The 55,891-nt window shown below is 49.5% G+C and carries 51 protein-coding genes; 34 read left to right on the forward strand and 17 right to left on the reverse strand.

The genetic code is table 11. The features are described 5' to 3' along the window. Window positions 1-269: 269 nt before the first annotated feature. The 4 genes from J2736_RS18425 to J2736_RS18440 form a co-directional block, all read right to left on the reverse strand. Window positions 270-689 (reverse strand): DUF2500 domain-containing protein, encoded by a 420-nt coding sequence (locus J2736_RS18425; protein WP_310500048.1) that lies wholly within the window; start codon window positions 687-689, stop codon window positions 270-272. Window positions 690-734: 45 nt separating this feature from the next. Then, window positions 735-1,178, reverse strand: coding sequence for a GNAT family N-acetyltransferase (locus tag J2736_RS18430; RefSeq protein ID WP_310500049.1), 444 nt, complete (start codon window positions 1,176-1,178; stop codon window positions 735-737). A 224-nt stretch (window positions 1,179-1,402) separates the two neighbouring features. Then, the gene (locus J2736_RS18435; RefSeq protein WP_310500050.1) at window positions 1,403-2,074 is read right to left on the reverse strand and encodes a DUF1961 family protein; all 672 of its coding nucleotides are present in this window, start codon (window positions 2,072-2,074) and stop codon (window positions 1,403-1,405) included. 43 nt (window positions 2,075-2,117) lie between these two features. Next, entirely contained in the window at window positions 2,118-3,194 is a 1,077-nt protein-coding gene (locus J2736_RS18440; RefSeq protein WP_310500051.1) for a M42 family metallopeptidase, read from the reverse strand. Between the two features lie 159 nt (window positions 3,195-3,353). Between J2736_RS18440 and J2736_RS18445 the strand changes: the two genes are divergently transcribed. Both J2736_RS18445 and J2736_RS18450 read left to right on the forward strand, forming a co-directional pair. Next, entirely contained in the window at window positions 3,354-4,079 is a 726-nt protein-coding gene (locus J2736_RS18445; protein ID WP_310500052.1) for an MBL fold metallo-hydrolase, read from the forward strand. Window positions 4,080-4,100: 21 nt separating this feature from the next. After that, window positions 4,101-4,679: a TetR/AcrR family transcriptional regulator gene (locus J2736_RS18450; protein ID WP_310500053.1), complete on the forward strand. Its 579-nt coding sequence runs from the start codon at window positions 4,101-4,103 to the stop codon at window positions 4,677-4,679. A 520-nt stretch (window positions 4,680-5,199) separates the two neighbouring features. Here the strand turns inward: J2736_RS18450 and J2736_RS18455 are convergent. Continuing rightward, a complete protein-coding gene (locus J2736_RS18455) occupies window positions 5,200-5,871 on the reverse strand; it encodes a DNA-3-methyladenine glycosylase family protein (RefSeq protein WP_310500054.1) in 672 nt (223 codons plus the stop codon). Between the two features lie 166 nt (window positions 5,872-6,037). Here J2736_RS18455 and J2736_RS18460 point away from each other — a divergent pair, with 166 nt between their 5' ends. From J2736_RS18460 to J2736_RS18480, 5 genes are all read left to right on the forward strand, one after another. Further along, window positions 6,038-8,041 carry a TetM/TetW/TetO/TetS family tetracycline resistance ribosomal protection protein gene (locus tag J2736_RS18460; RefSeq protein ID WP_310500055.1) on the forward strand — a complete coding sequence of 668 codons (2,004 nt, stop codon included), beginning with the start codon at window positions 6,038-6,040 and terminating at the stop codon, window positions 8,039-8,041. A gap of 203 nt (window positions 8,042-8,244) precedes the next feature. Beyond that, on the forward strand, window positions 8,245-8,826 hold the full coding sequence (locus J2736_RS18465) for a glycerol-3-phosphate responsive antiterminator (protein ID WP_310500056.1): 582 nt from the start codon (window positions 8,245-8,247) through the stop codon (window positions 8,824-8,826). Beyond that, window positions 8,823-10,331 carry a glycerol kinase GlpK gene (gene glpK, locus J2736_RS18470; protein ID WP_310500057.1) on the forward strand — a complete coding sequence of 503 codons (1,509 nt, stop codon included), beginning with the start codon at window positions 8,823-8,825 and terminating at the stop codon, window positions 10,329-10,331. The genes J2736_RS18465 and glpK overlap by 4 nt, the downstream gene beginning before the upstream one ends. Before the next feature lie 138 nt (window positions 10,332-10,469). Further along, on the forward strand, window positions 10,470-12,239 hold the full coding sequence (locus J2736_RS18475; RefSeq protein ID WP_397341031.1) for a glycerol-3-phosphate dehydrogenase/oxidase: 1,770 nt from the start codon (window positions 10,470-10,472) through the stop codon (window positions 12,237-12,239). A gap of 123 nt (window positions 12,240-12,362) precedes the next feature. Further along, window positions 12,363-12,533: a hypothetical protein gene (locus J2736_RS18480; protein ID WP_310500058.1), complete on the forward strand. Its 171-nt coding sequence runs from the start codon at window positions 12,363-12,365 to the stop codon at window positions 12,531-12,533. 628 nt (window positions 12,534-13,161) lie between these two features. On the opposite strand, the gene dgoD is transcribed toward J2736_RS18480, so the two are convergent. Continuing rightward, window positions 13,162-14,310, reverse strand: coding sequence for a galactonate dehydratase (gene dgoD, locus J2736_RS18485; protein ID WP_310500059.1), 1,149 nt, complete (start codon window positions 14,308-14,310; stop codon window positions 13,162-13,164). A 231-nt stretch (window positions 14,311-14,541) separates the two neighbouring features. Between dgoD and J2736_RS18490 the strand changes: the two genes are divergently transcribed. The 4 genes from J2736_RS18490 (at window position 14,542) to J2736_RS18505 (ending at window position 17,596) form a co-directional block, all read left to right on the forward strand. Further along, window positions 14,542-15,456, forward strand: coding sequence for an ornithine carbamoyltransferase (locus J2736_RS18490; protein ID WP_310500060.1), 915 nt, complete (start codon window positions 14,542-14,544; stop codon window positions 15,454-15,456). A gap of 24 nt (window positions 15,457-15,480) precedes the next feature. Beyond that, entirely contained in the window at window positions 15,481-16,110 is a 630-nt protein-coding gene (locus J2736_RS18495) for a LysE family translocator (protein WP_310500061.1), read from the forward strand. Between the two features lie 99 nt (window positions 16,111-16,209). Then, window positions 16,210-16,863, forward strand: coding sequence for a glycosyltransferase (locus J2736_RS18500; RefSeq protein ID WP_310500062.1), 654 nt, complete (start codon window positions 16,210-16,212; stop codon window positions 16,861-16,863). 145 nt (window positions 16,864-17,008) lie between these two features. Continuing rightward, window positions 17,009-17,596, forward strand: coding sequence for a TVP38/TMEM64 family protein (locus tag J2736_RS18505; protein WP_310500063.1), 588 nt, complete (start codon window positions 17,009-17,011; stop codon window positions 17,594-17,596). A gap of 160 nt (window positions 17,597-17,756) precedes the next feature. On the opposite strand, the gene J2736_RS18510 is transcribed toward J2736_RS18505, so the two are convergent. After that, complete coding sequence (locus J2736_RS18510) at window positions 17,757-18,491, reverse strand: DUF421 domain-containing protein (RefSeq protein WP_310500064.1); 735 nt, start codon at window positions 18,489-18,491, stop codon at window positions 17,757-17,759. Window positions 18,492-18,559: 68 nt separating this feature from the next. Next, window positions 18,560-19,411 (reverse strand): SDR family oxidoreductase, encoded by an 852-nt coding sequence (locus J2736_RS18515; protein WP_397341035.1) that lies wholly within the window; start codon window positions 19,409-19,411, stop codon window positions 18,560-18,562. 148 nt (window positions 19,412-19,559) lie between these two features. On the opposite strand from J2736_RS18515, the gene rpiA reads away from it, so the two are divergent. After that, a complete protein-coding gene (rpiA, locus tag J2736_RS18520) occupies window positions 19,560-20,231 on the forward strand; it encodes a ribose-5-phosphate isomerase RpiA (protein WP_310500066.1) in 672 nt (223 codons plus the stop codon). An 81-nt stretch (window positions 20,232-20,312) separates the two neighbouring features. Here rpiA and J2736_RS18525 read toward each other — a convergent pair whose 3' ends face one another. After that, window positions 20,313-20,813 (reverse strand): DinB family protein, encoded by a 501-nt coding sequence (locus J2736_RS18525; RefSeq protein WP_310500067.1) that lies wholly within the window; start codon window positions 20,811-20,813, stop codon window positions 20,313-20,315. Between the two features lie 69 nt (window positions 20,814-20,882). After that, window positions 20,883-21,824 (reverse strand): helix-turn-helix transcriptional regulator, encoded by a 942-nt coding sequence (locus J2736_RS18530; RefSeq protein ID WP_310500068.1) that lies wholly within the window; start codon window positions 21,822-21,824, stop codon window positions 20,883-20,885. A gap of 142 nt (window positions 21,825-21,966) precedes the next feature. On the opposite strand from J2736_RS18530, the gene J2736_RS18535 reads away from it, so the two are divergent. Together J2736_RS18535 and J2736_RS18540 are read left to right on the forward strand one after the other, a co-directional pair. After that, entirely contained in the window at window positions 21,967-23,412 is a 1,446-nt protein-coding gene (locus J2736_RS18535) for an amidase family protein (RefSeq protein ID WP_397341038.1), read from the forward strand. A gap of 74 nt (window positions 23,413-23,486) precedes the next feature. Further along, complete coding sequence (locus J2736_RS18540; RefSeq protein WP_310500069.1) at window positions 23,487-24,341, forward strand: hypothetical protein; 855 nt, start codon at window positions 23,487-23,489, stop codon at window positions 24,339-24,341. Window positions 24,342-24,428: 87 nt separating this feature from the next. On the opposite strand, the gene J2736_RS18545 is transcribed toward J2736_RS18540, so the two are convergent. After that, window positions 24,429-25,658 (reverse strand): aminopeptidase, encoded by a 1,230-nt coding sequence (locus J2736_RS18545; protein WP_310500070.1) that lies wholly within the window; start codon window positions 25,656-25,658, stop codon window positions 24,429-24,431. 84 nt (window positions 25,659-25,742) lie between these two features. Here J2736_RS18545 and J2736_RS18550 point away from each other — a divergent pair, with 84 nt between their 5' ends. Then, the gene (locus J2736_RS18550) at window positions 25,743-27,422 is read left to right on the forward strand and encodes a glutamine--tRNA ligase/YqeY domain fusion protein (RefSeq protein ID WP_310500071.1); all 1,680 of its coding nucleotides are present in this window, start codon (window positions 25,743-25,745) and stop codon (window positions 27,420-27,422) included. Between the two features lie 470 nt (window positions 27,423-27,892). Here the strand turns inward: J2736_RS18550 and J2736_RS18555 are convergent, their stop codons facing one another. Continuing rightward, window positions 27,893-28,243 (reverse strand): hypothetical protein, encoded by a 351-nt coding sequence (locus J2736_RS18555; protein WP_310500072.1) that lies wholly within the window; start codon window positions 28,241-28,243, stop codon window positions 27,893-27,895. A 181-nt stretch (window positions 28,244-28,424) separates the two neighbouring features. Here J2736_RS18555 and J2736_RS18560 point away from each other — a divergent pair, with 181 nt between their 5' ends. The 5 genes from J2736_RS18560 to J2736_RS18580 all read left to right on the forward strand — a co-directional run bounded on the left by J2736_RS18560 (window position 28,425) and on the right by J2736_RS18580 (window position 33,055). After that, window positions 28,425-29,123, forward strand: coding sequence for a response regulator transcription factor (locus tag J2736_RS18560; protein WP_310500109.1), 699 nt, complete (start codon window positions 28,425-28,427; stop codon window positions 29,121-29,123). Then, window positions 29,117-30,535, forward strand: coding sequence for a sensor histidine kinase (locus tag J2736_RS18565; protein WP_310500073.1), 1,419 nt, complete (start codon window positions 29,117-29,119; stop codon window positions 30,533-30,535). Before J2736_RS18560 ends, J2736_RS18565 begins: the two co-directional genes overlap by 7 nt. 64 nt (window positions 30,536-30,599) lie before the next feature. Continuing rightward, window positions 30,600-31,268, forward strand: a complete 669-nt coding sequence (locus J2736_RS18570; RefSeq protein WP_310500074.1) for a hypothetical protein — start codon at window positions 30,600-30,602, stop codon at window positions 31,266-31,268. Between the two features lie 150 nt (window positions 31,269-31,418). Next, window positions 31,419-31,907, forward strand: a complete 489-nt coding sequence (locus J2736_RS18575; protein WP_310500075.1) for a hypothetical protein — start codon at window positions 31,419-31,421, stop codon at window positions 31,905-31,907. Between the two features lie 113 nt (window positions 31,908-32,020). Next, entirely contained in the window at window positions 32,021-33,055 is a 1,035-nt protein-coding gene (locus tag J2736_RS18580) for a potassium channel family protein (RefSeq protein ID WP_310500076.1), read from the forward strand. Between the two features lie 62 nt (window positions 33,056-33,117). Here J2736_RS18580 and J2736_RS18585 read toward each other — a convergent pair whose 3' ends face one another. Next, window positions 33,118-34,398, reverse strand: coding sequence for an ArsB/NhaD family transporter (locus J2736_RS18585; RefSeq protein WP_310500077.1), 1,281 nt, complete (start codon window positions 34,396-34,398; stop codon window positions 33,118-33,120). A gap of 183 nt (window positions 34,399-34,581) precedes the next feature. Here J2736_RS18585 and J2736_RS18590 point away from each other — a divergent pair, with 183 nt between their 5' ends. The 5 genes from J2736_RS18590 (at window position 34,582) to J2736_RS18610 (ending at window position 42,402) form a co-directional block, all read left to right on the forward strand. Further along, the gene (locus J2736_RS18590; protein ID WP_310500078.1) at window positions 34,582-35,415 is read left to right on the forward strand and encodes a DUF72 domain-containing protein; all 834 of its coding nucleotides are present in this window, start codon (window positions 34,582-34,584) and stop codon (window positions 35,413-35,415) included. A gap of 290 nt (window positions 35,416-35,705) precedes the next feature. Beyond that, window positions 35,706-36,074: a Na-translocating system protein MpsC family protein gene (locus J2736_RS18595; protein WP_310500079.1), complete on the forward strand. Its 369-nt coding sequence runs from the start codon at window positions 35,706-35,708 to the stop codon at window positions 36,072-36,074. 532 nt (window positions 36,075-36,606) lie between these two features. Continuing rightward, window positions 36,607-38,964 (forward strand): FdhF/YdeP family oxidoreductase, encoded by a 2,358-nt coding sequence (locus tag J2736_RS18600; protein WP_310500080.1) that lies wholly within the window; start codon window positions 36,607-36,609, stop codon window positions 38,962-38,964. 4 nt (window positions 38,965-38,968) lie between these two features. Further along, the gene (gene fdhD, locus J2736_RS18605) at window positions 38,969-39,778 is read left to right on the forward strand and encodes a formate dehydrogenase accessory sulfurtransferase FdhD (protein WP_310500081.1); all 810 of its coding nucleotides are present in this window, start codon (window positions 38,969-38,971) and stop codon (window positions 39,776-39,778) included. A gap of 95 nt (window positions 39,779-39,873) precedes the next feature. Continuing rightward, on the forward strand, window positions 39,874-42,402 hold the full coding sequence (locus J2736_RS18610; protein WP_310500082.1) for a S1C family serine protease: 2,529 nt from the start codon (window positions 39,874-39,876) through the stop codon (window positions 42,400-42,402). Between the two features lie 59 nt (window positions 42,403-42,461). On the opposite strand, the gene J2736_RS18615 is transcribed toward J2736_RS18610, so the two are convergent. Together J2736_RS18615 and J2736_RS18620 are read right to left on the reverse strand one after the other, a co-directional pair. Next, window positions 42,462-43,280 carry a (2Fe-2S)-binding protein gene (locus tag J2736_RS18615; protein WP_310500083.1) on the reverse strand — a complete coding sequence of 273 codons (819 nt, stop codon included), beginning with the start codon at window positions 43,278-43,280 and terminating at the stop codon, window positions 42,462-42,464. 641 nt (window positions 43,281-43,921) lie between these two features. Then, window positions 43,922-44,737, reverse strand: coding sequence for a pirin family protein (locus J2736_RS18620; protein WP_310500084.1), 816 nt, complete (start codon window positions 44,735-44,737; stop codon window positions 43,922-43,924). Window positions 44,738-44,901: 164 nt separating this feature from the next. Between J2736_RS18620 and J2736_RS18625 the strand changes: the two genes are divergently transcribed. The 6 genes from J2736_RS18625 (at window position 44,902) to J2736_RS18650 (ending at window position 50,321) form a co-directional block, all read left to right on the forward strand. Next, entirely contained in the window at window positions 44,902-45,318 is a 417-nt protein-coding gene (locus J2736_RS18625; protein WP_310500085.1) for a BlaI/MecI/CopY family transcriptional regulator, read from the forward strand. Beyond that, complete coding sequence (locus J2736_RS18630; RefSeq protein ID WP_310500086.1) at window positions 45,319-46,161, forward strand: M56 family metallopeptidase; 843 nt, start codon at window positions 45,319-45,321, stop codon at window positions 46,159-46,161. 114 nt (window positions 46,162-46,275) lie between these two features. After that, on the forward strand, window positions 46,276-46,824 hold the full coding sequence (locus tag J2736_RS18635) for a DUF2231 domain-containing protein (RefSeq protein ID WP_310500087.1): 549 nt from the start codon (window positions 46,276-46,278) through the stop codon (window positions 46,822-46,824). 94 nt (window positions 46,825-46,918) lie between these two features. Further along, window positions 46,919-47,173, forward strand: a complete 255-nt coding sequence (locus tag J2736_RS18640) for a DUF3813 family protein (RefSeq protein ID WP_310500088.1) — start codon at window positions 46,919-46,921, stop codon at window positions 47,171-47,173. 270 nt (window positions 47,174-47,443) lie between these two features. Next, window positions 47,444-48,148: a response regulator transcription factor gene (locus tag J2736_RS18645; RefSeq protein WP_310500089.1), complete on the forward strand. Its 705-nt coding sequence runs from the start codon at window positions 47,444-47,446 to the stop codon at window positions 48,146-48,148. Continuing rightward, window positions 48,126-50,321 carry a HAMP domain-containing sensor histidine kinase gene (locus tag J2736_RS18650; RefSeq protein WP_310500090.1) on the forward strand — a complete coding sequence of 732 codons (2,196 nt, stop codon included), beginning with the start codon at window positions 48,126-48,128 and terminating at the stop codon, window positions 50,319-50,321. The genes J2736_RS18645 and J2736_RS18650 overlap by 23 nt, the downstream gene beginning before the upstream one ends. Window positions 50,322-50,393: 72 nt before the next feature. On the opposite strand, the gene J2736_RS18655 is transcribed toward J2736_RS18650, so the two are convergent. Both J2736_RS18655 and J2736_RS18660 read right to left on the reverse strand, forming a co-directional pair. After that, a complete protein-coding gene (locus J2736_RS18655; RefSeq protein WP_310500091.1) occupies window positions 50,394-50,567 on the reverse strand; it encodes a hypothetical protein in 174 nt (57 codons plus the stop codon). Window positions 50,568-50,812: 245 nt separating this feature from the next. Continuing rightward, window positions 50,813-51,037 (reverse strand): hypothetical protein, encoded by a 225-nt coding sequence (locus tag J2736_RS18660; RefSeq protein WP_310500092.1) that lies wholly within the window; start codon window positions 51,035-51,037, stop codon window positions 50,813-50,815. 80 nt (window positions 51,038-51,117) lie between these two features. Between J2736_RS18660 and J2736_RS18665 the strand changes: the two genes are divergently transcribed. The 3 genes from J2736_RS18665 to J2736_RS18675 all read left to right on the forward strand — a co-directional run bounded on the left by J2736_RS18665 (window position 51,118) and on the right by J2736_RS18675 (window position 55,440). Further along, a complete protein-coding gene (locus J2736_RS18665) occupies window positions 51,118-52,863 on the forward strand; it encodes an ABC transporter ATP-binding protein (protein ID WP_310500093.1) in 1,746 nt (581 codons plus the stop codon). Between the two features lie 49 nt (window positions 52,864-52,912). Beyond that, window positions 52,913-55,000: an ABC transporter ATP-binding protein gene (locus J2736_RS18670; RefSeq protein WP_310500094.1), complete on the forward strand. Its 2,088-nt coding sequence runs from the start codon at window positions 52,913-52,915 to the stop codon at window positions 54,998-55,000. A 131-nt stretch (window positions 55,001-55,131) separates the two neighbouring features. Then, window positions 55,132-55,440: a hypothetical protein gene (locus tag J2736_RS18675; protein WP_310500095.1), complete on the forward strand. Its 309-nt coding sequence runs from the start codon at window positions 55,132-55,134 to the stop codon at window positions 55,438-55,440. Window positions 55,441-55,891 lie beyond the last annotated feature (451 nt).

The raw sequence follows: 55,891 nt of genomic DNA on the forward strand, positions 1-55,891 counted from the left end.
GACCTGCCTGATCTGATTTCCCGCATGCTGATTGAACGAGTGGGACGTTCTTCCTTCACGTGGCTCCTGTCGTTTAGAGCGGAAGTGAATAGCATGCTTCGCTAACATGGTCCAATGGACTATCCCCTCTCGTAGTTGATTTGTCAGGCTCTTCGTTGATATGGCACCTACTGGTGCGGGTTGTCCTCCCTATCTGCCTTGAATTCATAATAGCCCATTATTAAAATATTGTAAATATTCAGATTATTCAAATATTGGCGTTAATATGTCTATTTTTTATCGTTTTCTTGTAAATGCTTACGTATGCGTGGAATTGCTTTAACGGCTTGTTTGCGTTCAAATTCTTTGAATCGAGTACCTTGAAATGTTAAATTCCCCGTGTCACCTTCGACCATATAACCAAATTGCTGACGTCCTATCCATAGTTCCATTCTACTCAAGTCATCGAACTCAAAAGTAACGTAGTAGGAGGTGTTCGAGCCTATATGTCCGTTGCTTCCAGAGAATTGTATCCGTTTGGCGACAACTCTGCAGACTCGATCTTGAATGGGCGCGTTGTTATTGGATGTCCAGGTCGATAACGATTTCATAATAATAGTTAGAAAGATGCCAACAACGAAAAGAAGGATGATGATGAAGGCAATAAGAACAAGAGTGCTTAAAGCTCCTTCATTAAATCCAATCAACACATGTAAGCACTCCTTTGTAGAATGTGATATAGAAGTTCGCCTAGTTTAGAGGAAAAGTTTGACAAAACGGTAGCCGGTTTCATGGAAACCGATAGGAGGTTGGGCGGATCGAGGTTTGTCGGTAGACTCTACGTCTGTCAACCACATCATCCCCGAGCAATTATGATCCGTTGTCAGCTGTTGAGCGTATGTCTTTAATTGCTCCATCGGTGCTTGGTTACTATCGGGATCCTGCTTAAAGGAAATAACTGAGATTTCACTAAAGGTAAGATGCTCTGCATCCTGATCTCTGCGGATTCGGAAGCTTAATGTGCCGAGAATCCGGTTCTCCTCTTCATAGACATAGAGCAGTTCATCTGGATTATCTCGCAAATTATGCAGCCTATTTTCAATATGTAAAGGAGAAATTACCTTACCAGTGAGATGAGAAACGAGTGAACTGATCGCTGATGTATCCTGAGGTGTTGCTTCACGAATGATTGAGGCCATGGGTATCCTTCTTTCTAAAAACAAGTTATGCTGTTAATTGTACCATATTTTGGAACATTAGATCTTTATTTATGAAAAAAATGTCAGAACTTTACCCTATTGGGTAGAATATGTTTTCGTTGATCAAAAAGACCTCTGGAGCTATCTGCTCCAGAGGTCTAATTCGTCATATTCGCGATACCGGATAGGAAGTATCTCCTACGTCGGGCTCGTCATCAATCTAATTAAGGCGCGTAGACGGCAAGATTGGTATATTCAGCTATCAGGGGTGTCATCTGGCGGAAGCCAATGCGACCCTCTCCTAAAATTGGTCCATAGGTTGTACCTGGATCTTCCCAAACGAAAACGGGTAGGTCGTTGATCGTAAATGTCACGCGTGGACCTTGCTTAAGGACGGTGATTCGATACGGACCAACGGCATCGGCTACATCAGGGATAGGGTCGGCCCCCTGCATGACAAGATGGAAGCCGTAGCTTTTTCTTAAATTGCAGGTGTGAAACGCCCGCTCTGACGCATAACGTCTGCGGAAGTAAGAGACATGGAGCGCATTCATTTTCCCGTGATGGTATTGATCATATTCACCAGTACGGGTTGGGAGACTAGGATCAAATAGGTCGTAACCTTCCATTCCCTCAGCGGCAAAAAATAAGATGGCAAGTCCCGGCTCTCGAATCGGCCAAAACTCCCATGTGATAGCTACATCGGCAGGAAATATTTCTGGACACCAATAGACGATGTTCGCTTTATAATCGTCCTCCAGGCCGCGTGTGGCTTCCAATCGCATTCTACCCATAGGGAAGGAGACTGCTCCATCTCCTTCCATTCGAAAGCTTTCCACCTCCTGCGGTGAGGAGAGCGGATTCTGATAAATGCATTTCCACCCTGTTGGAATCATGTCAGCCTCCAAGTTTCCGGCAAGAGCAACTTGCCTAGTGCCCTTAAGCCTGGGCAAGAATGGTGTTTAACGTTGTGCGATCGCTGGCTTGCACTAACTTGATCAGCAGTTCCTTCGCCGCAGCGTAATCATCTACATGAAGAATTGAAGCGGACGTATGAATATAGCGTGCACATACCCCGATCACAGCGGATGGAATCCCGCTGCCTTGCACGTGGACTTGCCCCGCGTCTGTTCCGCCTTGCGAGATAAAGTACTGATACGGGATCTTATGCGTCTCTGCCATATCCAGAATGAACTCAACCATCCCACGGTGGGTAATCATCGTGGGATCGAAAATCCGCAGCAGCGCTCCGCGCCCCAGCTGCCCGAAAGCCTGGCGGTCGCCGGTCATATCCCCGGCGGCACTTGCATCGAGCGCGTAGAACAGATCCGGCTGAATCATATGAGCAGCCGTCCTTCCACCGCGCACGCCGACCTCTTCCTGTACGGTAGCACCCGCGTACAGGATGTTCGGGAGCTTCGGCCCGCCGTGAAGCTCCTTCAAGAGCTCAATCGCGAGGCCGACGCCGTAGCGATTGTCCCATGCTTTGGCCATAATCCGCTTCGGGTTGGCCATGGGCGTGAACGGGCAGATCGGCACGATCTGCTGCCCGAGCTTGATGCCGATGGCGATGGCATCGGCCCGATTTTCCGCGCCGATGTCAATGTACATCGTCTTGATGTCTGCGGGCTTGCTGCGCGCAGCTTCGTCCAGCAAGTGCACGGGCACGGAGCCGATCACACCGATGATCGGTCCGTTCGCCGTCATGATCTGCACGCGCTGCGCGGGCAGCACTTGACTAAACCAGCCGCCGAGCGGCTGGAACTTGACCGTGCCGTGCTCAGTGATGCCGGTCACGAGGAAGCCGACCTCGTCGAAGTGGCCCGCCACCATGATGCGCGGTCCTGTCTCGTCGCCGCGTACAACCCCGAAGAGGCTGCCGAGCGCGTCCTGCACGAACTCATCGGTATATTTGGCTAACTCGCCGCGTACAAATGCACGAATCTCTCGCTCAAAGCCAGGTGCGGCTTGCATTTCGGTTAACGTTTTAAAAAGTGCTAAAGTTTCAGTGTTCATTAGGTAACCTCACTCACATATATGGACTGTAGGACAAATATGAGAACTATTTTACCACATAAGGAAGATAAAGTTTTCGATACCCGAAAAATGTCACTTTACAAAACTAATGATATTAGTTATTATACTAATATAAGTAGTTAAGAGGAGGCGTTGAATATGAAAATAACGCAAAACGGACATTTGTACCAATTGGCTTTTATGCCGAGGTTTTTTCCAGTGAATTGTTACTTGGTGGAGGAAGAATCCGAATTAACCTTGATTGATGCTGCTTTACCATTCAGTGTGAAAGGTATTCTGCAGGCGGCAAAGCAAATAGGAAAGCCGATTACACGTATCGTTCTAACACATGCGCATGGGGATCATATTGGAGCCCTAGACGGTTTGAAAAAAGAATTACCGCACGCAAAGGTTTACATCTCCAGAAGGGATGCAAAGCTGTTGGCAGGCAACGTGGAGCTGGAAGCAGATGAGCCTCAAACGCCGATAAAAGGCGGCATTCCGAAAGGAATTCAGACGAAACCTGATGTGCTCTTGGCCGATGGGGATCGGATAGGTTCGTTGCAAGCCTACGCTGCACCTGGGCATACGCCGGGGTCGATGGCATTCCTTGATGTGCGGAGCCGGGCGTTGATCGCGGGAGATGCTTTCCAAGTACGAGGCGGTGTAGCTGTATCGGGTGTGGTGAAGTGGAAGTTCCCATTCCCAGCGATAGCGACTTGGAGCAAGGAAGCTTCCTTAGCGAGTACGCGCAGATTGAGACAATTAGCACCAACCTTGCTGGCAGTCGGTCATGGACGAATGATTGAACAACCGGCAGCAGTGATAGATGCAGCACTAGAAGAAGCATCAGCGAAATTCCCAGGCGCATCAGCGACTATTTAGCATAGAGGGGCACACGATAAGATGGCGATTCGACAAGGATTAGATGCAGAAACGGTTTTGCAAGCGGCAATAGAACTGGCAGATCAGCAAGGAATTGAGCAGCTTTCGCTTGCTGCACTGGCGACTAAACTAACGATCAAAACACCTTCCCTTTACAACCATATCAAGGGATTGCCTGATCTGCGAAAGCAGCTCTCTAAGCGAGGACTTCTCCTGGTGAAGGAAGCGATGATCGAAGCTGTGATTGGTAAAGCAGAGGATGAAGCCTTGTTGGCTGCGGGTGTAGCGTATGTGGATTTCGCTCGGAAGCAGCCAGGTCTGTACGAGGCGATCTCATTGCTGCCTGATTATGAAGATCCCGAGCTGAAAGAGGTCGGAGCTGGGGTTGTGAGCTTCCTGTTGCGCATCCTTGCGCCGTACGGACTCAGTGAGGAAGATGCGCTGCATGTGGTGCGCGGGTTTCGGAGTATGGTGCACGGATTCGCCTCCCTCGAGCATCGGAATGGCTTCCGCATGGGGCTGGATCGGGATGAGAGCTTGCGTCGGTTGTTGCAGACGTATCTACGAGGGCTGCGGGCTGACGTGGCGCGTGGGAAGTAGCGAGATGCGTTTGGGAATAAAGGTGAGTTGAACTAGAAGAACAGCAAGCAGGCCTAGGAGGCCAACGAAATGGAAAAAATACAGCTAATTTAGGTGTATCTCATCAAATTGGACGATTAGATGGAAAAAGCACAGCTATTATAGCCTGGTTTGGTGATATGGAGACTTTTGAGGGAAAATACCTACAGGAAATCCAGTTATTCTCGTTTTCTGGACAAAATCAGCAAAATTAGCCACCTAAAATCCAGTTAAATTTGTTGAGGAGCGTCGCAGGCTGTTGTGGGGGGAGAAGTAGCTAGTTTTGACGATAAAAGCTCTTTGTGAAGAGTAGTTAGAGTAGCTAATATTAGCTTTTACAGTAAGCAATTGCTTACGAGCAAGGGTCAGTGAAAGTCTAAGCGTGAGTGGGTCCTGATGGATGACTGCTTGCGTTTTTTTTGCGTGTAAGGGCTTGGGTGCAAGAGGGGGAGGCAAACTATGGCCGCGTTACTCCCCCACAATTAGCAGACGCCGGGCTTTTCTACGCCTGCAGCGGCTTCTCACACGCCTCCACCGGCAGACCGGAATCAACAAGTCCCGTGTCAATTGCGCGCCATAAATAGAGGGATGCGAAGCTGCGATAAGGCGCCCATCCTTCGGCGGCGACACCTAAGTAATTTTTATCCTGGCGCTCAGGGAGTACATGCAGCCAGCGGGCAGCACGCTGAAGACCAGCATCGCCGAGGGATAAAATGTCGGGCCGGCCTAAAGTGAAGAGAAGGAACATTTCAGCGGTCCAGACGCCGATTCCTTTGACACTTGTTAGCTGTTTCAGAAGTTCTGCGTTATCTACATCTTGTAGCTGATCCAGCATGACTTCACCGCTCAGAACCTTGGTGCTTAGGTCGCGAATGTAGCGGATCTTGGGATAAGAGACCCCGCATTGGCGGATGGCTTCCTCATCTGTAGCTAGAACATCCTCTGGCGTAATGGCGGGAATGATCGCTTTAACTCTGGTTTTGATTGTTAAGGCAGCTTTGGCTGAGAGTTGCTGGGAAATAATCGACATGACGAGAGATTCATAGGGACGAAAGCTAGGTGTAAGTGTGAGTTCACCGATGAGTTCGATCAATCTAGCCAATTTTGGGTCAGCTTGAGATAAAGCGAGGATGGCAGGGTGCTGGTTATGAAGTTGAATGGTTGTCGTAGGCACAGTGGGCTGGTGAATAACAATTCCTCCTCAGAAAAATCATTTCCTAACGGCGACACCTTTTCTTTAAAACTTCAAGCGGGAAGAGCTGAGTTGGTTGGCTTATCCAAATTCACTCTCTTTGAGTATAATAGAAGAAAGAATGAAAGCCAAAGGGGCCGGAGCGGGAATGACAGATGAGAAACGCATAGTGTCGAGAAGGAACGTGGGAATTTTTGCGCACGTTGATGCGGGAAAGACCACTACTACAGAGCATTTGCTATATCTAAGCGGGCGCATTCGCGCGCTAGGCAGTGTAGATAGCGGGACGGCACAGACGGATTCTATGGAGGTGGAGCGTGAACGGGGGATTTCGGTTCGCAGCGCAACGACAAGTCTAGTGTGGCAAAATACGTGGATTAATCTGGTCGATACGCCAGGTCATGTCGATTTCTTGTCGGAGGTGGAACGCTCCTTACGTGTAATGGACGGAGCGATTCTGATTATCTCCGCCGTGGAGGGCGTGCAGTCGCAGACGGAAATGATATGGCATGCGCTGCAATCGCTTAAAATCCCAACGCTGCTATATATGAATAAATTGGACCGCGTCGGGGCTAACCCCGAACGGGTCCTACAAGAGATTCATAAGCAGCTTACGGGGATGGCGGTGCCGATCTATGCACCGCTCGGCCTTGAAGACACGTTCCGCGGCGCGCGGAACGTATTAGAAGATGCGCCGCCCGCAGCCGGCGCTGGAACAACTGGATTCGACCTCGCAGCCGCGGTCGAAAAGCTCTCCGAGCTCGATGAGCCCCTGCTCACGAGCTACATCGAAGGTGCGCCTATCACGGCGCACGAGGTCAAGAGCACCCTGCAGCGATACGCGCGGCAGGGCGAAGCTTTTCCTTTGCTGGTCGGGGCCTCCAGCAAAGCCATCGGCATCGAGGAGCTGCTAGCAGCGATCCTCGATTACTTGCCTGAGCCGCGCGGCGATGCAGAGCAGCCGCTGTCGGCAGTGGTCTTCAAGGTCGAGCGCGACAAGACGATGGGGCGCATGGCGTACGTCCGCCTCTACGAGGGGACGATCCGTAACCGGGACACCATCGTCAATGCCACGCAAGGCGTGGAGGAGAAGGTGACCCAGATTCGCCGCATCGACGGGCGCAAAGCCGAGGATCTCGGTGTTGTCGCGGCTGGGGACATCGCGGCCGTCTGCGGCTTGGCGCAAGTGCGGATCGGCGATGTGCTCGGCCGGCCGGACAGCGTGCCGCCTGCGCCGCGCATGGCGGTGCCGCTGCTGACCGTGCAGGTGCACGCCGAGAGCGACGCGCAGTACCCGGCACTCGTCGCCGCTCTGCAAGAGCTCACGGACGAAGATCCACTGCTTGATCTGCAATGGCTGCAGGACGAGCGGGAGCTGCACGTCAAGGTCATGGGCGCGATCCAACTCGAGATTCTGACGAGTCTCTTAAGCTCGCGCTTCGGTCTCCAAGTAAGGTTCGACCACCCTTCCGTCATCTATAAAGAAACGCCTTCGCAAGCAGGTGAAGGCTTCATTGCTTATACGATGCCTAAGCCATGCTGGGCAATCTTACGGTTTCATATCGAGCCAGGTGCGCCGGGCAGCGGGCTCGCGTACGGGTCTCAGGTACGCGGCGAGCAGCTGCTCGTGCAGTACCAGAATGAGGTGGCGCGCCGCGTACCGGAGGCGCTGCAGCAGGGGCTGCTCGGTTGGGAAGTCACAGATGTAAAGGTGACTCTTCTTGAGGGTGAGCACCACGTGTGGCACACCCATCCGCTCGATTTTGCCGTCGCAACGCCTATGGGCATCATGCAAGGACTCGCCCAGACGGGAACCACTCTGCTGGAGCCAATGCTGCAAGTGCGGATCACCGTACCCGAAGAGTTCGGCGGCAAGGTGCTCAGCGATCTGGTGCAGATGCGGGCGACCTTCGATGCACCTAGCATAGCGGGGGGACGATTCGTCCTAGAAGGGCGGCTCCCAGTGGCAACGTCGCTCGAATATCCCGTGAAGCTAAGCGCCATGTCAGGCGGGCGTGGCGTAATTACGTCCTCTTTTGCTGGCTATCAGCCAAGCCCTCCCGATGTTCATGCCGAACGTAAGCGACGCGGCGTCAATCCGCTGGATCAGTCGAAGTATATTTTAGCCGTGCGGAAAGCGTTATCGATGTAAGCGCGTTGGATTGCCGAGAGCTGCCATTGACATGGCATCCCCTGTTTCAGTAAAATACAGGTAAGTTAATAACACGTGACGGAGAACAGGAGACTCACTTGGATTGCCCTTTGAATAGAGAAGGCAAATCTTGGCGAGTCTTTTTGCCGTGTTCGTCCTGTTTAGATACGTTCAGATAGGTTCAGGAAATTGAGGTGAAGCGCATGTCATTACAGGATCAATGTATTTTGCCAGCCATTCGTAAAATGAAGGATTTAGAGAAGCTCATGAAGTCGTCATACACGTATATCGTGCTGCTGGACAGTCATATTGGGCAGCTCAAAAGCATTGTCGACCTGGGCCGAGCGCACGGAAAAAAGCTGCTGCTTCATGCGGATCTCATCGAGGGATTGAAAAACGACGAGTTCGCCGCTGAGTTTTTGTGCCAAAGCATTCGCCCTGCGGGAATTATTTCCACGCGTGGCAATGTGATCACCAAGACAAGGCAGAATGGCTTGCTCGCGATTCAACGCCTTTTTTTACTAGATAGCTCGGCACTGGATAAAAGCTACACGCTGCTTGAACGCTCACAGCCGGATTACATCGAGGTCATGCCTGGTGTCATTCCTCACATTATCAAAGAGGTGAAGGACCGTTCTGGTATTCCAATTTTTGCAGGCGGCTTGATTCGTTCTGTCGATGATGTGGAGCAGGCGCTTGCGGCGGGTGCCACGGCTGTGACAACCTCAAACCATGAGCTATGGCAGCATTATGAACATACGAAAGGTGGCTCTTCCAAACGATGACAACAACGGGATCTAAGCCTTCTTATATGCTTTCCCTCGATCAGGGGACGACGAGTTCTAGAGCCATTTTATTTGATAAAAAAGGGAGCATCATCCACACCGCGCAGCAGGAGTTTAAGCAGTATTTTCCGAAGCCAGGCTGGGTGGAGCATGATGCGAACGAAATTTGGCTGTCGATTCAAAGTGTGATCGCGACCCTGCTGTCAGAGTCCGGGGTGCAGTCCACGGAAATTGCGGGAATTGGCATCACGAACCAACGGGAGACGGCGGTTGTGTGGGATCGGCATACGGGCATGCCGGTGTATCATGCGATTGTCTGGCAGTCGCGGCAGACGGCGGATATTTGCGAGGAGTTGAAGGATGCTGGCCTTAGCGACCTGTTCCGAGAGCGGACGGGGCTGCTGATTGATGCGTATTTTTCGGCGACCAAAATCAAATGGATCTTAGATCATGTCGAGGGTACCAGAGCTAGGGCGGAGCGCGGTGACTTGCTTTTCGGTACGATGGATACGTGGATTATTTGGAAACTGACGGGTGGCAAGGCGCATGTCACGGATTACTCGAACGCCTCGCGGACGCTCATTTATAACATTCACGAGCTGAAGTGGGACGAGGAACTAATGGGGCATTTGGACATTCCAGCAGCAATGCTGCCAGAGGTTCGTTCGTCATCTGAGGTATATGGGCATACGCAGGAGAGCCTCTTCTTTGGAGCGGCGATTCCCATTGCGGGTGCGGCAGGCGATCAGCAGGCAGCTTTGTTCGGTCAGGCGTGTTTTGAAAAAGGCATGGCCAAAAACACCTACGGCACCGGCTGCTTCATGCTGATGAACACAGGGAATCATGCGATTCCGTCGCGCAGCGGCCTTTTGACAACTATTGCATGGGGCTTGAACGGGAAGGTTGAGTATGCGCTGGAGGGCAGTATTTTCGTCGCAGGATCGGCGATTCAGTGGTTGCGGGATGGGTTGCGGATGATCAAATCGGCGAAGGATTCCGAGGATTATGCGAAAAGAGTCGTCTCCACGGAAGGCGTGTACGTGGTTCCAGCTTTTGTTGGGCTTGGGACGCCTTATTGGGACAGCGATGTTAGGGGAGCGGTCTTTGGGCTGACGCGGGGGACGTCGAAGGAACATTTTATCCGGGCAACCTTGGAGTCCCTTGCTTATCAGACGAAAGACATGCTGCAGGCGATGGAGGACGATTCAGGCATCGAGCTAACGAAGCTGCGGGTGGATGGCGGTGTCGTAAAAAACGACTTCCTCATGCAATTCCAAAGCGATATGCTGGGTGTCACGGTGGAGCGTCCAGTTATTAATGAGACGACGGCGCTTGGGGCGGCTTACTTAGCCGGTCTTGCGGTTGGTTTCTGGCAGGATCAGGCGGAAATTGCGGCGCAGTGGCAGGTAGATCGAGCCTTTGAGCAGGAAATGGCAGCGGATTTACAAGAGAAGTTGTATAGCGGATGGAAAAAGGCGGTAAATGCCGCGATCGCTTTTAAATAATGGCATACAGTGTTATACTATAACTAACAAGTTCATATTCGGTTGGAGACCAGGAGAAACCACAGCGGACCTTTACGTGCAAACGTGACAGGCTTGTTGTGGTTTTTTCTTTTTTTCATAAATGGAGGAGAGATTAGGATGACGGATCAAATGAGAACAGGACAACATACACAATTTAGCGGGTTAAAAAGAAAAGAGACGCTCGAGGCGATGGCACAGCAGCAATTCGATGTAATTGTGATTGGCGGCGGGATAACGGGTGCAGGAATTGCGCTGGATGCGCAGAGTCGCGGGCTTCGCACGGCATTGATTGAGATGCAGGACTTTGCTTCAGGGACGTCGAGTCGTTCTACGAAATTGGTGCATGGTGGACTGCGGTATTTGAAGCAGCTGGACGTGAAGGTTGTCGCGGAGGTCGGCAAAGAGCGGGCGATTGTCTATGAGAATGGGCCGCATGTGACGACCCCAGAGTGGATGCTGCTGCCTTTTTATAAGGGCGGGACGTTCGGCAAACTGTCTACCTCGCTTGGATTGCGGGTCTATGACTTCTTAGCAGGGGTTAAGCGTTCGGAACGACGCAAAATGTTTAATCCAGCGGTCACCTTGGAGCACGAGCCTTTGCTCAAGAAGAAGGATCTTAGAGGCGGCGGCTACTATGTGGAATATCGTACGGATGATGCGCGTTTAACGATTGAGGTTATGAAAAAAGCGGTGGAGCTCGGCGCGATGGCGGTAAATTACGCCAAGGTTGAGGAATTGATCGTGAAGGATGGCACGTTGGTTGGCGTGCGCGTAGTGGATCAACTGGCGGCGGCTGGCGGGCTAGATGGAATAGATGGGAAAGATACGAAAGATGTAAAAGATGTAAAAGATGTAAAAGATCAAACTGCGTCTTATGTACTGTCTGCGAGTAAAATCGTGAATGCGGCGGGGCCGTGGGTGGATACCCTTCGGGAGATGGATCGTTCGAAGCAGGGCAAAACGTTACATTTGACCAAAGGGGTGCATCTGGTTTTTGATCAGAGTCGGTTCCCGTTGGGGCAGGCGATCTATTTCGATACGCCGGACGGGCGCATGGTGTTTGCGATCCCGCGTGATGGCAAAACCTATGTCGGCACGACCGACACGAACTACAAAGGGGATATTGCGAATCCCCGTATTACTTTAGCCGATCGCGCCTACGTGCTGCGCGCCGCGAACGAGATGTTTCCATCCCTCGAGTTGACGGAGGCTGACGTCGAATCGAGCTGGACCGGACTGCGCCCGCTGATCCATCAAGAGGGCAAAGACCCTTCCGAGATTTCGCGCCGCGACGAAATCTTCGTGTCGGCATCCGGCCTCATTTCGATGGCCGGGGGCAAGCTAACCGGCTACCGCAAAATGGCGGAGTCGGTCGTGAATCAAATCGCCGCCATGCTGGTGGCGGAGGGCAATGTCTCGGCGGCGCTCCCGCCGAGCCGCACGAAGACGCTGCCGATCTCCGGCGGCGATGTGGGTGGCTCCGCGAAGCTGGCGCCGTTCTTGCGCAGCAAGGTCAGCCAAGGCCAGCGGCTGGGGCTGACTGAGTCAGAGACGATGCTGCTCGCGCAGCGATACGGGTCCAACGTGGACACCGTATTCGTGCTGCTGGAGCAGCACCGGGGTGAGGCGGCGCGGCGGGGCATGCCCGCTGCGGTGCTCGCTGCGCTCGTGTACGCGATCGAGCGCGAGATGGTCGTGAAGCCGGCGGATTTTTTTATCCGCCGTACGGGCGCCCTCTTCTTCGACATCGCGTGGGCAAGGCAGTGGAAGGCTGCGGCGACGGCCTTCCTGGCGGAGCGCTTCGGCTGGAGCGAAGCGCAGACAGCGGCTTACACCGCCGAGCTGGAGCAGCTGCTCCATGAGGCGGTTCATCCGCTGGAGGCTTAACTTAAATAAGAGTGCAAAGTCTTACGTAATAAATTACGTAAGACTTTGTGTTATATATGGAGTGTACTTGTTACTAGATGGATCATACTATAGGGTATAGAGGAGAGAAAAGAGATGGTTACGATGGCTAAACCAACGTTCACAGCGGATCAACTGGTCAGTTCCTCCGTTCCATCCAAAAAGTTTGGTGAATTACGTAAAAAGGCGAAACAACAGCCTCAATTTATTACGGAGAATGGTGCAGTGGATACTGTACTAGTTGGATATGAGTATTATGAGCAACTTTTTGAATGACTGGCCCAGCTTGAAGAACAAGAGGAAGAGCGTATTTTAAGCGAGCGTATGGACCGTTTGAACCGAAATCCGGAATCATCAAAATCATGGAAAGAAATATGCAGGGAGCCTATTGAAGGAACGATTTGATAACTTGTTCGCAAAATAACGTTATGAAAAACATCTTATTTGTTAGTTTAGAAGAGAATACGGGAGATTAACGTTATAAAATAACGTTATTTCACCCTAAATGGATAAATTTCACGCCATTTGGTCGAAATAGCGTTATTCCGTAATTCTATTTTTCCGCAGAACATGCAAATGTAGCAAATAACGTTATGGCACACTCTTATTTGAAATCACATCGACAATTTTTATAAGAATTCACTAAGTTGCATGTTTATTAAGCCTCGATTCATTAATCGACAGTCTCCGTTTTCCAGTTAATCTGCAATTTAGTGGAAATGCGTAGCATTTAACTGGCGTTTTTCTATCTAATGGTTTCCAACCGCGCGCGAATCCTGTGTGCGCGGTGTCCGACGGCGCATGGCGGCGGTCAAAGCCCCACGCAATAAAATAAGTCGTCCCACAATTCCTCTAGGAATTGTAGGACGACTTATTTGTGCATCTTAGAGGTGAGTTTCCTCTCCTACCACTCCGCCACAGTACCATCCTCTTGGCGCCAAATTGGATTTTTCCAATTGTGCCCAATGGCTGCCATCTCGCGGACTTTCTCTTCGTTAATTTCGATCCCGAGGCCGGGAGCGGTCAGATTCTTCACGAAGCCTGCTTCATACTGGAAGACAGATGGATCTTTCAGATAATCCAGCAGATCGCTGCCTTGATTATAGTGAATGCCGAGGCTTTGCTCTTGGATGAACGCATTTGGCGAGCAAATATCCAGTTGCAGACAGGACGCTAATGCGATAGGACCAAGCGGACAGTGTGGTGCAATGGCAATATCATAAGCTTCGGCCATTGCAGCAATTTTGCGAGTTTCCAAAATCCCGCCAGCATGTGAAAGATCCGGTTGAATGATATCGACGATACCTTGAGCGAGTAGTTCTTTAAAGCCCCAACGCGTGTACATACGCTCTCCTGTGGCGATGGGACATGAGGTATAGCGAGCGATTTCCTTCAGGGCCTCATTGTTTTCAGGAAGAACGGGTTCTTCTATGAACATCGGGCGATAAGGCTCGAGTTCTTTTACGATGATTTTGGCCATTGATTTATGTACACGACCATGGAAGTCGATGCCGATACCGATGTCTTTGCCAACAGCTTCACGGACAGCCGCAATGCGGGCGATAGCCTCATCTACTTTGCTAATCGAATCAATGTAATGCATTTCTTCGGTAGCGTTCATTTTGACCGCTGTGAAGCCAGCTTTAACCTGCGTCCTAGCCGCTTCACCTACGTCACTTGGGCGGTCGCCGCCAATCCAGGAGTAGACACGTGTGCGGTCACGGCAAGCTCCACCTAGTAAATCATAAACAGGGGCGTTGTAGAATTTGCCCTTAATGTCCCAGAGGGCTTGTTCGATCCCAGAAATTGCGCTGGAAAGGATTGGGCCTCCCCGATAAAACCCTCCGCGGTACAGCACTTGAAACATATCTTCGATTCGCATCGGATCCTTCCCGATGATATGGTCGCTCATTTCCATCACGGCTGCTGCGACTGTATCGGCTTTCCCCTCTACGACAGGTTCTCCCCATCCAGTGATTCCTTCATCCGTCTCGATTTTCAAAAACAACCATCTTGGCGGCACTTTAAACAATTCTAATTTCGTAATTTTCACGGAAATACGTCCTCTCCTTGTTACCTAGAATGTGCGACAGTTCATTGCAGGAACAGGCGCAATCTGAGCTGTCTGGTGTAGTTGGCAATCGCAATAAAAACATACCCTGTAGAATTTCGTGAAACGATGCCCGACTTCCTGCTATATATAACTATTGACATATCGCTCCCCTCTACATAAAATGTATTAAAATACGTAAAAATGTATAAATATACAGAGGCGGTGACGAAGTTGCAACATCTATTAACGCTGCAAGAACTCGATAAAGAGAGCTTGTACGCCATCATACTCAAAGGCATTGAGATTAAAACCAACCCTAAGGCATACTACAATCACTGCGAGCGCAAGGGGTTGCTTATGCTTTTTCAAAAATCATCAACGCGAACGGCTCTTTCCTTTCAGTCAGGAGTTCATCAGATGGGCGGTTATGCAGTGAATATGGATTGGGATTCTAGTAATTTTCGGATTTCTCCCATACAATACGAGGCCCGTTATGTGTCAAGGAACTGCGATGTCATCATGGCTAGGCTCAAGAAACATGAAGATTTACTGGAACTAGCCGCCTATTCGCAAGTGCCAGTGATTAATGGCTGTTGTGAGAAATACCACCCCTGCCAAGCGCTAGCTGACCTCATGACGATGTACGAAGTGAAAGGATCTTTTGAAGGTGTAACGTTGGCCTATGTTGGTATTCATAATAATGTGGCAAATTCCTTAGTTGCAGGTTGTATGACTTTAGGGATTAAACTGCTGCTGGTCACACCAATAGTCAATGAGGCTTCGTGGGATGTAGAACTGATGCAGCGGGCTTATCAGAGTGGGTATGTGGAGGAAATTGAAGTTCTGTCTACTGCGATGAGAAAGGCTGATTTTATCTACACAGATACGTGGGTTGATATGGAGTTTTTCGCGGATGACGATTACCAAGAAGAGAAACATAGACGGATTGATATTATGATGCCTTTTCAAATTAATAAGCGGAGCCTTGGGAAGTATGCCCCCTATATCATGCATGATATGCCGATTCATCCAGGCTTTGAAATTGCCGAAGACGTGATTGAGTCGGAGCATTCCACCATTTATCAGCAAGCGGAGAACCGGATGCATGTGCAGAAAAGTCTGCTTTTACACTTGCTAAACGTTTAACCGGAGAGGGAGGATTTCCGCGATATGACAATTACAACGCTACTAACCTTCGCCCTAGTCGCACTAGGCATGGTGTGCACGCCTGGACCTAATATGATTTATTTAATTTCACGTTCGGTCACGCAGGGGCGGCTGGCGGGGATTATTTCATTATTAGGGATTGTACTTGCCTTCCTAGTCTACATCGTGATTACGATGCTAGGGCTCTCGGCATTGTTTTTGGCGGCTCCCTTTGTGTTTGATGCCGTGAAGCTTGCCGGAGCAGCCTACTTGCTGTGGCTGGCATGGCAGGCTGTTAAGCCAGGCGCTAGGTCGGTGCTGACAGCTCGGGATCTACCTGTGGACCCACCGAAGAAGTTATTTCTGATGGGCTTCATGACGAATCTGCTCAACCCGAAAGCTGCGGTCCTGTATGTGTCGCTCCTACCTCAATTCGAGGATCCAGCTAGGGGGTCGTTACTGATGCAAAGCGTTGCGCTGGGACTCACGCAAATCTCGGTGAGCTTTTCCGTCAACCTTCTTATCGTACTGACAGCAAGTCACATCGCGAGTTGGTTCGGTACGCGGCCGCAATGGTTGAAGTTCCAGCGGTGGTTGATGGGGAGCGTGTTAACGGGGTTGGCGGTGCGCCTCGCTTTCGAGCGAAGACAGTAGGGGCTTTATGTTTATAGCGGCAGAGATTGGGTATAAAAACGATGGCATCTCCTCAAAATAAACCATGTTCGAGAATTGTTTACAGAGGAGAAGGTTTTTATGAAACGAAGGTTCCTATTAGTAACGCTGCTCGTAGCGATGGTTCTCGCTTTCACATTGACGCCAATGGGCGCACAGGCAGCTGTGAAAGAGCCTGGTTCTGCGCTTTGCATGAACCCTTCGAAGGTGAAACTCAGGGAAGATCTAAGGAGATTATGGATCGATCATGTGGGTTGGACAAGAAGCTATATCGTAAGTGCGCTTGCTGGGGTTGAGGATCAGAAGGACGTGTTGGCTAGGTTGCTAAAGAATCAGCAGGATATTGGTGATGCCATTAAGCCGTACTATGGAGACGCAGCGGGTAATAAGCTGGCTGACCTATTGCGGGAGCACATCCAATTAGCAGGCGGTGTCGTAGACGCGGCAAAAGCTGGAAATCAAGCGGATCTAGCTAAATTCAACAAGGAATGGTACCGGAATGCGGATGATCTCGCAAAGTTTCTGAGTGGGGCTAACCCAAACTGGTCACAGAAGGAACAGCAGGACATGCTCTATGGACATTTAAAACTAATTACCGAGCAAGTAACAGCAAGACTCAAAAAGGACTGGAACGCCGACATCCTGGCCTATGACAAAGGTGAAGATCATATGATCATGTATGCCGATATGTTGTCCGATGGGATTATCAAGCAGTTCCCCGACAAGTTCAAATAAGTTCGAAATCCTAAGCTGATACTGGGTGCATCCGGTGTCAGCTTGTTTTGTGCTTCATCGTGCGCGGATGGGGCCGTCGTGCTATAATCGTGCCATATGAACGAGAGGAGAGGGAAGGTCGAAGGTTGTCGGCTTTTCACGCTATATGGATATCAAAGAGCTCTTATCTTATTTAACCGAAGAGAATCTCATGCTGATTTTGGACAAGTACCGCTCATTAGGTCCACTGCCTGGACTATTACTTCCCTTTATGAAATCCTTCATTCCGCCACTTCCAACGCTGGTCATTATTAGTGTGAATGCGACAGTGTATGGACTGTGGCTTGGCTTTCTCTACTCATGGATCGGAATTGTGTGCGGTTGCTTGGTGACATTTGCGATTGTGAAAAAGGTGGCAGGCCACCCCTATCTTGTGCGCTGGTCGCAGAAGCCGAAAGTCCAAAAAAGTCTCAACTGGGCGCGGCGCCAAGCGTTCAACTATGTTTTTATCCTTAGTTTATTTCCACTGGGCCCCTTCGTGGTTATTAATATGGCGGCAGGGCTGGTACGGATGCGGTTTCGATCATTTCTCGTGGCAGTTGCTGCGGGCAAAGCGGTGATGGTCATGTCTGTAAGCTTTATTGGTTATGATTTGAAGAGGTTCGTGAACAATCCGTATGAGCTTATTTATGTGGCCTTATTCATTGCGATTTCCTTGGTCATTAGCAAAAGGGTAGAAAAGCGGTTTATGTGAGTGTGGATGATGACCCCGCTGGCAGCAAAGGACAGTCCCCTATCTGGGGATGATGCCGATGCTTAAGGCGGGGTCTTTTCTATTTATTTTAGGACAAATTAGGGAAGTATAGCCAGATGCACATATAACTCAAAAAGCACAGCAAAAAGACGAATCAACGCTAATGCAGCATCAATTCGTCCTTATCTGGTTTATCCAGTTCCGTGTACACACGGAAGTGGTCTTGATCATCAATCGTTGCGAGCATGACATGCTCAAGTTGAACATGTGCAGCCATCATCTGTGCTTCCAACCAAGCCAGATCTTTGCCGTGCTGCGCGAGCAGCTTGGTATCATAGGCACCCTGGATAATCAGTGGCTTCACGAGGGAAAAAGGATCACTCGAGATTGCCATATCTTTGGCCGTCACCGTTTGATGCTGGGGTTCAAGGAAGACAGAGACCATGCCGCCAGGCTCCCACAGAGCCAGCGCAACCTTCTCAATATCCTCAACTTGTTGTTTGCGGAGCTCTGAGAAGAGGTGGTTGACGGAGATTTTGGCTTTGCGCAGGCCATCTAAACGTAATTGTCCGTGCTCAATAAGCGTCAATGGCGATGGCTCAAAGAGATGCTTGAGGAAGTTCCATTTTAGGCTCAGCCATGAGGTTAGGAGATAGAGCACCACGATCGCAACGGTCGTGATCATGGAGCCATATAATCCTAAGTGCTCATCAGAGAGCGGATGTGCCATGATATTACCTAGGATGAGAGCGATGACGAAGTCGAGAAACCGCAGCTGGGAGATGGAGCGTTGGCCTAAGGCTTTGGCTGTGATAAGCAGGAAAAAGTAGCCTACAATGGCTCGTAATATCCATTGCAGGGTGGTTAGTGATTCTTGACTGCGAAAAAAGTCCAAGGTCGTCACACTCCGAACATAAGGTAAATGCTCCCTATAACGTACCCTTATATGGAATCAGCTATCCGCTACGCGCCGCCAGCCAGTCCGACCTGCTCTTCGCTCCAAGACCAGAGTTGACGAGCTAACGCATCGTCCTTCGCTCTGACAGACACAGGCGCAATCTTCCGCCTGTAGTAGTACTCGCCGCTGACTGCCCGTACGTCCGGGCTCGTGGCCAAGTACACCGCCGTATCCGCGCCCTGCGCCGGCGTCAAGAAAAACGGCCGCAGCATCGCATGCACGGCCTTCCCAAATCCGGTGTCGCGATCGACACCGATGTTCGTGCCCACGGCTCCAGGATGGAGCGAGTTGGCCGTGGCGGTAGTAGAGGCGAGCCGCTTCGCGAGCTCGCGGGTGAACAGGATATTCGCCAGCTTCGACTGGGCGTATCCGTTCCAGATCCTGAACCCTCGCTGCAGGTGAGGGTTCGCCCAATCGATGCGCCCGATTTTGTGGGCGCCGGAAGAGACATTGACGATCCGCCCCTGCGGGGCGCGGATCATGGCTTCCAGCAGAAGCTGGGTCAGCAGAAAGTGGCCGAGATGGTTGACACCCATCATGGCCTCGAAGCCATCTGCTGTGGTCTGCCGTTTCACGGTGACAACGCCTGCGTTATTCACAAGCACGTCGAGCACGTCGTGCTTAGCCAGAAACGCTGCCGCGAAGGCGCGAATGCTCGCCAGCGAAGCGAGGTCGCACAGCATCAGCTCGATGTGCGCGGATCCGCTTTGACTGCGTGCTTCTGCGAGCGCCTGCTCGCCTCTCTGCTTGCTGCGGCAGAGCATAATAACGTTAGCGCCAAGCTTGGCCAAGGCCACTGTCGTGGCCAGGCCCATACCCGAGTTGGCTCCGGTGATGAGTACCGTTTTATTTTGCAACAGGGATCGCCTCCTTTTTATTCCAGTATAGCCCATGAGAGGAATCCCCGCATGGATTCCTTCTGGCCAAGCCGAGAAGCTAAATTCCTGAATTGTGTTAAACTAGTGAGATAAGAAACGTAACCTTAGAAGTGAGGTGCATGAAGAAATGGAAGCGAAAAAAGCAGCAGCAGAGCTAGCTATCATGGATGTCCATGATGGGATGATTGTTGGTTTGGGGACGGGCTCAACAGCCTATTGGGCTATTCAAGGTCTTGGACTTCGCGTGCAAAACGGTTTGAACATTCAGGCGGTTGCCACCTCCGTAGCCTCTGAGAATTTGGCCAAGGAGCTCGGCATCCCGCTTATTCCTTTTGCAGATATCACAGAAATTGATATTACCATTGATGGGGCAGACGAAGTTGACGCTGATTGGCACTTAACCAAAGGCGGGGGAGGCGCACTGCTGCGGGAGAAGATTGTTGCTTTTTCAAGTAAGAAGCTGATCGTGGTCGTTGATGAAAGCAAAGTCGTTGAGCGACTGGGCACCTTTCCTCTTCCTGTAGAAATTGTCCAATTTGGTTATGAACTGACGATTCGAAATCTCCAAGCACTAGGCTGCGAGCCCCAAGTCAGAATGGCTGACAATCAGCCCTATGTAACAGACAATGGAAACTACATCATCGATTGCTATTTTGGCAGTATTCCTAATCCTGCGGAGCTTCATCAGGCCATGAACAGCATTCCAGGTGTTGTGGAGAATGGGCTATTTGTCGGGATGGCAAGTCAGGTAATTGTCGGGTATCGGGATGGTTCCGTGAAGAGGTTGGTTGGTGAATAACAGTCCGCATGAAAAAAGAGTTGTCCCATCAGTCCGTAAGAGGACTTAGTGAGGCAACTCTTTCTGTTTAAACGACGACTTTTATACCAACGGCTCCATACCCATGCCAATCCAGCTTTCCCGTGTAGGTCCATAAATGTCCGGTACGAGCAGTCCAGCTTGACGCATAAGCACAATCATTTCACCGCGATGGTGAATCTCGTGCGAGATGAGGACGCGTAACGTCAGCCCGTTAGGCCATTGATCACCGTACATGTCGCTAGTTTCAGTCAGCTTCTCGTCGGTCCATTGCGAACGAATAGCTGCGATGGCAGCGGCCGATGAGGTGCGGTAGGTGTCAGCGATGGTTTTCGCAGATGCAGGGGCAATCTCTTCCCCTTCTGGAGCGTCGAATGTCAGCCCTGTGCGAGATAGCATTTCGTGGATGGTCGTCGCGATATGCCAAGCAATTTGTCCAAGCGAACGAAGTTCAGGCGTGATTTTCTGAGCAAGTGAAGCATCTGTTAGAACATCAAAAACACGTTGTGTGCCTTGTGCTTCTCGGCTGTATTCGATGGCGAAATCTTCAATCATTTTGATCATGGGGGTTGTCCTCCTCAAAGTGTTTACTTCTAATTGTCAGTATAGACAAGCTTTGCTGACAACAGCATGTCAGTGATTCGAATAGAGGGCAACAATTTTTTCTGCCATCTCTTTGACAGCTGCTGCGATATGCAAAGGTTCGAGAATACGTAAGCTGGGTCCATAGCCGAGCAACGTGGTATAAAGCCATGGTTCATCGGGCTGCGTCGCTTTGACCAGCAGCGTACCGTCGGTTTGGAGGGTCACTTGCTCAGGCTGGAAGTAGTCTTCGATCTTTGCCCTGATATTCGGCTGTGCATGCAGTACGAGCGTAATAAGGGTGGCGGGGTCTCTATTGCTCCAACGATAATTAAGTGTCTCTAAAGTTTTTTGTTTGCGATCGAAGGTTTGGGAAAGCAGTTCAATGGTTTGTATTCGGGATAATCGGAATACACGGAAATCCTCACGGAGCAAGCAATAGCCGTACAAATACCAGCCGAAACCTTTCACGACGATCCCCATCGGCTCAATGGTTCGCTCGGACAATTCGCTTTGCGAAGAGAGGTAGGAAAAGGTGACGAGCCTTGTCTCCTTAATTGCTGTGCGCAGAACGGTCATATGCTCCATATCTTGATGGCTGCTTTGCCAGGGATTCATGTCGAGGATGAGCTGGTTGCCTAGTTGCGCTGCGGCGGGTTGTTCGGATTTGGCAACTAACGCACCAACCTTATCTAGCAAATTGCTGATTTCCTGGTCGCCTACCGAAGCGCGTATCCCTTTGAGGCCGATGATGATCGATTGCAGCTCTTCCAAGGACAGGAACTGACGGTCGAGTCGATATTGGTCCATAATTTCATAACCACCATTAAGTCCTGCATAGGAAACAACGGGAATACCAGCTTGGTTAATGGCTTCCACATCCCGATAAATGGTGCGCAGGGACACTTCGAAACGTTCGGAAAGTTCCTTGGCACTTATGCGTCGACGATTGAGCAGCAGCATGGTGATGGCGAGTAAACGATCTATTTTCAAAAGGAGCACCTCATTGATTCTGGTCGTATTCTTCTAATTATTCGATTGTGATCGTAGAAATCCTTTGTATCCAATGGAGAAGGTAAAACTGAATACCTAGGGAATTAGTGTAGCATGAATCGTAGAAAGGTGGCGGTGGTTTGTGACGCGTATATCGGAAGAGTTAATGGCAAATGCGGATATTCAAACGCTTCAACTTGCATTGGAACGGCGGGAGATCAGCTCCGTTGACCTAGTTCATTACTATCGTAGTCGAATCGAGGCCTATAACGGCAAGATAAATGCGGTGTTGGAGCTAAATCCAGATGCAATAGAGATTGCAAAAGCCTTAGATAGAGAACGTGTGGAAGGTGGGAGCCGAGGTCCTCTTCATGGTATTCCGATCCTGCTCAAAGACAATATTCAAACGGCAGATCGCATGCACACCAGCGCAGGTTCAATTTGTTTGGCTGAACATGTGGCAACAGAAGATGCTTATATCTCTGCAAAGCTGCGTGAAGCTGGTGGGGTGCTGCTTGGCAAAGCGAATATGACAGAATGGGCGAATTTCATGGCGGTTGCCATGCCTTCGGGCTATAGCTCACGAGGCGGGCAAGTGGTGAATCCTTATGGACCGGGCATATTTGAGGTTGGCGGATCCAGCTCGGGGTCAGGTGCGGCAGTTGCGGCGGGCTTTGCAGTGGCAGCGATTGGCACAGAGACGTCAGGATCTATCGTCAATCCAGCAGGACATAACAGTCTTGTTGGCTTGAAGCCAACGGTGGGCTTATTAAGCCGTACGGGCATTATACCGCTTTCTAGCAGTCAAGATACGCCGGGTCCGATGACACGAACAGTGAGCGATGCGGCTATTTTGCTAGGTGCGATGACAGGTGTGGATGGTTCGGATGCTCATAGCCTTGCTAGTGATGGGCAGGGGCATCGTGATTATACACCATTTCTCGAACGCCGAGGTCTCCATCAAGCTAGAATTGGGATTCCACGTTGGTATTATGGGCAGTTGGATGAGGAAGAACGGCAAATTGCTGAGCAGGCTATTCAGGTTTTGCGTGAGGAGGGCGCGATTGTGATCGATGACGTGGCGCTTCCTTGCCAAGATGCTGTCTGGAACTATGATGTGCTGCTCTATGAATTTAAAAGAGACCTAAACGCCTATCTCGGGAAACTAGACCCCGCTAAGACGTCAGTCCACTCGTTGCAGGAGGTCATTGCCTTCAACGAAGCACATGCGGATAAGGCGTTGGTCTACGGACAGGATACATTGATTTGGTCCGAAGATGCCAAGGGAACGCTAACGGAAGAGGCGTATCTGACGAGTCTTCAGACATATAGAGAGCTTACCCGGCAGCAAGGCATTGACCATGCCCTCCAAACGTATCAGCTCGATGCGTTGTTCTTCCCCAAAGATGAGGGCGAGGATCTTGCCGCCAGGGCAGGCTATCCGCTGCTGATCGTTCCTGCTGGCTACACAAGCAAAGGGCCTATGGGTGTTATGTTTGCAGCCGGAGCTTTCAGTGAGCCCATGCTGATTAAGCTGGCGTATGCTTTCGAGCAGGCCACGCAGTGCCGCAAACCGCCTCTATTGTAATGATTTCCCGCATACCTTTTGGAAAAATTTGAAATAATAAACCGAATTCAATTCCATGATGGGAAGTGCGAACAATGTCTCGGTTTAGAAAATGTTTTATGATTCTGCTGCGCACAGCAGCAATGAGTATGGTCTTGTGCAGTGCTTTGAGCCTCAGCCAGTCGGTGGAAGCTGCAGTGGTACCACCGCCATCAACACAGCTTACACCTCCTCAGAGTGGCCAGGGCCAGCTGATCCAAACCCGAGAGATCGATGTCACTGGCGATGGCCAATTCGATGTCGTCTCCCTTGTCGGTCTGAAATCGGATGGGAACAGTCCCTACTATGACAAGCTATTTATCTCCGTCGTCGGACAGGGTCAGGCGCAGGTTGTGATTCCGCTAGAAGGCGGGTATAACCCGAGGATGGATTTTTGTGATTTTATCCACGACAAGCTGCCTCAGATCTATGTTACTTCTGATACAGGCGGCAGCGGTGGTTTCACTTCCAATTACATCTATTCGCTCAAAAATAACGTACCCACTGCGATTCCGATGCCGGAGCCTCTCCGTGTCAAAGCGACCTTTAAGAATAACTATAAGGTGAAGATGAAGATTGAGGAGACCGGCAAATCCTTCACCCTCGACATTGCAGACCGGAAGCAAGCTTATGAGCAATTTGGCATTTACAATCAAGGGAAGCTGGTGAAGCCGCTTATTGTGAATGTGGATGCGTACAGCTTGCTGAAGCCTATCGATACGGATCGGGATGGCATCTGTGAGTTGAAGGGCGTTCAACGCATCACCGGTATCGCCAATGCCGATACACTCGGTTATGTCACTTCGATATGGAGATGGCACAAGGGCCAGTGGAAGCTGAAAGAAGCAGCCGTGGTTCAAACCTTGAGTACGAGCATGATGCGCATGCCGAATCCGGTAGACGAAGATTAAACGATGCGTCCAAAAAGACCGCTTATACTCGGAGGGATCTCCAAGTACGAGCGGTCTTTATACATGGTGCAGTGGTTGTCGTACGGCCTATGCCCAGTTTCCATTGCGGAATAGTGGCTCACGGGTACCGTCTGCATGAACACCGTCAATCGCCATATCCTTGGATCCAATCATGAAGTCCACATGGATTAAACTCTTGTTATAGCCATTTTGTTCGAGTTCCTCGGGGCTCATGGCTGTCCCACCCTCAATGGTGAACGGGTAGGAATTGCCGAGCGCGACGTGACACGACGCATTTTCGTCAAACAGCGTGTTGTAGTAGATGAGGCCTGATTGTGAAATCGGTGAATCATAAGGCACGAGGGCGACCTCGCCCAAATAACGTGCACCTTCATCCATGTTCAACATGTTGTTGAGCACTTCTTGGCCGACTTCGGCAGTCGCTTCGACGACGCGGCCATCCTTAAAGGTGAGGCTGAAGCCATCGATCAACGAGCCTTGGTAGCTTAGCGGCAGCGTGCTGCGAACGGTACCGTTCGTTCCGCCACGTGCTGGCATCGTGAAGACTTCTTCCGTTGGGATGTTCGGCACGAAGAAAATGCCTCTCTCGGATTCGCTGCCTGCGGCAACCCATTGATGCTTCGCTGCTAGCTCTATGTACAAGTCTGTACCTGGTGCTTGGAAATGCAGCTGCTTAAACTTCTTGATGTTGAGCAGGTTCATCTTCGCCGTCAACGTTCCGATATGTTCTTTCCAAGCAGCAACCGGATCGGCTTTATCGACACGTGTCAGTGTAAAAATCTGCTCCCACAGTTTCGTCACACGTTCGGATTCGCCTAGATTCGGGAATACTTTGGCGGACCATTCAGCCGTCGGGTAGGAAACCAATAACCAGTTGACTTTGTTGCTGCGCGTATAGGAAAGATAGCCTTCACGCGCTGTAGCTGCAGCCTTGCTGGACATGGCAACACGTTCAGGTGGAATATCTTTTAACAAATCGGAGTTAGGTGCGTAAATCGACAAGAAGGCGGCGCCATCCTTCGCCATCTCTTCCAGGCCTTTCGCGCGCCACATTGGATATGTACGCAGGGTATCGTCGGGTGCATTTTTCAAGCGTAAAGCTTTCACTTCATCGTCATCCCAATCGACGACTACATCTTTGGCCCCTGCCTCATAGGCTTTCTTAGCAAGCTTACGAACGAAATCCGCGCAAGCTATCGGCGTTGAGATCACGACCGTTTGATCCTTTTGTACATTTAATCCGACACGAATTGCAAGCTCTGCGTATTGATCTAAGTAATGCTCGAATGATTCCATCTTCTTGTCTCCTTTATATTTGAGTACCATTTAGTGTATGATAGAAAATAAAACTTTAACCCGTGGGAGAAAGGCTGGGCACATATGGAAACGAAAAACGCTGAAGCTAACGTAAGCGCAATAGCAAATTTCATTAAGAACATTGTAAACGAAGATTTGAAATCAGGCAAAGTCAGTCAGGTCGTGACCCGATTTCCCCCGGAGCCGAACGGTTACCTTCATATAGGACATGCAAAGGCGATATGCACGAACTTTGAAATCGCGGATGATTTCAATGGGTTGACGAACCTTCGATTTGATGACACGAATCCGGTCAAAGAAGATGTTGAATATGTGGAGTCCATTAAACAAGACGTAGAATGGCTTGGCTTTAAATGGGACGGGCTTTTCTTTGCATCGGACTATTTTGAAGAGATGTATAGCCGAGCATTAGTCTTGATTCGCAAAGGATTAGCTTATGTAGATGACCAATCTGCGGATGAAATTCGTGAAACGCGTGGAACACTGACGCAAGGAGGAACGAACAGTCCTTATCGTGAACGTACGATCGAGGAGAACTTGTCCCTATTTGAGCGTATGCGTGGGGGTGAATTCAAAGATGGTGAGCGCGTGCTGCGTGCCAAAATTGATATGTCATCGCCCAATATTAATCTAAGAGACCCTGTCATCTACCGTATTCTCCATGCACATCACCATAATACAGGAGATAAGTGGTGCATCTATCCGATGTACACGTATGCTCATCCGCTTGAAGATTCTATTGAAGGTGTCACACACTCTCTTTGCTCTAGCGAGTTTGAAGATCAACGTCCTTTCTATGACTGGGTTATTCGTGAGTGCGAGATGCCGAATATATCAAGACAATATGAATTCGCCCGTATTAGTCTAAAGAATACTGTTACGAGCAAGAGGAAATTGAAACAACTCGTGGACGAGCAAGTCGTAGATGGTTGGGACGATCCACGTATGCCGACGATTTCGGGTCTGCGCCGTAGAGGCTTGACGGCAGAATCGATCCGTAATTTTGTTCGTGAGCTAGGGGTATCAAAAGGTGGCGGAGGCAGCGTTGTGGACACAGCAATGCTCGATCACTTCGTCCGCGAGGATTTGAAGCTGAAGGCGCTGCGTACGATGGGCGTGTTGAACCCGCTGAAAGTCATCATCACCAACTATCCGGAGGATGGCGTGGAGATGCTCGAAGCGGAGAACAACTCCGAGAACCCGGAAATGGGCAATCGTATGATTCCGTTCTCGCGCGAGATCTACATCGAGCAAGATGACTTCATGGAAAATCCGCCGGCGAAGTATTTCCGGTTATTTCCCGGCAATGAAGTGCGTTTGAAAAACGCCTACTTCATCAAGTGCAACGACTTCATCAAGGATGCCGACGGCAACGTAGTTGAGTTGCATTGCACCTATGATGTCGAGACCAAGAGCGGCAGCGGCTTCACTGGCCGTAAAGTCAAAGGCACCATCCACTGGGTGGACGCTAAAAGCGCTGTACCAGCGGAGTTCCGCTTGTATGAGCCGTTGATTTTGGACGATGAGGAAGGCGAGGAAGAGGCTTCTTTCTTAGACAAGGTCAATCCGAACTCCATGCAAATCGTGCATGGTTTCGTGGAAGACAACATGAAGGGTGCGAACCCACATGACAAGTTCCAGTTCTTCCGCCACGGTTACTTTAACGTGGATCCGAAGTACACAACACCGGATCATCTGGTGTTTAACTTGATCGTATCGTTGAAAAGCTCGTTTGTTGTGTAACGAATGGATATAGATAAGTGAGTGAGTGAGACCCTAGCGGATGCTGGGGTCTTTCTGTTGTGCTGGTTTTGATAGGGTTGGTTAATTTGTGGTGAGGTGGTGCGCTAGTGGGATGGTAAGATGGCGTGCGGATGAGCTGAGGAGCTGAAAGCCTGCGAATGTGCAGGCTTTTCGGGCGATTTGGGGTGGAAATAGCAAATGCCTGCAAAAGTGCAGGCATTTGGAGAGAAACGCAGCTGGATCGGCGTAATCGTGGGAAAAAGATGTATTTTTGCAGGAATTGCGGTTAAGTAGGGGATAGATGAGGAAAAGGATGTAGATTCGCAGGTTTTTCGTCAGAATGTTCGTCAGTCAGTCTAGTCTAGTGAATGGAACTGGCGTGCGAGGGAACTACTGGAAACGCGAGAATGCAAAAAAAGACCATCCCACAGCATCTTCATGCTTCTGGGATAGCCCTTTTTCGCTATTAATTAGCCAATAATCGCATAGGCAGATACGCGAGCTGGAACTGTGCGTGTACGGAAGAGAACACCAAACCGGTCAAAAACACGGATAACGATCGTACGATTCGTTGGTGTGAAGATGTTATTGAAGACGGCTGTTCCAAAGCTATCGAATCGAACTGTACCTAGAAAGACACCGCCCAATGTGCGTGCTTGGCAGGTAAAGCCTGTCGTATTGAAAGGGACGCCTGCGTTGTTAACCCAAAGGACGGTAAATCTAGTCAATCTTTGTGTTGGTTTGATATTGGCAGGAATACGCTGAACAGCTTTACCTTGACCTCTATCTACGCTGCTAGGGAGAAGAAGTTTGTTTTTCATTGATTTCACCTCCTCATACTGTCTGATTTTAGTAGATGCAAAAAGAGAGTTGCCCGTTAGGAAATCTCCCTACATTCGTAAAAAATGTGTGAAGTGCTCTAAAAAATAAATAATTTGTTCACATTTATGCCGTAAAATAAAGGGGATGAGCTGTACAAAAGGAGTGTGCGCACCTGTGACAATGGTATTAGTCGTGGATGATGACTTGAATATATGTAAAATAACGAAGCTGTATCTGGAGAAGAGCGGTTACGAGGTGGTAACCGCGAACGACGGTGAGCAGGCGCTCGTGAGATTCAAAGAACTGCAGCCTGACTTCATCGTGTTGGACATTATGCTGCCGAAGCGCGATGGTTGGTCTGTCTGTCAGACAATCCGCGCTCAGAGTGATGTGCCGATTCTTATGCTTACCGCAAGAGGCCACGTGGATGAGCGCGTCGAGGGTCTGCAGATGGGGGCCGACGACTATTTGGTGAAGCCCTTTGACCCGAACGAACTGGTCGCACGGGTAACCTCGATTCTGCGCCGCACCGTGCTGCGCACGCAAGTGATGCCAGCCGCGCATATCTATGAGATCGGCAGTCTACGCGTGGACAGCTTGGGGCATGAGGTGACGGTTGAGGGGCAGGTAGTCTCGCTACCGAAGAAAGAGTACGAACTGCTGCTTTTTTTCATGAGGAATCCGAATCAGGTGTTCACTCGCGAGGATCTGATCGCTAAGATCTGGGGATGGGATTTCGAGGGGGAAGATCGTGTCGTTGATCTATACATTAAACGGTTGAGACAGAAGCTCTCAGCACTGACGGAGCGGAAAGAGGACTGGAGCATTCGAACCGTATGGGGAGTTGGCTACAAGTTCGAGGGCCCAGGCGCATGCTGAATTCCTTTTATAGCAAGCTATTATTTATTTATATTTCCATCACGGTCGTATCCATTCTGGCGATTTCAGGCACGATTGGTTACTCGATGAAACAAAAGACGTATGAGCGGAGTGAAAAGCTTCTTCTGGAGAAGGTGGAGCAAGTGGAAGAGCTGGCAAAGGATCTGTTCGACAATGCGACGGCACAGAAGGATTTCCGTAAGCAAATTAGCGCGATCGAGAAAACATCCAATGTGCGTGTCTCCGTTATCAAGCATCCGAAAGCCACCTTGGATAAAATCCAAGCTGTGGGTGAAGTGCCAGCACGACTGGGTTGGGTGGAGAAGGTGCTCTCCGGTAATCCAGTAACGGTGAAAAGTACATTTACTTCGAATAGTAAGGTGAAAATGCTCATTGTCGGACGTCCTGTTATACAGGACAGCCGTGTGGTTGGGGCGATTTTCCTGTATACGCCGATTGTGAACATTCAAGGAACGATCGATGAGATTAACCGGGCTATCTATGCTTCTGCGCTCGTAGTTGCCCTATTGGCGATTGCTATTTTGTATTTTGTTTCACGGCACTTTGTGAAGCCGATTCAGCAGATGAGCAAAACCGCGGAGGCGTTGGCTCTAGGTGATTTCAATGGCCGGGTGCCGGTACGTGGAAAAGACGAAATTGCCTCGCTATCAGGTTCCTTAAACCGTATGGCTGGTAAGCTGCAAAAGGTTGAAGAAAGCCGTAAACGGTTTCTCTCCGAGATTTCTCATGAATTGCGGACACCGCTGACGACGATTCGAGCTTCGCTGCAGGGCATTACAGATGGCGTGGTGGAGCCAGAGGATGCGAAGGAGTTCATCGATATCTCCCTCCAGGAGACACTTCGACTGAGTCATCTGGTAGATGATCTGCTGGAACTTTCTTCTTTTGAGGAGAAGCAGGTGAAGTTGAATCTGCAAGCCGTGGATCTTCCTGAACTGATTGGACTTGTCGTGATGCAGTTGAAGATGAAAGCAAAGGGCAAAGGGATCGAACTCAGCACCGATGTGGAGGGGCCGTATACCGTACAAGCTGATGCTGACCGGCTAAGGCAGGTGTTCATTAATTTATTAGACAATGCGATCAACCATATTCCAGAGGGCTCGCAGGCGGGTATGCGGGTGAAAGCCATTAGACATGAGCGTTGGATAGAGGTCTGGGATCAAGGGCAAGGCATTGCCCCAGAGAAGCTTCCGTATCTATTTGATCGATTCTACAAAGCAGACGAGAGCCGCAATCGCTCTGGCGCGGGGTTAGGCTTGACGATTTGTAAACATATTATCGAGGCGCACGGCGGTTCGATTCGCGTGGAGTCACAGTTGGGAGCTGGGACGGTTTTCAAAATCTTTTTGCCTAACCTAGCGGATAAAGCTCCTCGCATGACAAACTTATGACATAACTATCGGATAAGATTAGTTTCGTAAGGTAAATAACCCAACAATTAAGGAGTGATTCCACATGTTGAAGAAGCTAGCAGGAATAGTTATGGTAGGCGCGATTGTATGTTCCATTCCGGTGGCGGCTTTCGCCGAGCAAGGACAAGGAGATGCAGCAGCGTCTTCGGCAAGTAAATTTCATCCGATTCAGCAACTTCTACAAGACAAAGCGAAAGCTTTTGGCATATCGACGGATGGCAAAACGAACAAGGATATTAAGACGGAGCTGAAAACTGCAGCCACAGCTAATCACACGGAGAAGTTGAATGCAGCTGCTGCCAAATTAGGGATTAGCACAGATGGGAAGTCGGCGGAACAACTTAAAACAGAAATTAAAGCGGCTGTCGGCGTAAAGCTTCAGGCGAAAGCAACAAAGCTCGGCGTGAGCGCAGATGGCAAAACGAATAAAGAGCTGAAAACAGCCTTGAAAGCTTCCGCACTGACGAAGCTGCAAGCGAAAGCAACTGAAGCGGGCATCGCCACGGATGGCAAGACAGCGAAAGAAATCCACGCAGCTTTGAAAGCGGCCAAAGAGGCTAAGAAAGCAGCGAAAGATGCGAAAATATCGGAGGCTTTGAACAAAAGAGCAGCTAAACTAGGTATTGCCACGAACGGTAAAACAACGGAGCAAGTTTACGGGGAGCTTGAGAGTGCGCTTCAAGCGAAGTGGGCCAAGAAAGCAGCGAAGTAGATAGCTTAAGAAACATATAGCTTAATGCGGCACCTATTCCGATTTTTTCGGAGGTTGCCGCATTTTTCTGTTTCTTGGAATGCCATCTGCTCGGCGTGCTCGCCGTCGAAACAAAAAAAGAGATTTTTCGTCTATGTAAATAAAGGAGGAATGATGATGATCAAACCTTTTAAATGTGGTGTACTCATGCTATTGGTGGTCTTGTGTTTAATCAACTTGAATGGTTGCAGTAATCAAAAAGTCCAGAGTAATAATAGTAAAGATAGTGTCGCCGGAGATACGTTGTATGTACCTGAAGGATATCAAAAAAAATTAGAGTCACTACAATTAACGGAAGTAGTTGCTATGCCTTATTTTAAAAGCCCTTTTATTTCTGTAGCTCAAGATAGCAATGGAACCCAGTTTGCTGTGATATTTCGTGAATCTGGAGAAATTGTTCATGAACAACTCCCAGTAAAATATATTGAAATTATAAAAATAATTGAAAGCAAAGGGTATAATATTAAGTCTTCTGTTAATTACAAGAACCTACATTTATTCCAGATTAATGGAAATATTGTTTGGAGCTATGCAGATGGTAATAAAAAATTATATGTAGACAAAGAGGGTCGGGAAACTGAACCATTTATCAATAAATAATGAAAGAACCTTATCAAGTCATTTTGGAATTCTCTCATATATAAGCGTCATGCTTGATATGCTACAATGATGACATTGGCAAATGTTAGGTGGATACCTGTAAGGAGGTCGCCATGCTCTTCTTCTCAAAATTCCTATTGCGTCTGATTCGATGGAATAATCTCTTTATTTTTGGAGTAGCAGTTGTGTTCATTGCAGGCAGCTCCTTGCTAGCTTATGAATTAGAACCGAGTACCTTCAAGACCCGTTTTAACGGCTTGTGGTGGGTCATGACGACGGTTACCACTGTCGGCTATGGTGACTTTTATCCCCATACGGTCGCAGGTAAATGCTTAGGGATCGTCGTGTACATCTTCGGTATTGGGCTTATTTCCATAACGATTAGCAAAGTCGTGGATGCCTTATTTGTGTATCAGCGCATGAAGGAGGAAGGGAAATTGAAGTTTGCAGGGGTGAACCATTTTGTCATTATTGATTGGAGTCAGCATGCAGAGAATGCCATTAACGAAATTCTGAACTCAGACCCCCTTGTGGAGATTGTACTTATAGATACACTGGAAAAATCGCCAATTCAGCATGATCGCGTGCATTATGTGCTAGGTAACCCTCAGCTCGTGGCAACACTCGACATGGCGAATACTTCTAAGGCAAGAGCGGTCTTCATCTTTGCAGATGAGGTGACACAGCTCCAGAACACGATTCGAGATCCGGCCTTCGTCGATGGCAAAACACTCTTGGTCGCCACGACTGTCGAACGCAACTATAACCATGTGTACACGATTGTGGAAATCCGCGATAAGCAAAATCTACCCAATTTTCAGCATATTCGCATTGATGAATTCATCTTCGGGAGTGAGACGATATCCCAACTCGCGGTACGTTCAGCATTCAACCCTGGCAGCTCCAAGATTCTTACACAGCTGTTGACGCGTACGCCAGAGGGGGAGGATCTCTATGAGATTCCGACACAGGCCAAGTGGGTGACGTTCCACGATGCGTTTCAGGATTTGCTGCAAAAGGGTGCCACACTCATCTCAGATGGTGAACATCTGAATATTAACAAAAGGCTTCATGAGCAGATTCCGGAGGGAGCAAGGCTGTTCGTCATTTGTGATAAGGAAACGTACGGACGATTGACTGTTAAATAGAGAAAGAGCCAGGAGGCCGGTCGATAAACCTAACCTCTTGGCTCTTTTTTTGCATGCCACTTTTAAATCAAATACCGCAAGTACATGTATACGCTCGAAAGTAGGATCGATAACAGCATGAACGGGAAGCCATATTTTAGATATTTGATGAAGGTAATGGGATGCCCCTCTTTGCTTGCTAGTCCTGCCACAATCAAGTTCGCGCTCGCCCCGATTAATGTACCATTACCGCCCAAACAAGCGCCAAGTGCCAAACTCCACCACAGTGGCTCTAGATTGCTGACGCCCAAAACACCCATTTCCTGAATCAATGGAATCATCGTGGCAACGAAGGGGATATTGTCGAGAAAAGCGGATGCAATCGCGCTCAGCCAAAGAATAAGCATGGAAGTTGCGATCGGGTTGCCGCCTGTTAACTGGGTGGCATGTATAGCTAATTGCGTAATGACGCCTGTTTCTACAAGGCCCGATACGAGCACGAATAGCCCGACAAAGAAAAAGATCGTAGGCCACTCGATACTTGCAAAGGCAGACTCTAGCATGCGCTCTCCTGTCAGGAGGAGGAGAAGAAACGCGCCACAAAGTGCAATCGTAGCCGATTCCAAATGCAAGCTTTGGTGCAGGAAGAAGCCTAGAATGGTAAGCGTTAGTACGGTGAGGCATTTCCAGAGAAGCTTGCGGTCTGTCAACATGTCATTCTCATCCAATTCCATAATGCTTTTTTGGAGCTCGGGTGTAGACTGTACTTGCTTCCCAAAAATAAGCAGAAACAAAGGGATATAGGCCAGCATGATGATGATTGCAATAGGTGCCAGATTGTTAATGAAGGCCATGAACGTGAGCTCACTCACTGCGCTGCCAATCATAATATTGGGTGGGTCACCAATTAGTGTGGCTGTACCCCCAACATTGGAGGCCAGAATTTGCGTAAAAAGAAACGGGAACGGATTCACGCGCAGCTGTCTTGTGATACTCAAGGTGACAGGCACCATGAGAAGCACCGTCGTCACATTATCCAGAAAAGCGGAGCATACGGCTGTAAGGATCGCGAGCACGATTAGGATCCTTCGCGGCTTCCCTTTGGCGAGCTTCGCTGCTTTTACAGCGATATATGTGAACAGCCCTGTTTCTGCGGTGATACCTACCATAATCATCATTCCGATGAGCAGTCCCAGTGTGTTGAAATCGATGTGGTTCAGCGCTGTTTCTTGGCTGACAATACCACAAACAACCATGAGCACGGCACCGATCATGGCGATGATGGTGCGGTGAATTTTCTCGGAAATAATAATCGCATAAATTAGTAAGAAAATGCCGATAGCAAAGTAAGCTTGTAATTCCACTAGATCCGCCTCCATTGAATAATTGATGACCCGCAGTCTCCGAAAAAAGACAAAAAGAGCCCGCTGTTGGCAGGCTCCTCCGGGTCAATCCTATATAGCGTAACTATATCCGTTCCCTTGGAAGTTGTAAAGCTAAAGTCATTTGGTACAATAGAATTAACGTTTGGCCTCAGGGGGACGACAATGATCAATATCGGTTTAGCAGGTTGGAGTGATCATGACTTAGGCGGGAGTAAAGGGAAGCTGATGAGTTATGGCGCCCATTTCCCATTGGTGGAGGTCGATACCTCATTTTACGCGATACAGCCAGAACGCAACTATGCAAAATGGGTACAAGAGACACCTGAGAATTTTGGGTTTATTATAAAAGCCTACCAAGGGATGACTGGCCACCTGCGGGGAGAAAATCCGTTTGCAGGCGGTGCTGATCAAATGTTCGAGGCGTTCCTGCAGTCTATTCGACCCGTTCAGGAAGCGGGAAAATTGAAGGCTGTGTTGTTTCAATATCCACCATGGTTTGCATGCAACAAGGCAAGTGTGGATGTCATTCGCGAGGCGAAGGCGAGAATGGGCGATGTGCCGCTAGCGCTGGAGTTCCGCCATCAGAGCTGGTTCACGGAGGACATGCGCGATAAGACGCTGTCTTTCATGAAGCGCGAAGGGTGGATGCACAGCATCTGTGACGAGCCGCAGGCGGGGATTGGATCGGTTCCAATCGTCTTAGAGGCGACGCATTCTGACATGACGATGGTTCGCTTCCACGGACGGAATGTCGGGGGATGGGTACAGACGAACGAAGCTAACTGGCGCGACGTGAGGTATCTGTACGACTACAATCCGCAGGAATTGTTGGAGTGGAAGGTGAGGTTGCTCCGCTTGCAGGAGCAGACGCGTGAGATTTGTATCATTTTTAACAACAACTCCGGCGGACATGCTGCAGGGAATGCCAAAACATTAATGAGCATGCTAGACTTAGACTACGAGGGGCTGGCGCCGAGGCAGTTGGATTTATTTTAATAATTATAATTAGTTGGAAGTATGAACAGGTAAAAGGGGCGTGTAAACAAGTGGTTGGTGCTATTATTGGAAGTGTGATCGCGATTATTATCGTGATTGGACTAACGATTTGGATAACGAAGAAGGCATACTCACGGAAGTGGGAAGATGATGAATAGAACCGAAGTAAGTGCTGAGTTGTAGGGAAATGACACATAGAAACGCGTCTTCAGGTGTTGTCAGGTATAGGCTTTCTTGCTATGATGAAGCTAGGACAAGCTTGTAAACGTAAACATAAAGGTGGCTGGCCGATGAACCGTATGGAGGCCGAATTCAGTAACCTCGTGAAGGCGTATCGCAAGAGGCATATGGGTAAAGGGCCGGAGCGAGTGACGACGACCTTTTGCAAAAGTTGGGCGATCTGCGAAATGGCAGGGAACCTTTCCCCTGTGGAGAAATTTATGGCGAAGACCGGCGATGGCAGGCAAATGCTCCGCACGGCACGCACTGAAATGGTCAAAGAAATCTACAAGGATCATCCGCCTGTAGAGATGGAAGCGCTGCTCGGCGCGAAGTTTATTCAGCTGTTTGTCGATATCGATATTGCCCAAGATGTAGGGATGTCGGTGTTCGTTTTTGATGAGGATTTGGAAAAGAAGTTTGGTACAAGAAACGGATAACTAACCGCTCGTACATCTACATATACATAAGTAAGGTGCTTGGCACTTGGTAGCGAACCTGCCGGAGACTAACCACTGTGAGACAACCCGAGACTCTTCTCGTAAGAGGGGCTTGGGGTTGTTTTGCGGTGGTTTTTTGCTTCTAGGGAGCTGAGGAGCAGACGTGTTGAGTGGAATAGAATGATGGGAAGAGGCGTTAGTAAACGTGCCGACCAGTCGCCGACCAGTTGGAGGAAAAGCCTGCAAATATGCAGGCATTTTAGTCCAATTCCTGCGTTTAGCGAGAATACCTGCAAATATGCAGTTTTTTTGGTGAATTATCTGCATGGAACGAAGCAAGGGCAGAAATACCTGCATATTTGCAGGCATTCCTCGAAAATAGCGTGTTTGGGGAGCGAAAGGATGTACTTTTGCAGGTTTTTTGAGGTGATGATCGACAAGTAGCAGTTTGGGGAGCGATACGAGCCAAAACAAGACCATACATATACAAATAGAGCCGAAAACAATATTACAACAAATGGAGGCGTTCCACTTGGGGAAAACAAAGCACACAGGGCCGATTAAGCTGCCCGCGAAACCGGACCCGAAGCTCTGGGTTAGCAAAATACCATTCGGACTAGGCAAGGTTAAGCCGAAGCATATTCGAGAGACAGCGAAAATTGCTTGGCAAAATCGCGATAATTTGCCTTACGCGGTTAGAATTCTGACGCAAGGCGTGTGTGACGGTTGTGCGCTTGGCGTGTCGGGACTTTACGATCAGACGCTGGCGGGGCCGCATATCTGCACGACGCGGCTCAACGTGCTGCGGCTGAATACGATGCCAGCCATTCGCGAGGAGCTGCTGCACGCGGACATCGACGAGCTCAGCCGCTTGAGCTCCACCGAGCTTCGCCAGCTCGGTCGCATTCCATATCCGCTCATCCGCAAGAAGGGTGAGCGACGTTTCCGCCGCGCCACGTGGGATGAGGCGTTGGACACGATTGCAACGAAGATGCGCGGGCTGAACCCGAAGCAGATGGCCTTTTACTTAACGGCGAGAGGGATTACGAACGAGTCGTACTATGTGGCAGCGAAGGTCGCGAGATTGCTCGGTACGAACAATATCGACAATGCCTCGCGCATCTGCCACTCGCCGTCGAAGACGGCACTGAAGCGCTCCGTAGGCGTGGGCGCTTCGACCTGCAATTACAAGGACTGGATCGGCACGGACGTCCTTGTATTCTGGGGCAGTGTGGCCGCGAACAACCAACCGGTCTCGACGAAGTACATGTATGCGGCCAAACGCAAAGGGACGAAGATCATCGTCATTAACCCGTACTACGAGCCATCAATGGAGCAGTACTGGATCCCTTCCATTGCCGAATCGGCGTTATTCGGCACAAAGCTGGCCGACGATGTATACCAAGTGAACATCGGTGGGGATATTGCCTTCATGAACGGCATCATGAAGGTATGGTTTGAGATGGAGGCGCATCAGCCCGGCTCCGCGATCGACCATGCGTTCGTGGCTGCGCACACGAACGGCATAGAAGAGCTGCGCGCCCACGTGGCGCAGCAGGACTGGACGACGCTCACGCAGTCGTCCGGTCTCACCCGCGAGCGCATCAGCGAGCTCGCTCACTTGCTAGCCCGTGCCTCTAGCGCGGTATTCGTGTGGAGCATGGGGCTCACACAGCACCGCTTCGGCACGGACAACATCTCGCAGGTGGCGAACCTCGCCCTCCTGCGGGGCTTTCTAGGCCGCGAACACTGCGGGCTGATGCCCATCCGCGGCCACAGCGGCGTGCAGGGCTCCGGCGAGATGGGCGCCGATCCCTTCTCCCTGCCGGGCGGCGAAATCAACAGCGCCGCCGACCGCAAGCGCATCGAGCAGCTCTGGGGCTTCGAGCTGCCGAGCTGGCAGGGTGACATCGTTGGTGTCACCCTAGAGAATGCGCTCCTGCCTGAGGAGCAGGAGCGGAAGCTCCGGCTGTTTTACACATCCGGAGGCAACTTCCTCGAGACGATGCCGGACCCGGCATTCGTCCACAACGCACTAGAGTCAATGGATGTCCGTGTCCACCAGGACATCATCCTCAACACCTCCACGCTGCTTGATGCGCGGGAGGCTGTGGTGGTGCTGCCCGCGATGACGCGATACGAGCAGCCTGGGGGCGGCACATCCACTTCGACGGAGCGAATGGTGTACTTCTCGCCCGAGATCGCCGGTCCCCGCATCGGCGAAGCCCGCGCGGAGTGGGACATCTACGTCGATCTCGCCCGCCGCGTGAAGCCCGAAGCTGCAGCGCAGCTAGGCTGTCAGACCGCGGAAGCGATCCGCGCCGAGATCGCGCTGGCCGCGCCGAGCTATGATGGCATTCAGCACCTGCGAGAGCGCGGGGATGTGTTTCAATACGGCGGCGCGTGGCTGTGCGAGGACGGCGTCTGTCCGACGCCGGATGGCCGCGGCCGGCTGCTGCCGATTGAGCTTCCGGAGCTGCGGAAGCCGGAGGGGCATTTCGCGGTGACGACGCGCCGCGGCAAGCAGTTCAATTCGATGATCTACAGCGACATCGATCCCTTTAATGAAGCTGATCGCTACGATGTGCTGATAGGGCAAGCGGATATGCGCAGCCTTGCTTTACAGGAAGGCGAGGCTATTGTTGTCTACAACGGTTACGGTGCAATGCACGGGAGAGCTAAGCAATCAGACATTCGATCAGGCAACATCGAAGTGCACTGGCCAGAAGGCAATAGCTTGATACCTAAGGGGGTATACGAACCGTTTGCCGGTATACCAGAATATAATACAGCCGTTATCGTTGAAAAGGCGGAGACCTATCACGCCCACAAAGACACTCGATATGTAGAGAAGCGCATTTTAGAGCTAGAAACGGAAATGGAGGGGTAAGAAAATGTCCATGGATTCTTCGCCCTCTCCATCAACCACAACTTGGTCGATTCATCGATACAATGGTTCAGAGGTGTTGCGTGCAGAGGATACGATTGCTGTTGAAGCGCCTTTGACCCTCATGCTGGATGGCGAAGAATTCGCCACACTGGTCTACACGCCGAGCGACACCGTCGATCTGGTTACCGGTTTCCTTGCCTCCGAAGGTATGATTCGATTCGTCGACCAGATTGAATCTCTTACATTAGAGGAAGACCGCGGATTCGCCCATGTGAAGCTGCGGCAGCTTCATCAACTGAGCCGTCAGATGGTATCCAAGCGATTCATCGGGTCCTGTTGCGGGAAAAGCCGCCAGTTTTATTTTCACAATGATATGCGCACAGCCAAAACGGTGACGACGAAGCTCACGCTAACTATTCCTCAATGCTTCCACCTGATGAGCGAACTTCAGGGGCAATCGGCTGAATTTCGGTTGACGGGAGGTCTGCATAATGCAGCTTTGTGTACGGCGAACGACCTTCTGGTGACCCGAGCGGATATTGGCAGGCATAACGCACTTGATAAAATTTATGGTCATATCCTTCGAGGGCGGATTTCGGTGCGAGATAAGGTCCTTGCTTTCAGCGGAAGAGTCTCTTCCGAGGTGGTATTAAAGGCGTCCAAAATAGGCGTCGGAATTCTTTTGTCGAAATCTGCCCCTACCGATCTCGCACTTCGACTCGCTCACGATCTTGGCATTACGGTGGTTGGCTTCATTCGGAAGGATCATTTAACCGTGTATACGCACCCCGAGCGCATTGCTGAATGTCGATAAAGTTACCTTTTTGTGGAAATATTTGTGTTGTCTCTCTATCAGAATTGTGCTAGATTCTACCTATTGCCAACTTTTGTTAAGAGAGGAATGACAGAATGGGGAATTGGACAGTTCGGTTGAAAAAAGGGGGCATAACGCTGGTCGCAGCCTTCGTGCTGATGACGACGTTTGCAGGGCCTCAGTCTTGGCATGTATATGCAGCTGAAATCAATGCAGATATTCCACAGGTTATTGAGAAAGCTTCGCCATCCGTGGTTGCTATAATAGGAAAACCATCCTCTGAGGTGGACAAAACACTAGAGAAGAATAGATTTAATCTAGCACACGGGACTGGCGTCATTGTGGCTTCGAACGGTGTGATTGTTACGAATGCTCATGTCGTAAAAGATATGAAAAATATCGTCGTCGTGACCTCCGAAGGGACAACCTATCGTGGTCATGCCTCGAATATTGATGAGGAAAGTGATCTTGCTCTGGTCAAAATCGATGCTGTCGGTTTACAGCCAGCCACCTTCGCTTCTTCGTCGGATATTAAGGTTGGGGAAACGGTCGCGGCGATTGGAACGCCAATTTCATTTGCTTTGCGCAACTCGGTTACGGTGGGTATTGTCAGCGGACTAGATCGTTCCGTAAGCTCGCAGTACCAGCTGATTCAAACGGACGCAGCCATTAACCCTGGCAACAGCGGAGGCGCTTTGATTAATATGAAGGGCGAAGTTATCGGGATTAATACGATGAAATACGCGGATATTGGTATCGAAAATCTCGGGTTCGCGATTCCTGTGGATACGGTGAAATATGTACTTAAGCATTTTGAACTGTACGGCAAAGTAAAGCGTGCTTACACAGGGCTCGAATTGGAAGAAAGCTGGGAGGCTGTTGTTGGCTTACCTAGTATGGCGGGGTTAAGGGTGGATTACGTAGACGCGGATTCACCTGCGGCTGAGGCGGGAATTGAACAAGACGAAGTGGTCGTTTCTATTGGTTCTGACTCGGTCCAAACGCTGGTCGATTACAACGAGGCGATTAAAAAGTATTTGCCCGGACAAACGGTAGACATCAAGCTTCAATCGGGAAGCGCAACGTTGACCAAGTCGGTAAAATTAGGCGAGCTGCACAACACCGAAGCAACATTAACAGAGGATGCTGACGGGAGCTCATTAGACGCGGATAGCGGCAAAACGAAGATTGGCGACAGCCACTTCGGTTGGTCGATGAAGTATCCAGCGGGTCTGGTCAAAAGACAACAATCCGATGATGGTGATTCCATAAGTTTCGTTGATGCGAAAGGCGAATTCGCACTTTCCATTCGAATTGCGAGTGATCAAAGCGATGAGCTATCGCCTGCTGCCCTTTTGACCACAATTGCCGGTGAAGATGATAGTGATTATTCGAGCTACGGGAACAGTGCGACGGTATTGGAACGTCAGTATGTGAAGCGGGCAGAGTATCCTTATGCCAAAGTCGTGAGCCGCTCTGGCGAAGATGGATACATCCAGACGCGTGGTTATTTACATGGCGGCCGTTTGTATACGGTACAGCTCTTTGTGACCAAAGAACAATACACGAATCGTTCCAAACAAAATAGCTATAATGATTTATTGGATAGCTTTAAGCTTGCTTTTAATACGGGAGATAATTCTCTGAAGGATATTTCTGTGTTCAATTCAGATGATGTGACCTACACGAGTGAGTATGGATTATCCATTGATTTGCCTGCTGCCTGGGAGCAGGATTACCATGGAAGCACTTCTTTTTATAATGATGAGTATTCGCAATCGCTTGAGATTCATGTAACCTCGGCATCTTCAGGTGATACGTTGCAGAATTGGGTAGACCGTGAAGTGGATATGTTCGAAGCGCAGTATACAGCCGATTATCGCCGCGTGGATAAGCCCGTCGAAGCAACGGTAGATGGAGTACCCGCTTGGCAAGTAGACTTTGCGAGTTCATTAGGGGACGAGTGGTTTGCGGGTAGATCGCTCTTTTTCATCAAGGATAAGTACAAATATGAAGTTCGAATGACCTATCCGAAAGACGAGCAGGATGATGAGCTGGAGAAGATGTGGGATAACGTTGTAGCGTCTATCACTGTGGATAAAGAGACCATGGATGGTGAACTCGGATTCATTCAGGATCTTAATGAACTTGCCGATCCAGATCGTACGGCGCTCTACAAGAATGAGAAATTCAATTACACCTTGCGTATCCCTGAGAACTGGACAACGAACCGTTCGTATGACGGCAATGATCAGGCGACGAAGTCCTTTTCTTTCCCAGGTGGATATTTACGTGTAGAGGCAGATAACAAATCAGTCTATACGGAGGTTGTGAAGGACGCCGAAGAAGAGCTTAAGAAAAGTCACACGAGTGACAGTGACTATTCCTATTCGGCAGAGGATGTCACGCTTTTCGGGGATGTGAAGGCGAAGAAGTATAAAGTGAGCTACTCGAAAGCGCACATCCCTTATACCGAAACGATTTACTTGTTTAATCGCAAGCAAGTTACCTACACGGTGACGCTGCGTACGGATGTTGCGGTCAGCACGGCTGCGAATGTCGCGCGGCTGAACAAGGCCTTTGATTCGTTCGCCTTCGTGAACGGGACGGAAAGCGGGAAGTAGGTCTCCCCTGATAACGTAAAAGCCCCTGAGAATGTTCATATTCTCGGGGGCTTTCGTATTTAACCAGCAGTAGCGGTGCTCTCCTGCTTGCTTCTAATTTTATGGAACATTGCCTCGCGTTCTGACTCTTTGAGAATCGGGCAATTGAAGCACTTTTGGCCTTCTTCGCGGCGGTAGTACATGCAGCAAGAAGAGCGCATGATCACTTTTTTGCCTTCTTGGTAAGGGCTGTCTATGTACTTAGGCTCATGAACGAATGGGTTGACCTTGCGGCCAAACACATCAGGTGTTAATTGCTTGGTCACCACCTCGTAATCTGCGGAGAACTGTTCACGCACGTTTGGACGGGGGTCATTTTCCAAGACATAGTCCCTAACGAAAGTCATACGCGCCGCAAATTGATTCCAAATCATAGCTTGATTCACTTTGGCCTGTTCAGCGATGACCGCAATTACAGGCGAGATGAGTTCTGCGAATACCCGGCGCATCTCTAATTCAATGAAAAGATCACGATCTTCCGTAGGCGCTTCTTTCCACTGCAGATTTATAATTTTATAACCGATGTGGGCATGGTCGCCGTGATTCTCGACTTCGAATGCAATGTTGTCTAGGTCGAAAACTAACCACTGATTATACTGAGAAAGAAATAGCTGGCTCGTAGCCACGAGGTTGAAAAGGGAGAGCCCCAAGTACGATGCAGAAATGTCCAACCCTTTGCCGCGGAGTAAAGCTTGACCTTTCTCGAGGACGCCGAGCATCGTCGGTCCATCTAAAAGCTGCCGTGCAGGAATATGCAGGAGAGGTTCTTCCATGCCTTTAGGTGAAATGTGGAAATACTGTTCAACTAGTGTAAAATCGACGTTTGACTCGATGGGCATCGTCAGCACGCTCCAATTTATAATAATGATTATCGTTATCAATATAGTTATTTTGATCATACAAGATGCGGGATGAAAGTGTCAATTTGCTTTCTTACATAAAAGCAAGGCAGATCCTAGAAATAGCAAGAGACAGTCTCGGAAATCCATCTAATGCTCCCAAATGTGGAGAAATCTCCAAAAATAAAGACATAAAATCCATCTAGTTTGTGGTGGAGGCGGAGCAAGGTTTGGCTGCGGCTTTAGAGGTATTGGTAGTGGGTTGTGGTAGAAGTAGAAGAAGTGGTTGAGGTAATGGTAGGGAGGCGAGTATGATGATGCAGCGTGCGCTCTGACTCCGAACGCACGGGTCAATTGAGTAGCTAGCTTTTTAAATAGATGGAAAAAGTACAGCTAATCTGGTTAGAATCGGCAGTTTATTGGATTATGCCTGAAATTAACTGTAGGAAATCCATCTAATGCTCCCAAATGAGAAGAAACTCCAAAAATAACGACATAAAATCCATCTAATTTGTTGTGGAGGAGGAGCAAGGTTTGGCCGCGGCTTTAGTGGTAGTGGAAATGGGTTGAGGTAGAGTTTGCAAACGAAATAATACCTCCCAATCCATATGGACTGGGAGGTGCAGATTCCAGCGGGTGTCTTACTTCCGGTACAATGCGTAACCTGGATTCTCGGGTACGTCGATGGCAATGATACGCAGGCTTTGCGCACTGCCGACTTGAAGATGAAGCGCTTCGCCTTCACCCTCAGCCTGTGCCACCGCAAAATCCTTGTGGGACAAGGTCTTGTGCCCTTGCACTTGCTCTTGCCCTTGCGTTTGCTCTTGCCCAGCGAGCCCCGCCGAGGCAACTACACCCTCGCCTTCGCCGCGAATGACGAGGAACGCCAGCCTGCGTCCGAGCTCTAATGCGTAGCTGAACGCTGTGCCAGGCTCCAGCTGCCAGTCATACATCCGCACATCGGTATCGAGCTGGATAGGAGCTTCCGCGCCGATGACGGTTTTTAGCGCAGCACCTGCTTGTTGATGAACCGGAAACTGGTCATGCTCGTATTGATGATAAGTAGCTGGCTTCTTCACGGTCTCGCTCAGATGAGGCTCGAACCAAATCTGCATCGCCTCGCTGCCTGCTTTACGGAAGGCCTCGGAGTGGTGGACGCCGGAGCCTGCCTGAATCACTTGAGCGCCACCGTTCGTTACGGTTTCCAGTGAGCCGAGGGAATCCCGATGCTCGACGAGTCCGTCGATGACATAGGTGAGGATTTCGAACGCTTTGTGCGGGTGCATGCCGATTTCGGATACATCGGATGCTTTGCCCCAAGCCCAGTAGAATAATGGGCCTACACGATCTACGGCCGTCTTTTCACCAGGGAAGCTGATCGCACGTTGTTCAACGAATTTGCCCCCATCAAACGCTCCAACGCCTTGCTCACCAGCCGAATAGATATGCATACTCATAGGAATCACTCCTCAGCTATATAATAATTAATTACTTACTTTATGTAAGTATTATACCGCCTTTTATCCCCCATGTCAAAATGTTTTCCTCATGCCTTGCGGTGCTTCTTGACTTCAGCCCTATGATCACACTACAATTCATAGTGTAAGGAGTGTGGCCTAACGTGAAAATGCAAAACTTTAAATTAAAGGAAAGCGGACTTAACCGCTTCTTCGGGCCGCTAGAGTCCAAAATCATGGAAATTCTCTGGAGCAGCCCCTCGGAAATGACGATTAAAGACGTTCAACAGAAGCTGGATGAGGACAAGGCGATCAATTTCAACACGGTCATGACGGTGATGAACCGTCTCGTAGACAAAAAGATTTTACAGAAGCATTCTGTCGCACGATCGTTTCACTATAAGCCAGTTGTGACGATTGAAGCGTTCATGGAAACGCAATCGAAAGAACTGACCTATGACCTCATTGAACAATTCGGTTCATTAGCGGTTACCCATATGGTTGATGCGCTCGATAAAGTGGATCCTGAGCTGCTTGACCAGCTGGAACAGCACATTCTACTTCTGAAAAAGGATCGATGAATGATGACGGAATCACGGTTCAAATGGCTGTACGCGGCTGCGCTGATCATTGGAGGCACGATTGTGTGGCAGATGGTTGCCTTCCTCCTTGGGCATATGTTTCACTGGAGACCTTCACGCAATCTATTTGATTTGTGTCTGATTCTTTTTCACTATCTGCACGTGCCTGGTCCTGTGCCAATGACCTTAGTGAATGGGCTCATCCTGTACACAATGGGAACGATGGGTTGGCTTGCCATCAAGCATGGCTATGATGTTATGAAGGCGAATAAGCTCGTGAAGAAGTATCACGACGCAGCGCTTTCTGCAGAAAATGCCGCCAAATTCGAACTCACACCGCAGCAACTCCAAATCGTTAACTATAAAGCCCCGCTTGCGATGACGATTGGGTTATGGAGGCCGCGCATTCTTGTCTCGACGGGACTTATGGACATGCTGGAGCCGAATGAGCTTCGCGCGGTGATAGAGCATGAGAAGTGCCATGTACAGCACCGGGATCCTGGGGCTATCTTCTTGCTGGCGCTGATCTCGAAGTCGATGCGATATATCCCTATTTTTGAGTGGATTGCTCATAAATATCCGATGATGATTGAATTGCGTGCGGACAAGTACGCGATTGAACGGATGGAGCAAGCCGCTGACTTAGGCAGTGCGCTGCTGAAGCTACTGAAGCAAACAACGAAGCCGCGGTTCCCGCTATCTCATGCGTCTTTTGCAGAGACGTCGATGAATGTGCGCATTCAGCATATTTTGGATCCACAGAAGCAAGTGACCTTGCGCTGGCCGCTATTTCGTTTGGCGATGTCTGCACTCATATTTGTACTCGTTATGGGGCTTATCTAAATAAGCCTTTTTTGCTTACCTATGGAGGCTCATCTGAAAAGAATTGACAATCTCTCTATTCAACACTACAATTTGTAGTGTAACTATTTTCCACCATATGAAGGAGAGAATAGCATGGACTACATAATGAAGAATCTACATTTTATATTTACTCACGTTCCGATTGCGCTTTTAATTTTTAGCTTTGTTTTTGATGTGGCGGCTCTCATTACTAAAAAGAAGGACTGGCACTCAGCTGGTATGCTATGCCTGGTTGTAGGGGCACTCGGCGCCATCGCCGGTGTTTTGACGGGGCCCGAATCGCGGAATACGCTGGTTGGCTCGCATGAATTCTATGCGAAGCTAACGATGTTCGCGGCCATTGTGCTGGCTGCTGTGCGTGTTGGTTTGCTCATTTGGAAAAAGCTCGAGCTCGGACGCAATCCGATCTTCCTCGTTGCCTCGCTGGTCGTTGTGATTCTGGTGAGCTACACAGGCCATCTTGGGGGCAAAATGGTGCACCGTGATATGCAAGGCGGTCCCGGCATGATGATGCAGGGCGGACCTGGCGGCGGTGGGCCTGGTGGCAACGCTGGCCCTCAGGGCGGACAGGGTGGTCAAGGTGGCCAAGGCCAAAGGCAGGGACAGCAGGGTGGCCAGAATGCTCCTGCACCAGCCAAATAATATCCGCGCTGATCAGCTTGCGAATAAAATCACCTCATTTACCTCATCCTAGCAAAGGTAATACATATCCTTTCCAGGAGGTATCGACACCGCTATGACTAAGGTTGACTCAAGCTTACAATCACAAAATCCGATCTCATCTGCACAAAATTCCGCCGATAACGTTCACCAAGCCGTAAACCATGCGTTATCTCACCCTACAGCTCAAACGACGGAAGAGGCACAGAATGCTATTGCCAAGGCGAAGAATGCGGTAGATCAAGCATTTGACCAATCAGATAGCCCTGCGGTACAGCAGGCTATTGAATCCTTGGAAGAGGATAAGGCAAGGCTGACGAGTTTGGAGTAAACCTAAGTTTTCTACATGAAGAAAAGGCCGTATCCCGTAGATCACAACTACGCCGGAGACGGCTTTTTTGCGTATTCCTATGCTTTTTGCCACTACAGACGACCTCATGATGAAATAGGCATTTCCGTGCTACACTAAAGAGACGAGTAACTTGTCAGTCTTGTCTTCATAATTTCGTAAGAATTATGCTAACTATTTTGTAAATAGTGTCTATTATTATTAGGCTAGTACGGTGGGTCGAAGTGAGATGAAGAAAAAGGGTGCGTGGACGTGACGAAATATCAAGTGCTTGTCGTCGATGATGATATCGACATTCAGGAAGCGATTGAGATTTATTTGAGAGGCGAAGGGATGGAAGTCAGCAAAGCAAACAATGGTCTGGAAGCCCTGCTATTGCTGGAAGTAAAGGAATTCCATCTAATCATCCTCGATATCATGATGCCGAAGATGGACGGGATTCAGGCGACATTCAAGATTAGAGAGAGCTGCAATGTCCCGATCCTGATGCTTTCCGCCAAAACAGAGGATATGGATAAAATTATGGGCTTGAATGTGGGTGCTGACGATTATCTGACGAAGCCGTTCAATCCGCTGGAACTGATCGCTAGAGTGAAGTCGCAGTTGAGACGCTACACAACGCTCGGACCCATGAATTCGATGGAAAAGACGGCAAACGAAGAATTAAGCGTCCGCGGCCTTGTGCTCAATCCAGTCACGAAGGAAGTCACTGTTGATGGTGAGGAAGTGCGTATGACACCAACGGAGTTCAAAATCTTGGAACTGTTGATGGTGAATAAGGGACGCGTATTTTCCATTGACGATATTTACGAAAAGGTGTGGAAGGATCCTGCCTTTAATGCTGAGAATACCGTGGCTGTGCATGTGCGCAGAATTCGCGAGAAAATTGAAATCAATCCAAAAGATCCTAAATATTTGAAGGTGGTGTGGGGTGTTGGCTACAAAATGGAGAAGTAAATCGCTCTCCCTGGCGTTGCTTGTTGGTGTTTTTGTCATGTGGACGTTGACACTATTCGCGGCAACGAATGTCTATAAGAATAGCGTGTACTTCGGTGAGGATGCTTATTTCAAAAGTGGAGCTTTCAGCAGGGAAATAAATGCCATTTATGAGAACATTCAGTTGTATTATCTGGAGGCTCCGCATTTTAATGAGAAAACACCAGAAGAGCAGCTCGGAAACAACGAGTACTACAATGTGAAGCGTGATGCAGAAAGAACTGTGCAAGATCGCATCAACAATCTGGAGCAGAAATACAGCCAACGTATCGAAACGGCTCGTAATCATGAAACCAATGCTGACGTAGATCGACTGGAGGCTGAGAGAGATACGAAGCTTGCGGAGTTGAATAAGGAAATGGATGCGACCCTACAACTCAAGTTGAAGGCGGCAATCGCAGCTAAGCAAAAGCAATTCTCGGCAGCCAAGACCAGTCTAGATAATCGTCTCAAATCTCTGTACTATGTCGTGAAGAATCTGAAAACTGGTGAAACCTACAGCAATATCGCACCCGAAGCTTTGCAAAAGTTACGGGATCAGCAAGCCTTTATCTATACCCTGGATTTACCCAAAATAGATGAACCGAATCGATTTTCGTACCAAATGAATGTTGATCAGATTAAAGCTACGTATTACATCTTAAATCCATCGCAAGGCACAGGCATTATTCAATCAGATTATCTCTCTTACGAGTCCATGAAGAATCAAGCGCAAGCAACGGTTTACTTGTTCATCGTGATTGCGGCACTTACCATCGGGCTAACGTATACGGCGCGCACATATCAGACCGGTGAGATATCTCTGATGAATATCCAAACGGAGATAAGGAAACATTTCCCGCTCGATGTTCGGGCTTGGACCACCTTCATTGCTACTGCAGCATTGTTCGGTATCCTGATGGAATGTGAGCTCTATTACTGGTCGTCGACCTATATCAGCATGTATCAAATAACCATCGTCCTCATTGCATCAGCGTTACTTGTCATTGTGTGCAGCGGCTTTCGCGGTGCAGTCGCATTGCTTCGACATCCGGAATATCTCGCCCAGCAGTGGAGCAGCTCCTTAACCGCTTCGTTCTGGCAAACGGTGAAAGATACGCTGGAGCGACGCGGCTTAATCTTCAAGCTGATCGTCTTTATGGCAATCCTTGGGATCATGGGCTTCCTGCCCGTGTGCATAGTTGCTTCTAGCGGAGAAGAGGTTGTTATCGTCTTTACGTTCGTGTGGTACATCTTGTTCCTGCTTGTGGTGCTGCCTTATATGATGCGGAAGATCAAGCAGCTTCGTGCCATTATTAAAGGCGTGGAACAAATGTCGCAAGGCAACTTTGATGTGACGCTCCCCGCCAAAGGGAAAGGCCAGCTGTCCCGGATGGCGATGAACATTAACAATTTGAAGTACGGTTTGCAGCTTTCGCTCGAAAAAACACGTGTCAGTGATCGTCTCAAAACAGAGCTGATTACGAATGTGTCACACGATTTGAAAACACCGCTAACTTCGATCATTAGTTACGTCGATTTGTTAAAAAAAGAAGGCTTGTCCGCCGAGCAATCCACCCATTACTTAGAGGTGCTCGATCGGAAAACGCAGCGGCTCAAGGTGCTCATCGAAGATCTCTTCGAGGCGTCGAAGATGGCAAGCGGGGCTACTGAGCTTTACTGGGAAAAAGTCGACGTCTCCGCCCTGCTGACACAGGCACTAGCGGAGTTCAGCGACAAAATCGAGGCGTCCACGCTGACTTTCCGCGTAAACGTGCAGAGCCCGCATATGTATGCGCTGCTGGATGGCAAAAAAACATGGCGCGTCTTCGAGAACCTCATCGGCAACGCCTTGAAGTACGCCCTGCCGGGAACAAGGGTTTACGTCACGTTGACGGAAAATACAGAGCGCGTCATCCTCGTCATTCAGAATATCTCGCTCCATGAGCTTAATTATGATGTAGAGGAGTTGTTCGAACGCTTCAAACGCGGTGATCAATCTCGCGGAACGGAAGGCTCCGGCCTCGGCCTCGCCATTGCGAAGAGCATCGTTGAGCTGCAAGGCGGCACGCTCACGATTGACATTGACGGCGACCAATTCAAGGTCATTGCTGAATTTGAGAAACGTGAGATGCTGGCAGCGCCGCAGGAGTAAATCTAAATTCTAGAGACGAAAGAGAGAGGGCCCCCGCCATATCAACATGGCTTATGGGAAACCCTCTCTCTTTTATTTCAATTCTAGCTCCAACTCTTCTAACGTATACCGGTTGTCCCACAAAAAAACCATGTCATACGCAGTTGAGTCCTTCGAGACAAACCTAGCTGTAGCCGCAATAACACCGCCTATGATCGCTCCGAATCCCACAATCCATCCCATCAATGCAAACACTTGATCGACCATGTGCATTCACTCCTTTGAGGCGCGATGAACTCTTAATCTATCCATATGCACGACGAATTTGAAACATGTGTGACATTTGAAAGCCTTCTCATCACGAGTATGGACATCGGAAATGTCGGGCTGGGAGAGTTGCATTTTAGTCTTTTTATCCGATTGACACGTTCGGAAGAGGGATGGTAAGATCACCGTGTAAGGATCGAATAGACAGCATTTGGAAAAGTTAACAGGCATCTAATGTGCCCAATTCATACAACGAAAAAGGGGGGTTCACTATGGATTTTATGGTTTTTGTCGTACACACACATCATAAACGGACATTCGTCCAAACTAATTTCATAGATGGTAACCCGCTGGTTAGCCCGAGCGTCTGCGATTGTATGCGCATGTTCGGCTGCTAGCACCCCTTCCCATACGTTAAGTTGTGAAGCGCGGGTTACGACAAGTTCGTAACGAGCGCTTTTCTTTTTCATAGAAGGCATATCGCTGCGTGCGGTATGTCTTTTTGCGTCTTTAGGTGTCTATGCACCATTTGAGAGGAGTGAATGTATACATGTTTACCGTTTTAAAGAAATTAGCTTGGTTTTTCAAAATGAACTGGAAACGCTACAGCCTCGCCATTGGGTTGCTCATCATTGTAGGAATTATTGATGTCATGCCGCCGAAACTGATCGGTTATGCGATTGATGGGATACACATGGGGACATTGACGGGGTCCAAAATGGTTCAATTGCTCGCCTTTTGGGGCGTGCTGATCATTGCTGGCTACGGGCTGTCTTACGTATGGCTGTACCAGTTGTTCGGCGGTGCCTTCGTGTTGGAACGCGTGCTTCGCTCGCGATTCATGAGGCAGCTGTTGAAGATGACACCGACGTTCTACGAGCGTAACCGCACGGGGGACCTCATGGCGAGAGCCACGAACGATCTGCAAGCGGTGTCGACGACAGCGGGGTTCGGTATCTTAACCTTCGTGGATTCCACGCTGTTCATGTTAACCATCCTTAGTATGATGGGCTTCTTCATTAGCTGGAAGCTGACCCTTGCCTCTATTCTACCGCTGCCGATTATGGCCGTTGCGATTACGATTTATGGCGGTCGCATCCATGAACGATTTATTCTTGCACAGGATGCTTTTGGGCAAATGAACGACCGTGTGCTGGAAACCATTGCAGGTGTCCGGGTCATCCGGGCTTTTGTGCAGGAGAAGGCAAGTGAACACAATTTCGCGACGATGACGGACGACGTGTATCGGAAAAATATCGCCGTAGCGGTTATTGATGCTCTTTTTGAACCAACGGTCAAAATTCTCGTAGGTATTTCATACCTCATTGGGCTCTGTTACGGAGGCTATCTGGTGTTTCACAGTGAGCTTACGCTCGGAGAACTGGTGTCCTTCAATACCTTCCTGGGTATGCTGATCTGGCCGATGTTCGCGATTGGGGAGCTCATGAACATTATGCAACGCGGCAACGCATCCCTAGATCGTGTAAACGAAACGCTTGGTTACAAGCCAGATGTTAAAGAAGTGCCGAACGCTGCGACGCAGCTGAAGCCGGATTCGATCCATTTTGAAAAGGTAACGTTCCGTTACCCGTCCTCTTCTATTGATAATTTGGTCAATATGACGTTCCGTTTAGAACGCGGGCAGACGCTCGGCATTGTCGGCCGTACGGGCAGCGGCAAAACTACGCTGCTGAAGCAACTGCTTCGCGAGTATCCGATTGGTCAAGGCGCCATTACGATCACAGATACGCCAATTGAGCAGATTGCTATCGATACGCTGCATGGCTGGATTGGATATGTGCCGCAAGAGCCAATTCTCTTCTCCAAATCCGTGCGCGAAAACATCATGTTCGGCAAGGCGCAAGGCACGGAAGACGAGTTGACGCGTGCGCTTGATCTCGCTGCCTTCCGCAAGGACGTCGAGTTCCTGCCGGAAGGTCTGCAGACGCTCGTCGGGGAAAAAGGCGTCGCTTTATCCGGCGGTCAGAAACAGCGCGTATCTATTGCACGTGCGCTGTATGTCGATCCGGAGATTCTCCTGCTCGACGACGCGCTCTCTGCGGTGGATGCGAAGACGGAAGCCGAGATCATTCGCGGCATTCGCTCCGAACGCGCTGGCAAAACGACGCTGATCACCACGCACCGCCTATCCGCTGTACAGCATGCGGATTGGATCGTTGTGCTGGATGAGGGTTACATCATCGAAGAAGGTACGCATGAGCAACTGCTTGCACTTGGCGGTTGGTATAAAGAACAGTATGACCGGCAACAGCTGGAAGAACAGACGGTTGGATAAGGACGGCAGTTGTCAGTTGAGACATAAAGAAAAGAAGGTGAGACTCCTGATGAAGAACACGCAACAACAAACGAAATCAACGAAACAAACAGGCAAACGGTTATTCCAATATGCCTCCCAATTTAAGCAAACCTTGCTAATTGCCTTAGTTTTTTTATCCTTAGCGGTTGCAACTGAGCTGGCGGGACCGTTTATTGCCAAGCATATGATCGACACGCACATCTTGGGCATTGAGAAGCCGTGGTATGAGACACAGTCGAAGGCGATGAGCGATAAGGCAGTGGCTTATGATCAAACATTCTTTAAGCGGGGTGACAACTACGCGGAAGGCGAGCCGAAGGGGAGAGAGGTTCGTATTTTACAAGTGGGAGGCAAGTTCGTCTGGTTAGATCAGGCTCTTCCTTGGGATGGTGTGCGTAAGCTCACAGATGACGGGAAGCTGCAAGTCACGCAAGACGGGAAGCAAGCCGAATACACGGTCAAGCGTCTGAGTGCGCAGGAATTATACAACTTTTACAAGCCGCAATGGGCCAATCTGATGACGCTCGCTGGGTTCTATGTGATCCTAATTTTCATTGGTGCCGGATTTACGTATGGACAGAAGTTTTTACTGCAATCTGCGGCGAACCGCATTATTCAGCGCATGCGCAGGGACGTGTTCGCGCAAATTCAGCGGTTGCCGATTAATTATTTTGATAATCAGCCAGCGGGCAAAATTGTCTCACGTATCACCAATGACACCGAATCCGTTCGGGATTTGTATGTGCAGGTGTTGGCGAACTTTTTTACAGGTACGATTTACATCGTCGGTATTATCGCTGCTATTTTCATATTAGACTATCGTTTAGCACTTTTCACATTGCCGATTATTCCACTGCTGGTAGTGTGGATTATCGTCTATCGCAAATACGCGTCCTCCATTAATCACGAAATTCGGGAGCGCATTAGCGCAATTAACGGCATGATCAACGAGGCGATTCAAGGGATGACCATCATTCGTGCTTTTCGCCGACAAAAGGAAACGACCGAAGAATTTGAAGTGCTGAATGAGGAGTATACGAGGTATCAAAATAAACTGCTCAGCCTGAACTCCTTGACCTCTCATAACTTGATGAACGTGGTGCGGAACTTGTTCTTCTTCGGTTTAATCTGGTACGTTGGCGGCAGTTCGCTGAATGCGCTGATTACCGTTGGTGTGCTCTACGCTTTCGTCGATTACCTCAACCGGATGTTCCATCCGATGGTAGGTATTGTGAATCAGCTGCCGAATTTGGAGCGTGCGCTCGTGTCGGCTGACCGTGTATTTGAGCTTTTGGATGAGCGGGGCATCGATGTTGTGGCTGAAAAAGCAGACCGCTACAAAGGCCATGTGAGCTTCGAACACGTTCGCTTTGCCTACAAGGAAGGGGAGGATGTGTTGAAAGACATCTCCTTCTCCGCGGAGCAAGGGCAGACCGTAGCCTTAGTAGGGCACACCGGGTCTGGCAAAAGCTCAATCTTGAACCTGCTATTCCGTTTCTATGAGGTGAGCGAAGGTCGCATCACGGTAGATGGCCGCGATATCCGCGAGCTATCGAAGCAGCAGCTTCGGCAGCACATGGGCATCGTGCTGCAGGATCCGTTCCTGTTCACGGGGACGATTGCGTCCAATGTATCCTTGGACGATCCGTCCATCACCCGGGAACGGGTGGAGGCGGCGCTGCGCGAAGTCGGCGCAGCGGAAATGCTTGGGGCGCTGCCGCATGGCCTCGATGAGCCAGTCATCGAGAAGGGCAGCACGCTGTCGGCTGGGCAGCGGCAGCTGATCTCGTTTGCCCGGGCGCTGGCGTTCGACCCGGCGATCTTGATCCTCGATGAGGCGACGGCCTCCATCGACACCGAGACCGAGGCCATCATTCAGGCCGCGCTCGATGTATTGAAGAAGGGGCGGACCACCTTCATCATTGCCCATAGGCTGTCGACGATTCGCAGCGCCGACTTGATTCTTGTGCTCGACCACGGCGAGATCGTCGAGCGTGGGACGCATGAGGAGCTCATGGCGCTCCTCGGGCGGTACTACCAGATGTACCAGCTGCAAGCGGGGCATCCGGAAATTGCGGCTGCAGCGGAGGCGGCTGCTTCGACAAGCAAGCTGTAGGCAGAACGACTAGGCGCAAAGACTAGGTCGCTAGTCGAGGATGAATCTCGACAAAAGGCTAACGACTCCGACTTTCCATTATGCTACAATAGGTGCAAATGGAAGCTTATGTGAAGTGGAGGGGAAATTTTATGCGCTCAGATACAATTCGTTTGTTAAACCTATTGCAACTGCTATCCGAAGTAGCGATTGCCGTGGGGTATGTACTTGGTTTAATCCCATTTGTATATGCATGGTCATGCGCGTGGGTCATTCCGTTGGTTTTCGTGAATCTCGTATTTGCGATTCTTACAGGTAATGGAACTACGTTGAAAACGATCATCAACATTGCTTTGGCGTTCCTAAGTCTGATCCCGGTTCTCGGTTATCTTTTCCGATTTGGCGGTATTGTGGTGTCAGGTCTTAACATGAGAGAGCTAGCTAAGAGACGTAATAACTAGTAGTGGAAAATTGGATGGCGCTGAAATGGCGTGAATCCCCGAGGTAGAAAAATCCCGAGATTAAGGTGATTACATCATCTTATCTCGGGATTTTTCTCATTTTCATTGGTAATAAAGTGACGCTATAACGCTAATGTGATGAAATGCACCGGAAACTTCGATGTTGAAGCTAGTTAACGTTATGTCATAACGTTATTGTGCAGGCGCTCGTTCAATAGAGCGGAATAGCGTTATCGCATACACTAGCGTTGCATCAAAGGTCACACAAAAGTTTTAACCCCATTATTAACTAAAATTGTAATTTGATGATCTATTTTCATGGCATGAAATAAAAAAAGCACCTATTGTAGAGGTAAACGCGTTACTCATCTACTCTCCACAAAAGGAGCCATCCAATGGGTAACATACACAATATTAAGGTAATTCGTCAATGTTTTTCTTTTCTAGGTGA

Origin of the sequence: Paenibacillus qinlingensis, from assembly GCF_031455095.1 — a bacterium.
GTDB classification, from domain to species: domain Bacteria; phylum Bacillota; class Bacilli; order Paenibacillales; family NBRC-103111; genus Paenibacillus_E; species Paenibacillus_E qinlingensis_A.

Bases quoted from the DNA above. Each gene is read 5' to 3' on its own strand.
- J2736_RS18435 (WP_310500050.1), bottom strand. From the start codon at position 2,074: ATGATTCCAACAGGGTGGAAATGCATTTATCAGAATCCGCTCTCCTCA.
- J2736_RS18590 (WP_310500078.1), top strand. From the start codon at position 34,582: ATGATCAATATCGGTTTAGCAGGTTGGAGTGATCATGACTTAGGCGGG.
- J2736_RS18570 (WP_310500074.1), top strand. From the start codon at position 30,600: ATGTTGAAGAAGCTAGCAGGAATAGTTATGGTAGGCGCGATTGTATGT.
- J2736_RS18675 (WP_310500095.1), top strand. From the start codon at position 55,132: ATGCGCTCAGATACAATTCGTTTGTTAAACCTATTGCAACTGCTATCC.
- J2736_RS18555 (WP_310500072.1), bottom strand. From the start codon at position 28,243: ATGAAAAACAAACTTCTTCTCCCTAGCAGCGTAGATAGAGGTCAAGGT.
- J2736_RS18460 (WP_310500055.1), top strand. From the start codon at position 6,038: ATGACAGATGAGAAACGCATAGTGTCGAGAAGGAACGTGGGAATTTTT.
- J2736_RS18615 (WP_310500083.1), bottom strand. From the start codon at position 43,280: ATGCCCATCGAGTCAAACGTCGATTTTACACTAGTTGAACAGTATTTC.
- glpK (WP_310500057.1), top strand. From the start codon at position 8,823: ATGACAACAACGGGATCTAAGCCTTCTTATATGCTTTCCCTCGATCAG.
- J2736_RS18660 (WP_310500092.1), bottom strand. From the start codon at position 51,037: ATGAAAAAGAAAAGCGCTCGTTACGAACTTGTCGTAACCCGCGCTTCA.
- J2736_RS18440 (WP_310500051.1), bottom strand. From the start codon at position 3,194: ATGAACACTGAAACTTTAGCACTTTTTAAAACGTTAACCGAAATGCAA.
- J2736_RS18495 (WP_310500061.1), top strand. From the start codon at position 15,481: ATGACAATTACAACGCTACTAACCTTCGCCCTAGTCGCACTAGGCATG.
- J2736_RS18670 (WP_310500094.1), top strand. From the start codon at position 52,913: ATGAAGAACACGCAACAACAAACGAAATCAACGAAACAAACAGGCAAA.
- J2736_RS18550 (WP_310500071.1), top strand. From the start codon at position 25,743: ATGGAAACGAAAAACGCTGAAGCTAACGTAAGCGCAATAGCAAATTTC.
- J2736_RS18560 (WP_310500109.1), top strand. From the start codon at position 28,425: ATGGTATTAGTCGTGGATGATGACTTGAATATATGTAAAATAACGAAG.
- J2736_RS18480 (WP_310500058.1), top strand. From the start codon at position 12,363: ATGGCTAAACCAACGTTCACAGCGGATCAACTGGTCAGTTCCTCCGTT.
- J2736_RS18635 (WP_310500087.1), top strand. From the start codon at position 46,276: ATGGACTACATAATGAAGAATCTACATTTTATATTTACTCACGTTCCG.
- J2736_RS18595 (WP_310500079.1), top strand. From the start codon at position 35,706: ATGAACCGTATGGAGGCCGAATTCAGTAACCTCGTGAAGGCGTATCGC.
- J2736_RS18450 (WP_310500053.1), top strand. From the start codon at position 4,101: ATGGCGATTCGACAAGGATTAGATGCAGAAACGGTTTTGCAAGCGGCA.
- J2736_RS18545 (WP_310500070.1), bottom strand. From the start codon at position 25,658: ATGGAATCATTCGAGCATTACTTAGATCAATACGCAGAGCTTGCAATT.
- J2736_RS18430 (WP_310500049.1), bottom strand. From the start codon at position 1,178: ATGGCCTCAATCATTCGTGAAGCAACACCTCAGGATACATCAGCGATC.
- fdhD (WP_310500081.1), top strand. From the start codon at position 38,969: ATGTCCATGGATTCTTCGCCCTCTCCATCAACCACAACTTGGTCGATT.
- J2736_RS18620 (WP_310500084.1), bottom strand. From the start codon at position 44,737: ATGAGTATGCATATCTATTCGGCTGGTGAGCAAGGCGTTGGAGCGTTT.
- J2736_RS18500 (WP_310500062.1), top strand. From the start codon at position 16,210: ATGAAACGAAGGTTCCTATTAGTAACGCTGCTCGTAGCGATGGTTCTC.
- J2736_RS18565 (WP_310500073.1), top strand. From the start codon at position 29,117: ATGCTGAATTCCTTTTATAGCAAGCTATTATTTATTTATATTTCCATC.
- J2736_RS18655 (WP_310500091.1), bottom strand. From the start codon at position 50,567: ATGGTCGATCAAGTGTTTGCATTGATGGGATGGATTGTGGGATTCGGA.
- J2736_RS18525 (WP_310500067.1), bottom strand. From the start codon at position 20,813: ATGATCAAAATGATTGAAGATTTCGCCATCGAATACAGCCGAGAAGCA.
- J2736_RS18630 (WP_310500086.1), top strand. From the start codon at position 45,319: ATGATGACGGAATCACGGTTCAAATGGCTGTACGCGGCTGCGCTGATC.
- J2736_RS18505 (WP_310500063.1), top strand. From the start codon at position 17,009: ATGGATATCAAAGAGCTCTTATCTTATTTAACCGAAGAGAATCTCATG.
- J2736_RS18465 (WP_310500056.1), top strand. From the start codon at position 8,245: ATGTCATTACAGGATCAATGTATTTTGCCAGCCATTCGTAAAATGAAG.
- J2736_RS18640 (WP_310500088.1), top strand. From the start codon at position 46,919: ATGACTAAGGTTGACTCAAGCTTACAATCACAAAATCCGATCTCATCT.
- J2736_RS18610 (WP_310500082.1), top strand. From the start codon at position 39,874: ATGGGGAATTGGACAGTTCGGTTGAAAAAAGGGGGCATAACGCTGGTC.
- J2736_RS18665 (WP_310500093.1), top strand. From the start codon at position 51,118: ATGTTTACCGTTTTAAAGAAATTAGCTTGGTTTTTCAAAATGAACTGG.
- J2736_RS18580 (WP_310500076.1), top strand. From the start codon at position 32,021: ATGCTCTTCTTCTCAAAATTCCTATTGCGTCTGATTCGATGGAATAAT.
- rpiA (WP_310500066.1), top strand. From the start codon at position 19,560: ATGGAAGCGAAAAAAGCAGCAGCAGAGCTAGCTATCATGGATGTCCAT.
- J2736_RS18540 (WP_310500069.1), top strand. From the start codon at position 23,487: ATGTCTCGGTTTAGAAAATGTTTTATGATTCTGCTGCGCACAGCAGCA.
- J2736_RS18475 (WP_397341031.1), top strand. From the start codon at position 10,470: ATGACGGATCAAATGAGAACAGGACAACATACACAATTTAGCGGGTTA.
- J2736_RS18445 (WP_310500052.1), top strand. From the start codon at position 3,354: ATGAAAATAACGCAAAACGGACATTTGTACCAATTGGCTTTTATGCCG.
- J2736_RS18575 (WP_310500075.1), top strand. From the start codon at position 31,419: ATGATGATGATCAAACCTTTTAAATGTGGTGTACTCATGCTATTGGTG.